The organism is Bacillus sp. ISL-7 (genome assembly GCF_018613065.1).
Genome location: NZ_JAGGQW010000032.1, coordinates 1 through 51,279 on the forward strand (window position 1 = coordinate 1; position 51,279 = coordinate 51,279).

53 protein-coding genes and 1 rRNA gene are annotated in these 51,279 nt (G+C 39.6%); 1 reads left to right on the top strand and 53 read right to left on the bottom strand.

The window, feature by feature from the left end:
* The 43 genes from J7E66_RS10995 to metG form a co-directional block, all read right to left on the bottom strand.
* Nucleotides 1-239: ribosomal RNA gene (locus J7E66_RS10995) — 16S ribosomal RNA — on the bottom strand; the annotation flags it as partial.
* Nucleotides 240-589: 350 nt separating this feature from the next.
* On the bottom strand, nucleotides 590-2,074 hold the full coding sequence (lysS, locus tag J7E66_RS11000) for a lysine--tRNA ligase (RefSeq protein WP_215000016.1): 1,485 nt from the start codon (nucleotides 2,072-2,074) through the stop codon (nucleotides 590-592).
* Nucleotides 2,075-2,264: 190 nt separating this feature from the next.
* The gene (gene dusB, locus J7E66_RS11005) at nucleotides 2,265-3,266 is read right to left on the bottom strand and encodes a tRNA dihydrouridine synthase DusB (protein ID WP_215000018.1); all 1,002 of its coding nucleotides are present in this window, start codon (nucleotides 3,264-3,266) and stop codon (nucleotides 2,265-2,267) included.
* Between the two features lie 27 nt (nucleotides 3,267-3,293).
* Entirely contained in the window at nucleotides 3,294-3,500 is a 207-nt protein-coding gene (locus tag J7E66_RS11010; protein WP_168241482.1) for a helix-turn-helix domain-containing protein, read from the bottom strand.
* On the bottom strand, nucleotides 3,452-3,979 hold the full coding sequence (folK, locus tag J7E66_RS11015; protein ID WP_215000020.1) for a 2-amino-4-hydroxy-6-hydroxymethyldihydropteridine diphosphokinase: 528 nt from the start codon (nucleotides 3,977-3,979) through the stop codon (nucleotides 3,452-3,454). The genes J7E66_RS11010 and folK overlap by 49 nt, the downstream gene beginning before the upstream one ends.
* Before the next feature lie 2 nt (nucleotides 3,980-3,981).
* Nucleotides 3,982-4,341, bottom strand: coding sequence for a dihydroneopterin aldolase (gene folB / locus J7E66_RS11020; RefSeq protein ID WP_214717294.1), 360 nt, complete (start codon nucleotides 4,339-4,341; stop codon nucleotides 3,982-3,984).
* Complete coding sequence (gene folP, locus J7E66_RS11025; RefSeq protein WP_215000022.1) at nucleotides 4,334-5,176, bottom strand: dihydropteroate synthase; 843 nt, start codon at nucleotides 5,174-5,176, stop codon at nucleotides 4,334-4,336. The genes folB and folP overlap by 8 nt, the downstream gene beginning before the upstream one ends.
* 145 nt (nucleotides 5,177-5,321) lie before the next feature.
* The gene (gene cysK / locus J7E66_RS11030; RefSeq protein ID WP_215000024.1) at nucleotides 5,322-6,251 is read right to left on the bottom strand and encodes a cysteine synthase A; all 930 of its coding nucleotides are present in this window, start codon (nucleotides 6,249-6,251) and stop codon (nucleotides 5,322-5,324) included.
* Nucleotides 6,252-6,398: 147 nt separating this feature from the next.
* Nucleotides 6,399-7,292 (bottom strand): peptidyl-prolyl cis-trans isomerase, encoded by an 894-nt coding sequence (locus tag J7E66_RS11035; protein WP_215000026.1) that lies wholly within the window; start codon nucleotides 7,290-7,292, stop codon nucleotides 6,399-6,401.
* Between the two features lie 33 nt (nucleotides 7,293-7,325).
* Complete coding sequence (gene hslO, locus J7E66_RS11040; RefSeq protein WP_215000028.1) at nucleotides 7,326-8,204, bottom strand: Hsp33 family molecular chaperone HslO; 879 nt, start codon at nucleotides 8,202-8,204, stop codon at nucleotides 7,326-7,328.
* 14 nt (nucleotides 8,205-8,218) lie between these two features.
* Nucleotides 8,219-9,004 (bottom strand): type III pantothenate kinase, encoded by a 786-nt coding sequence (locus tag J7E66_RS11045; protein WP_215000030.1) that lies wholly within the window; start codon nucleotides 9,002-9,004, stop codon nucleotides 8,219-8,221.
* Nucleotides 9,005-9,115: 111 nt separating this feature from the next.
* Nucleotides 9,116-11,056, bottom strand: coding sequence for an ATP-dependent zinc metalloprotease FtsH (gene ftsH / locus J7E66_RS11050; RefSeq protein ID WP_215000032.1), 1,941 nt, complete (start codon nucleotides 11,054-11,056; stop codon nucleotides 9,116-9,118).
* A gap of 125 nt (nucleotides 11,057-11,181) precedes the next feature.
* Nucleotides 11,182-11,727 (bottom strand): hypoxanthine phosphoribosyltransferase, encoded by a 546-nt coding sequence (gene hpt, locus J7E66_RS11055; RefSeq protein WP_214717301.1) that lies wholly within the window; start codon nucleotides 11,725-11,727, stop codon nucleotides 11,182-11,184.
* Nucleotides 11,728-11,752: 25 nt separating this feature from the next.
* Nucleotides 11,753-13,138 carry a tRNA lysidine(34) synthetase TilS gene (tilS, locus tag J7E66_RS11060; RefSeq protein ID WP_215000034.1) on the bottom strand — a complete coding sequence of 462 codons (1,386 nt, stop codon included), beginning with the start codon at nucleotides 13,136-13,138 and terminating at the stop codon, nucleotides 11,753-11,755.
* Between the two features lie 199 nt (nucleotides 13,139-13,337).
* Nucleotides 13,338-14,351 (bottom strand): serine/threonine protein kinase, encoded by a 1,014-nt coding sequence (locus tag J7E66_RS11065; protein ID WP_215000080.1) that lies wholly within the window; start codon nucleotides 14,349-14,351, stop codon nucleotides 13,338-13,340.
* Nucleotides 14,320-15,057 carry a vWA domain-containing protein gene (locus J7E66_RS11070; protein WP_215000036.1) on the bottom strand — a complete coding sequence of 246 codons (738 nt, stop codon included), beginning with the start codon at nucleotides 15,055-15,057 and terminating at the stop codon, nucleotides 14,320-14,322. Before J7E66_RS11070 ends, J7E66_RS11065 begins: the two co-directional genes overlap by 32 nt.
* Before the next feature lie 94 nt (nucleotides 15,058-15,151).
* Nucleotides 15,152-17,626, bottom strand: coding sequence for a stage II sporulation protein E (gene spoIIE / locus J7E66_RS11075; RefSeq protein ID WP_215000037.1), 2,475 nt, complete (start codon nucleotides 17,624-17,626; stop codon nucleotides 15,152-15,154).
* A 299-nt stretch (nucleotides 17,627-17,925) separates the two neighbouring features.
* Nucleotides 17,926-18,363, bottom strand: coding sequence for a S1 domain-containing RNA-binding protein (locus J7E66_RS11080; RefSeq protein WP_215000039.1), 438 nt, complete (start codon nucleotides 18,361-18,363; stop codon nucleotides 17,926-17,928).
* Nucleotides 18,364-18,458: 95 nt separating this feature from the next.
* Nucleotides 18,459-18,842, bottom strand: coding sequence for an FtsB family cell division protein (locus J7E66_RS11085; RefSeq protein WP_215000041.1), 384 nt, complete (start codon nucleotides 18,840-18,842; stop codon nucleotides 18,459-18,461).
* Nucleotides 18,843-18,855: 13 nt separating this feature from the next.
* Nucleotides 18,856-19,488 carry a spore cortex biosynthesis protein YabQ gene (gene yabQ / locus J7E66_RS11090; RefSeq protein ID WP_215000043.1) on the bottom strand — a complete coding sequence of 211 codons (633 nt, stop codon included), beginning with the start codon at nucleotides 19,486-19,488 and terminating at the stop codon, nucleotides 18,856-18,858.
* Nucleotides 19,485-19,787: a sporulation protein YabP gene (yabP, locus tag J7E66_RS11095; protein ID WP_168241468.1), complete on the bottom strand. Its 303-nt coding sequence runs from the start codon at nucleotides 19,785-19,787 to the stop codon at nucleotides 19,485-19,487. Before yabP ends, yabQ begins: the two co-directional genes overlap by 4 nt.
* Before the next feature lie 76 nt (nucleotides 19,788-19,863).
* A complete protein-coding gene (locus tag J7E66_RS11100) occupies nucleotides 19,864-20,139 on the bottom strand; it encodes an RNA-binding S4 domain-containing protein (RefSeq protein ID WP_088084933.1) in 276 nt (91 codons plus the stop codon).
* 18 nt (nucleotides 20,140-20,157) lie between these two features.
* A complete protein-coding gene (gene yabN / locus J7E66_RS11105; protein ID WP_215000044.1) occupies nucleotides 20,158-21,624 on the bottom strand; it encodes a bifunctional methyltransferase/pyrophosphohydrolase YabN in 1,467 nt (488 codons plus the stop codon).
* Nucleotides 21,625-21,626: 2 nt separating this feature from the next.
* The gene (locus J7E66_RS11110; RefSeq protein WP_215000046.1) at nucleotides 21,627-23,237 is read right to left on the bottom strand and encodes a putative polysaccharide biosynthesis protein; all 1,611 of its coding nucleotides are present in this window, start codon (nucleotides 23,235-23,237) and stop codon (nucleotides 21,627-21,629) included.
* Nucleotides 23,238-23,399: 162 nt separating this feature from the next.
* Nucleotides 23,400-23,936, bottom strand: a complete 537-nt coding sequence (gene spoVT / locus J7E66_RS11115; RefSeq protein ID WP_214717308.1) for a stage V sporulation protein T — start codon at nucleotides 23,934-23,936, stop codon at nucleotides 23,400-23,402.
* A 240-nt stretch (nucleotides 23,937-24,176) separates the two neighbouring features.
* A complete protein-coding gene (gene mfd, locus J7E66_RS11120; protein WP_215000047.1) occupies nucleotides 24,177-27,722 on the bottom strand; it encodes a transcription-repair coupling factor in 3,546 nt (1,181 codons plus the stop codon).
* 96 nt (nucleotides 27,723-27,818) lie between these two features.
* The gene (gene fin, locus J7E66_RS11125) at nucleotides 27,819-28,049 is read right to left on the bottom strand and encodes an anti-sigma-F factor Fin (protein ID WP_168241463.1); all 231 of its coding nucleotides are present in this window, start codon (nucleotides 28,047-28,049) and stop codon (nucleotides 27,819-27,821) included.
* Nucleotides 28,050-28,194: 145 nt separating this feature from the next.
* A complete protein-coding gene (gene pth, locus J7E66_RS11130) occupies nucleotides 28,195-28,755 on the bottom strand; it encodes an aminoacyl-tRNA hydrolase (protein ID WP_215000048.1) in 561 nt (186 codons plus the stop codon).
* A 174-nt stretch (nucleotides 28,756-28,929) separates the two neighbouring features.
* A complete protein-coding gene (locus J7E66_RS11135) occupies nucleotides 28,930-29,559 on the bottom strand; it encodes a 50S ribosomal protein L25/general stress protein Ctc (protein WP_215000049.1) in 630 nt (209 codons plus the stop codon).
* Between the two features lie 159 nt (nucleotides 29,560-29,718).
* The gene (locus J7E66_RS11140) at nucleotides 29,719-30,675 is read right to left on the bottom strand and encodes a ribose-phosphate diphosphokinase (protein ID WP_214717310.1); all 957 of its coding nucleotides are present in this window, start codon (nucleotides 30,673-30,675) and stop codon (nucleotides 29,719-29,721) included.
* Nucleotides 30,676-30,698: 23 nt separating this feature from the next.
* Nucleotides 30,699-32,072 carry a bifunctional UDP-N-acetylglucosamine diphosphorylase/glucosamine-1-phosphate N-acetyltransferase GlmU gene (gene glmU / locus J7E66_RS11145; RefSeq protein WP_215000050.1) on the bottom strand — a complete coding sequence of 458 codons (1,374 nt, stop codon included), beginning with the start codon at nucleotides 32,070-32,072 and terminating at the stop codon, nucleotides 30,699-30,701.
* Between the two features lie 206 nt (nucleotides 32,073-32,278).
* Nucleotides 32,279-32,569 (bottom strand): septation regulator SpoVG, encoded by a 291-nt coding sequence (spoVG, locus tag J7E66_RS11150; protein WP_003347151.1) that lies wholly within the window; start codon nucleotides 32,567-32,569, stop codon nucleotides 32,279-32,281.
* 153 nt (nucleotides 32,570-32,722) lie between these two features.
* Entirely contained in the window at nucleotides 32,723-33,097 is a 375-nt protein-coding gene (locus J7E66_RS11155; RefSeq protein WP_215000051.1) for a RidA family protein, read from the bottom strand.
* Nucleotides 33,098-33,296: 199 nt separating this feature from the next.
* On the bottom strand, nucleotides 33,297-34,124 hold the full coding sequence (purR, locus tag J7E66_RS11160; protein ID WP_215000053.1) for a pur operon repressor: 828 nt from the start codon (nucleotides 34,122-34,124) through the stop codon (nucleotides 33,297-33,299).
* A gap of 56 nt (nucleotides 34,125-34,180) precedes the next feature.
* A complete protein-coding gene (gene ispE, locus J7E66_RS11165; protein ID WP_215000055.1) occupies nucleotides 34,181-35,050 on the bottom strand; it encodes a 4-(cytidine 5'-diphospho)-2-C-methyl-D-erythritol kinase in 870 nt (289 codons plus the stop codon).
* 275 nt (nucleotides 35,051-35,325) lie between these two features.
* Entirely contained in the window at nucleotides 35,326-35,511 is a 186-nt protein-coding gene (locus J7E66_RS11170) for a small, acid-soluble spore protein, alpha/beta type (RefSeq protein WP_168241456.1), read from the bottom strand.
* A 122-nt stretch (nucleotides 35,512-35,633) separates the two neighbouring features.
* Nucleotides 35,634-35,897 carry a biofilm formation stimulator Veg gene (gene veg / locus J7E66_RS11175; protein ID WP_066249244.1) on the bottom strand — a complete coding sequence of 88 codons (264 nt, stop codon included), beginning with the start codon at nucleotides 35,895-35,897 and terminating at the stop codon, nucleotides 35,634-35,636.
* 208 nt (nucleotides 35,898-36,105) lie between these two features.
* Nucleotides 36,106-36,990 carry a sporulation peptidase YabG gene (yabG, locus tag J7E66_RS11180; protein WP_215000082.1) on the bottom strand — a complete coding sequence of 295 codons (885 nt, stop codon included), beginning with the start codon at nucleotides 36,988-36,990 and terminating at the stop codon, nucleotides 36,106-36,108.
* Between the two features lie 108 nt (nucleotides 36,991-37,098).
* On the bottom strand, nucleotides 37,099-37,977 hold the full coding sequence (gene rsmA, locus J7E66_RS11185; RefSeq protein WP_215000057.1) for a 16S rRNA (adenine(1518)-N(6)/adenine(1519)-N(6))-dimethyltransferase RsmA: 879 nt from the start codon (nucleotides 37,975-37,977) through the stop codon (nucleotides 37,099-37,101).
* Nucleotides 37,970-38,530 (bottom strand): ribonuclease M5, encoded by a 561-nt coding sequence (rnmV, locus tag J7E66_RS11190; protein ID WP_215000059.1) that lies wholly within the window; start codon nucleotides 38,528-38,530, stop codon nucleotides 37,970-37,972. Before rnmV ends, rsmA begins: the two co-directional genes overlap by 8 nt.
* 211 nt (nucleotides 38,531-38,741) lie before the next feature.
* Nucleotides 38,742-39,923, bottom strand: coding sequence for a G5 and 3D domain-containing protein (locus J7E66_RS11195; RefSeq protein WP_215000061.1), 1,182 nt, complete (start codon nucleotides 39,921-39,923; stop codon nucleotides 38,742-38,744).
* 235 nt (nucleotides 39,924-40,158) lie between these two features.
* Complete coding sequence (locus tag J7E66_RS11200) at nucleotides 40,159-40,926, bottom strand: TatD family hydrolase (protein ID WP_215000063.1); 768 nt, start codon at nucleotides 40,924-40,926, stop codon at nucleotides 40,159-40,161.
* Nucleotides 40,927-41,111: 185 nt separating this feature from the next.
* The gene (gene metG / locus J7E66_RS11205; protein ID WP_215000065.1) at nucleotides 41,112-43,079 is read right to left on the bottom strand and encodes a methionine--tRNA ligase; all 1,968 of its coding nucleotides are present in this window, start codon (nucleotides 43,077-43,079) and stop codon (nucleotides 41,112-41,114) included.
* A gap of 478 nt (nucleotides 43,080-43,557) precedes the next feature.
* Here metG and J7E66_RS11210 point away from each other — a divergent pair, with 478 nt between their 5' ends.
* Nucleotides 43,558-43,848 carry a transition state genes transcriptional regulator AbrB gene (locus J7E66_RS11210; RefSeq protein WP_176525588.1) on the top strand — a complete coding sequence of 97 codons (291 nt, stop codon included), beginning with the start codon at nucleotides 43,558-43,560 and terminating at the stop codon, nucleotides 43,846-43,848.
* A 91-nt stretch (nucleotides 43,849-43,939) separates the two neighbouring features.
* Here J7E66_RS11210 and rsmI read toward each other — a convergent pair whose 3' ends face one another.
* From rsmI to J7E66_RS11260, 10 genes are all read right to left on the bottom strand, one after another.
* Nucleotides 43,940-44,812, bottom strand: a complete 873-nt coding sequence (gene rsmI / locus J7E66_RS11215; RefSeq protein ID WP_215000067.1) for a 16S rRNA (cytidine(1402)-2'-O)-methyltransferase — start codon at nucleotides 44,810-44,812, stop codon at nucleotides 43,940-43,942.
* On the bottom strand, nucleotides 44,790-45,077 hold the full coding sequence (locus J7E66_RS11220; RefSeq protein ID WP_215000069.1) for a GIY-YIG nuclease family protein: 288 nt from the start codon (nucleotides 45,075-45,077) through the stop codon (nucleotides 44,790-44,792). Before J7E66_RS11220 ends, rsmI begins: the two co-directional genes overlap by 23 nt.
* Nucleotides 45,067-45,816: a tRNA1(Val) (adenine(37)-N6)-methyltransferase gene (locus J7E66_RS11225; protein WP_215000071.1), complete on the bottom strand. Its 750-nt coding sequence runs from the start codon at nucleotides 45,814-45,816 to the stop codon at nucleotides 45,067-45,069. The genes J7E66_RS11220 and J7E66_RS11225 overlap by 11 nt, the downstream gene beginning before the upstream one ends.
* 48 nt (nucleotides 45,817-45,864) lie before the next feature.
* Nucleotides 45,865-46,236, bottom strand: coding sequence for a DNA replication initiation control protein YabA (gene yabA, locus J7E66_RS11230; RefSeq protein WP_168241447.1), 372 nt, complete (start codon nucleotides 46,234-46,236; stop codon nucleotides 45,865-45,867).
* A 13-nt stretch (nucleotides 46,237-46,249) separates the two neighbouring features.
* Nucleotides 46,250-47,077, bottom strand: coding sequence for a PSP1 domain-containing protein (locus tag J7E66_RS11235; RefSeq protein ID WP_088084910.1), 828 nt, complete (start codon nucleotides 47,075-47,077; stop codon nucleotides 46,250-46,252).
* Nucleotides 47,070-48,077: a DNA polymerase III subunit delta' gene (gene holB / locus J7E66_RS11240; protein ID WP_215000073.1), complete on the bottom strand. Its 1,008-nt coding sequence runs from the start codon at nucleotides 48,075-48,077 to the stop codon at nucleotides 47,070-47,072. The genes J7E66_RS11235 and holB overlap by 8 nt, the downstream gene beginning before the upstream one ends.
* Nucleotides 48,078-48,123: 46 nt before the next feature.
* The gene (locus tag J7E66_RS11245) at nucleotides 48,124-48,453 is read right to left on the bottom strand and encodes a cyclic-di-AMP receptor (protein WP_215000074.1); all 330 of its coding nucleotides are present in this window, start codon (nucleotides 48,451-48,453) and stop codon (nucleotides 48,124-48,126) included.
* A gap of 127 nt (nucleotides 48,454-48,580) precedes the next feature.
* The gene (gene tmk, locus J7E66_RS11250; RefSeq protein ID WP_214717325.1) at nucleotides 48,581-49,216 is read right to left on the bottom strand and encodes a dTMP kinase; all 636 of its coding nucleotides are present in this window, start codon (nucleotides 49,214-49,216) and stop codon (nucleotides 48,581-48,583) included.
* 32 nt (nucleotides 49,217-49,248) lie between these two features.
* On the bottom strand, nucleotides 49,249-50,688 hold the full coding sequence (locus J7E66_RS11255) for an aminotransferase class I/II-fold pyridoxal phosphate-dependent enzyme (protein WP_215000076.1): 1,440 nt from the start codon (nucleotides 50,686-50,688) through the stop codon (nucleotides 49,249-49,251).
* Nucleotides 50,689-50,832: 144 nt separating this feature from the next.
* Nucleotides 50,833-51,051: a sigma factor G inhibitor Gin gene (locus J7E66_RS11260; RefSeq protein WP_215000078.1), complete on the bottom strand. Its 219-nt coding sequence runs from the start codon at nucleotides 51,049-51,051 to the stop codon at nucleotides 50,833-50,835.
* Nucleotides 51,052-51,279 lie beyond the last annotated feature (228 nt).

Sequence of the window (51,279 nt, forward strand, 5' to 3'; positions counted from 1 at the left end):
GCCCATCTGTAAGTGTCAGCCGAAACCGACTTTCAGCTTTTCCTCATGAGAGGAAAAGGATTATCCGGTATTAGCACCGGTTTCCCGGTGTTATCCCAGTCTTACAGGCAGGTTGCCCACGTGTTACTCACCCGTCCGCCGCTAACCAACAGGAGCAAGCTCCTATTGATTCGCTCGACTTGCATGTATTAGGCACGCCGCCAGCGTTCGTCCTGAGCCAGGATCAAACTCTCCAAGAAAGTTGATTAGCTCATTTTGTTACGTTGGCTTAGTTTCTTAATTGAAACTAAAAATTTTGTTTGTTTGCACGATTTTGTTTGTTTAGTTTTCAAAGAACAATTTTCTCTATCGCCTAAAAGCGACTTTATAATCTTACCAAGTTATCAATGTAAAGTCAATAACTTTTTTTATTTCTTTTATCTTGTCATCACTGCCTCGCAGCAACAGATATTAATATACCACCATTAAAGACCTAGTGCAATAGTATTTATTATTTTTTTATATAAAATTACGAAGTAAAAATATTCTAACTCTTCAAGGCTACAAGCAATAAAAAAAGTGCCAGTGGCACCGGCACTTTCTAAAGATATTACTTATGACGCATTAACGGGAATAACAGTACGTCACGGATAGATGGTGAATTAGTCAGCAGCATAACTATGCGGTCTATTCCGATTCCTAATCCTCCAGTAGGCGGCATACCATACTCCAGAGCTTCAACGAAGTCATCATCCATCATATGGGCTTCGTCATTCCCTTGTTCTCGTTCCTTTAATTGCGCTTCGAAACGTTCTCTTTGATCAATCGGATCATTAAGCTCTGTAAACGCGTTTGCATGTTCACGCGCTACAATAAATAATTCAAAACGATCTGTAAATCGCGGATCCTCATCATTTTTCTTCGCAAGCGGCGAAATTTCTACTGGATGGCCGTAAATAAACGTAGGCTGGATTAACATTTCCTCTACTTTTTGCTCAAAGAATTCATTTACAATGTGACCATAAAGCATGTTGTTATTAATTTCGACACCATGTTCTTTAGCAAGTTCACGAGCCTCTTCCACACTCATCTCTTTCCAGAAATCTGCACCCGTGTATTCCTTGATGGCATCAACCATGTGAAGTCTTTTCCATTCCGGTTTAAGGTCTACTTCATAATCCCCATATTGAATTGTAGTGGAACCAACTACTTCTTTAGCAATGTGGGCGATTAAATTCTCAGTAAGACTCATGATATCGCGATAATCTGCGTAGGCTTCGTAAAGTTCAATCATTGTGAATTCTGGGTTATGACGGGTAGAGACCCCTTCATTCCGGAATACACGGCCAATTTCATAAACCTTTTCTAGACCGCCGACAATTAACCGCTTTAAGTGAAGCTCGATGGCAATCCTCATAAACAACGGCATATCGAGAGCATTATGATGCGTAATGAACGGACGTGCGGACGCACCCCCAGCGATAGAATGCATCATAGGTGTTTCAACTTCTAAATAACCATGGTCATCTAAATAACGACGCATCGATTGAATAATACGGCTTCTCGCAATAAATGTCGCCTTACTTTCTTGGCTCATAATTAAATCCAAATAACGCTGACGGTAGCGCTGTTCTACATCTTTAAGTCCATGGAACTTATCAGGCAGCGGACGCAATGCCTTTGTTAAGAACACAAAGTTTTCTACCTTTACGGATAGCTCTCCCACTTTTGTTTTAAATAATGTTCCAGTTACCCCAATAATATCCCCTAGATCAGCGGTATCAAATAGTTTGTAATTCTCTTCACCAATAGCATCCTGACGAACATATACTTGAATTTGACCCGTTAAATCTTGAACATGTGCAAAACCTGCTTTACCTTTTCCACGCTTCGTCATAATTCGGCCTGCTAAAGAAACAGACATGTTTTTTGCTTCGATGTCTTCTTTTTCTAATTCTCCATATTGCTCAATCAATTCATTTGTATTGTGTGAACGGTCAAAACGCTTACCAAATGGATCAAGACCATTTTCGCGCATGGTGTTCATTTTTTCACGTCTGACCCTTAATTGGTCATTTAAATCTTCCTGACTCATAAAATCCACTCCAATAATCATTTATTATGTAAAATGCTTTTATTAATCCATCCATTTTTCTACATACTTTATTATTTTACACAAACTTATAGTTTCAGACATCAAAAAAGATCTTAATAAAATAAAAACTGCCAGTTATTTCACTGGCAGCATCCAATTAGTATAGAAAAAGACACTTTAAGTGACAAATTTACCCTACAATCAACTGACTTTGTTCTTTTTCTTCAACTTCTAACACTAAGTCGTTTAATAATGTCACTAAGTGACCTCTTGTTTCACACTCATTAATAGCATTACGAACTTTAGCGTTGCCGCGGACCCCTTTTAAATACCAAGCAGTATGCTTGCGCATTTCGCGAACCGCAATATTTTCATTTTTTAGAGCGATTAATCGGTCAAGATGAAGAATACATACATCAATCTTTTCTCTAACAGTTGGTTGAGGCATTAATATCCCAGATTCTAAATATTGTACGGTACGATAAATCATCCATGGATCTCCTAATGCAGCTCTTCCAATCATGACTCCGTCCACACCAGTTTCCTCGAGCATTCGTTTGGCATCCTGCGGTGTCTGGACGTCCCCATTCCCAATTAACGGAATGTTAAGGTTTTGCTTTACTTCACGGATGATATCCCAGTTAGCTTTTCCTTCATACATTTGAACACGCGTTCGACCATGAAGCGACACAGCCTTTCCTCCTGCGCGTTCGACTGCTTGGGCATTTTTAACAGCAAAAATATGCTGTTCATCCCAGCCCATCCGCATTTTCACTGTAACAGGCTTTTCCACTTCCGCAACTACCGCAGAAACCATCTCGTAGATTTTATTTGGATCAAGAAGCCATTTCGCTCCCGCATCACATTTAGTGATTTTTGGAACAGGGCAGCCCATATTAATATCGATAATATCAGCATTGGTATTCTTATCAACAAATTTGGCTGCTTCGACAAGCGTTTCCCTTTTGCCGCCAAAAATTTGCAAACTAAGCGGTTTTTCACGCTCATCGATGTAGAGCATATTCATTGTTTTTTCGTTTTTATAAACGATACCTTTATCGCTTACCATCTCTGCACAAACTAAACCAGCACCGAACTCTTTCACCGTTAGACGGAATGCAGAGTTACATACCCCAGCCATTGGAGCTAAAACTACTGGATTCTTCATTTCAATTTCGCCAATTTTCAACATGAAACTACCTCCTATTCTTTGATGAACTTATTCCTTAGGAGTTAAATCATCTATACTTATTTTTAATGAATGCGCAATTCTCTCAAGCAGGTCAACTGCAGGCAGGCGATTTCCTCTTTCAATCTCTCCTAAGATCGATACAGATACACCTAGTTCCTTCGAAAAGCCTTCTTGTGTAAAGCCCTTTAGCTTCCGATAGGCACGAATCCGTCTTCCCCATTTTTCCGCTTCCATATTCGGACTCCTTCTTTATCAGGTAATTCTTCTAACGATGATTCAAGCAATTTATTTATCTTTAAAAATGGACTGTCGTGAATGATCTCTAAAAGTGGAATAATTACAAAAGCCCGTTCTAACATCCTCGGATGTGGAACTATGAGCCTCTCGCTTTCAATATTTTCTTGGTTAAAGGTAAGAATGTCAAGGTCTATTGTTCGCGGACCCCACTTTATTTCCCTTTTTCTCCCAAGTTCCAATTCGATTTTTAAGCATAAATCCAGCAATTCCATTGGACTTAATGCCGTCTGAATCTCAATTATCATATTCAAAAATAAGTCTTGGTCTTCATAGCCAACCGGATCTGTTTCGTAAATAGAGGAGTAATTTACCAAGTGAAGATCAGAATAGCTTGTTAATTTTTTGATTGCACCCGTTAAATTATCATATCGGTTTCCTAGATTCGATCCAAGGGCAATAAATGCTGTGTTTTCCACTTTTATCTTCTCCTTGTAATTTCTACTGCAACAGACCTGTAATGGCCCGAAATCGGCGGATTTGGCTTAATCACGGTTACTGTAACCTCGGATACAAGTGGAAACCCCATCAGGACGTTTGAAGCAATGCTTTCTGCAACAGCTTCGACTAACTTATACGGCTGCCCCTCGATTATTTCCTTACATACTTGGTATAACTCAGCATAATTTACTGAGTGCTCCAGTTCATCTGTTTCGCCTGCTTTTTTTAAATCAAGGGAAACGGATAAATCAACCTCAAATCGCTGTCCCAGCCGAGTCTCTTCCGGGAAAACACCATGGTAGCCGTAAAACTCCATTCGATTGACATAAATTTTATCCAATCAGTTCACCCTTTCCCATTAGGGCATCCATCATTTTTGCCATCCTGCTCATTTCCTTGACATCGTGAACACGTATTATGTGGCAGCCCTTTTGGATTCCATAACAAATCGTTGCTCCTGTACCTTCCATTCTTTCGTGAACTGGAAGATCTAACGCCTGTCCAATCATTGTTTTTCTGGATGTCCCTAATAATACTGGATAGCCCAGTTTAACAAATGTATCTAAATTCTGCATAGTTAGCAGATTTTCTTGGTAATCTCTCGCAAAACCGATACCAGGGTCGAGAATAATATTTTCATCCGTTACACCTGCATTTTTGACAATCGTTATACTTTCATAAAGATCATTAATGACATCTCTCATGAAAACCTTATAGTTTCGGTCATGACGATTATGCATAAGCACGATTGGAACACCGTAGTCTGCAGCAACTTGACCCATTTTTTCATCGGCTTTTGCCCCCCATACATCATTGATTATATGGGCGCCTGCTTCAATTGACCGCTTTGCCACTTCTGCCTTATACGTATCAATCGAGATTGGTACATCGACATGCTTAGCGATAGCCTCAATTACCGGGATTACCCGTTTGAGTTCTTCCTCGAGGGGAACCGCTGCAAAGCCAGGCCGTGTCGATTCACCGCCGATATCAATGATATCAGCCCCATTTGTGACCATTTCTTTTGCTCGTTCCACAGCCATGTCAACATGATTAAATTTGCCGCCATCTGAAAAGGAATCTGGAGTTGCATTTAAAATGCCCATAATAATGGTCTTTTTACTACTATCCAAGGTATATGGTCCACATTTGATTTGTTCTTGAGTTGCTCTCATACCTAATCCTCCTATACAGGCTTTTTTCACTCTTTTTATCATACATGAAATCTTAATTAGTTTACAAAAAAAAGAAGCATCGGTAAGCCGACGCCTCTCTTTAATTGTCTAATTTCAACGCCCAGCGGCGTTTCCACTTTACTATTTATTCAGCATCATACTGGTAAAGCACTGTACTTAAATAACGTTCACCGTTATCAGGAATAATTGCTAGAACCTTTTTACCTTTTCCAAGTTTCTTCGCAACTTCTAATGCAGCATGGATTGCTGCTCCTGAAGAAATACCACCAAGAATTCCTTCTTCTTTAGCTGCACGTCTTGCTGCAGCAAAAGCATCTTCCGTTCCAACTTGAATCACTTCATCATAAATATCAGTATTTAAGGTTTCTGGAATAAATCCTGCTCCAAGACCTTGGAGCTTATGCGGGCCAGGTGATCCGCCAGAAAGAACAGGTGAATCTGTTGGTTCAATAGCAACGATTTTTATTTCAGGGAATTTTTCACGAAGAACACTTCCTGCTCCAGAGATCGTTCCTCCAGTTCCGATTCCTGAAACAAATGCATCTAATTGATCCATTTGTTCAACGATTTCTTTACCTGTTGTTCTCCTATGAACTTCAGGATTCGCTTGGTTCTTAAATTGCTGCGGTAAGAAATAACCATGTTCCTGTACTAATTCTTCTGCCTTAGCAATAGCACCCTTCATACCAGCTGGACCAGGTGTTAACACAAGTTCCGCACCGTAAGCACGAAGTAGATTCCTTCTTTCCAAACTCATCGTTTCAGGCATAACAAAAACGGCCTTGTAACCTTTTGCTGCAGCAATCATAGCAAGTCCAATTCCAGTATTTCCACTTGTAGGCTCAATAATGGTATCAACACCAGGTTTAATTAAACCTTGTTCTTCTGCTGCTTCAATCATAGCTAAAGCGATACGATCCTTTACACTGCTTCCAGGATTAAAATATTCAAGTTTTAAATAAACCTCTGCACTATTTTCATCTACTAATCTGTTTAATTTAACGATAGGCGTTTGACCGACTAAATCGGCAACTGAATTTGCAACACGAACCATATAGAGCACCCCTATTCCGAGTAATTTGATTGGATTTATATAATTTAATTTACCAGTTTTATACTTAGTTTGTCAATCGTTTTGTTTGGCTATTTTTACAATATTTCAAATTTTAGAAAGAAAAAACACAGTAATAACATTGTGTTTTTAGTTTCCTTCTTTACCGTAAAACCAATCCACCTGAGCATCATTCCAAAAAGTAGAAGCAGCAGCTGGGGTTTTCATTTGTTCTAGAGCAATTTGGCGCCGAATTTGCTCTTTTACATCTTCAAAGGAATATTTCTTTCCATTTATTTTTCCTTCTAGCTTAATGATCGCATAGCCTTGGTCTACCTTGATTGGCATACTGTAGGCGCCTTTCTTTAATTCCTTAGCTATTTGGATATATTGGACCGGGTAGCGTTCATCTTCCTCACTAAGGTATCCTATATCTCCGCCTTCATTAGCAGAAAACTCCTCAATCGAACGTTCCATCGCTAATGTCGAAAAGTCCGAACCTTGTGCTAATTCCTGTAAGGCCTGGTCTGCTTCTTCCTCTGTACTCACAACAATATGTGATAAATGAAAGGCAGGCAGCACATGAAAAAGCTCTTTATTTTTTTTATAATAGTTACTTAATTCATCGTTTGAGACCTCGACATCTTTTGTTAAAAGTTCCTCTAAAAGGAGGTTGCTTCGGATTTGTTCCTTCCACTTCTCTTCATTCTTTACGCTCTGTTTACTCAAAGAATTATAGGTGGCTTGCAGCATTCTATATTCACGTTCAACATCTTGATTGGTTATTTTAATTTTATATTTCGCTGCCATTTCCTCTATGACCTTTTGATCGACCATTTCTTTTAAAACATCTTTTCCATATCTAGCTTCTAGTTCATTCAGCCATTCTTGTCTTAGGATTGTTTTTTTCCCGACGGTTGCAACTGCCTCTTCATTCATTACTGCTCCGCCTGCCAGATTTGCCTTTGATAAAAAAAAGGCGATTGTTAGGCAATTAACCATGATCAGGGCCGCAATAACCATCCAAAGTTGCTTCCTCCCCAACGTCTCTCCCCCAATCAGAAAAGCGTAAGCACCTTACTTTGCATCCTTTTTCAGTTCTTCTAATTCATCGCTCGAAAAGAGGTACTTTTCATTGCAAAAGTGACAATGAGCCTCAGCCTGTCCATCTTCTTCAATCATGGCATGGATCTCTGCTGCCCCTAAGCTAACAATCGCATTAGCAAAGCGTTCTTTAGAGCAATTACATTCAAAGCCCACTGGCATCGTTTCTAAGACCTTTACATGCTCTTTTCCAAAAAGCTCTTCGAGGATTTGTTCTGGTGTTAAACCTCGTTCAATTAATTTGGAAATGGGCTCAATGGTTTTTAATCTTTCTTCCAGATTTGAAATGATGCGTTCCGGTGTCCCAGGCATTAATTGAAAAATAAACCCGCCTGCTGCCAAAATGCTATCATCGGGATTTACTAAAACACCGACACCCACCGAAGAAGGAGTTTGCTCAGAGGTCGCAAAGTAATACGTAAAGTCTTCTCCTAATTCACCTGATTCTAACGGAACCTGTCCAGAGAAAAAGTCACGCAGACCCACATCCTTGACAACCGCAAGTGTCCCTTCAATACCGACCGCGCGGCGGACATCAAGCTTGCCATTTTCAGTTGATTCAAAATCAACTTCTGGGTTGGTTACATACCCGCGGACTTCCCCTTTAGCATTGCTATCAACAACAATTGGGCCAATCGGGCCGCCACCGTTGATTTTAATTGTTAATTTATCCTCACCCTTTAGCATAGCCCCCATCATTACCCCTGCGGTCATCGTGCGGCCGAGTGCAGCTGATGCCGTCCGCCAGGTTTGATGGCGCCTTTGCGCCTCACTTACCGTTTCTGTTGTACGAACGGCATAGGCTCGAATATTTCCATCATAGGCAAGTGCTTTTACTAGATAATCCTTCATTTATAAACCCCCTTCTAGCTGTTATTCTTTAGGATATCCACGTTTCTCTTATAGATAAGCTGTAAACCTTTTAAAGTTAAAAATGGATCAACAATATCAATAATGGTTGATTCTTGGGCAATTAAATTAGCTAGTCCGCCTGTCGCAATCACCGTTGGCTTCTTCTCGCTTTGCTCCATCATCCTCTTTACGATGCCCTCTACCTGTCCTACATACCCGTAGACAATACCAGCCTGCATCGCCGCCACGGTATTTTTGCCGATTACCCCTTCAGGGCGGGCTATTTCAATTCTCGGCAATTTTGACGCTCTCGAATAAAGGGCCTCTGTTGAAATACCCACTCCCGCGGCAATCGCACCACCCATATATTGGCGTTCCTCATTCACATAACAATAAGTTGTTGCGGTTCCAAAATCGACAATAATCAAGGGACTGCCATATTCGTGGATAGCGGCAACAGCATTAACAATTCTGTCCGCCCCAACTTCTCTTGGATTTTCATATTTAATATTTAAACCCGTTTTAATCCCTGGTCCAACAACGAACGGCTTCACATGAAAATACTTTTGACACATTCTTTCCAGCGCAAACATAATTGGTGGAACGACAGAGGAAATAATAATGCCATCAATATCTGAAAAAGAGAGGCCAACATGATCAAACAATGCTTTAATGTTCATTCCAAACTCATCTTCCGTACGATTTCTATTTGTTTCTACACGCCAATGATATTTAAGTTCCTCACGATCATAAACACCCAGAACAATATTGGTATTCCCTACATCAAATACGAAAATCACATCTATCACTCACTTTTCAGATTATTCTCTTCTATACTGAAAACATAATAACATAAATATGTTTTTTGATAAAAAAAAAAGAGCGCTTCAATGAAGCACTCTTTCGACTATTTATTTATTATCTGTTTCATCAGGAGGGCTAAGCGGCTCAACCTCTTCCTTTTTCGTATTGATATTAACCTTCACGTCTTCTACTTTTTTCGGACCGATTTTAACGGCTTCTAAAGCGACATTAGGCGCTGGCATATGACCATGGTCAACTAAATATTTAATTTGTTCAGCAACAAGGGTTTCAACTTCAAGAAGTGTCTTCGCAATGAGATCAAGCTTGTCACGATTTTCAGTGAGAATGACTTTAGCTCGAGCGTAACATTCCTTGATAATTCTTTGCACTTCCAAGTCAATTTCATAAGCAATCGCATCGGAATAATTTTGCTCATTATGAATGTCACGGCCTAAGAATACCTGACCGCCTGAACCTTGACCAAACTGAAGCGGCCCAAGCTTTTCACTCATACCATATTCAGTTACCATCTTACGAGCAATTCCCGTAGCGCGTTGGAAATCGTTGTGGGCTCCAGTACTTACTTCACCAAAGACAATCTCTTCCGCCACACGCCCACCGAGTAAACCAACAATTTTATCAAGCAACTCAGGCTTCGTCATAAAGTAACGGTCTTCTCTAGGCAGCATGACAGCATATCCGCCTGCCTGACCACGAGGTACGATAGTAACTTTGTGGACCATGTCGGCTTCATCTAGCACCAAACCAATTACCGTATGGCCGCCCTCATGGAATGCAACGATATTACGTTCCTTTTGAGAAATAACCCTGCTCTTTTTAGCTGGCCCTGCAATTACCCGGTCGGTCGCTTCATCAATATCTTCCATATCGATTTTCTTCTTACTGCTTCGTGCTGCAACTAATGCCGCCTCATTCAATAAGTTCTCTAAGTCAGCACCTGAAAAGCCTGGTGTACGCATCGCAATATTCTTTAAGTTTACAGATTCATCTAACGGTTTATTACGTGCATGTACTTTAAGTACTGCTTCACGTCCGATCACATCCGGACGGTCCACGGTAATTTGTCGGTCGAAACGACCAGGACGTAAAAGGGCTGGATCCAAAATATCGGCACGGTTTGTAGCAGCAATAATGATAATTCCTTCATTTGCCCCAAAACCATCCATCTCAACAAGCAATTGGTTCAAGGTTTGTTCACGTTCATCATGTCCGCCGCCTAGTCCAGCGCCACGTTGACGTCCAACTGCATCAATTTCATCAATAAAAATAATACAAGGTGCATTTTTCTTGGCATTTTCAAATAGATCACGAACACGGGAAGCTCCGACCCCGACAAACATTTCAACGAAATCTGAACCGCTTATCGAGAAAAACGGAACGCCAGCTTCTCCTGCAGTGGCTCTAGCAAGCAATGTTTTACCAGTACCTGGAGGGCCTACTAGAAGCACTCCTTTTGGAATACGTGCACCCAGTTCGGCATATTTCCGCGGATCCTTTAAGAATTCTACCACTTCAACTAATTCTGCTTTTTCTTCATCCGCACCAGCTACATCTCTAAAACGAACCTTTTTCTTATCATCATTATAAAGCTTCGCCTTAGATTTACCAAAGTTCATCACACGGCTGCCGCCGCCTTGGGCTTGGTTTAGTAAGAAGAAAAATAAAATAAAGATAATCACAAACGGAATAATCGATGTAAAGAAAGTCACCCATCCGCTTGTTTCCTTGGCAGGCATTACTTCCACTTTAGAATCCGCTTTATCAATTCGGTCAAGAATCTTTTCGCTGTTTGGAATATAGGTTATGAATTTTTTACTTTTCGCTTCTAACTCACCACGAACTTCATAAACGCCTCGTTCAGGCTGCATTGAAAATGATTTCACTTCGCCATTTTCTAATTGCGTTACAAACTTATCATATGAAATATGATCTGTTTGTTCATTGCTTCCATTAAAGAAACTCACCACACCAATAATGACTAAAAATATCAATAAATAAAAGATGGTATTACGGAAAATCCGATTCATCTCTTACCTCCTCCCACGATAGGCAAACTATACTAAATGGTATCATAGAAAATATTACTAATTCAAGGAATTACTCTCATGCTTAAAGCTTTATATATTGCTTTAGGAATGAGCTAATAAGTATCTTAAAGATTATTGCTGTATACTTCAGGTTTTAAGACACCGATATATGGAAGGTTTCGATATTTTTCAATATAATCCAAGCCATATCCAACAACAAATTCATCTGGCACAATAAAACAAACATAATCAGCTTTAATTGCACTTTTTCTACCAGTTGGTTTATCAAGCAATGTTACAATCTTGATCGATTTTGCTTTCCGATATTTAAATAGGTCAACCAAATAACTAAGTGTGAGACCGCTATCGATTATATCCTCGATAATTAGAATGTCTCTGCCTTCTACAGATGTATCTAGGTCCTTGAGGATTTTTACTTCTCCGGAAGAAACAAGCCCAGTTCCGTAACTGGAAACATCCATAAAGTCCATTTCAAGGTAGCAATCCATCCGTTTTAATAAATCAGCCATAAACGGCATTGCACCTTTTAGAACACCTATGGCAAGCGGGAATCGATCCTGATACTCTTCCGTTAACTGTCCAGCTAACTCCCGGATTTTAATTTGAATCTCTTCTTCTGTTACTAAGACCTTTTCAATATCCTGTTTCATTCTAAATGTGCCCCCTAGAAGATCGTTACTTTTGATATTTGAATAGTATATATTGTTTAGCTGAGTAATCTATGCCTTCAAGAGAAGATTTTTTTAAACCTGGAAGCCAGATAATAGAACCTTCTTTGTCGGTGAGTACAGGCCACATATTTCGATCATGAACTGGTATTTTCTGATCAATAAATATGGCTTTTAACTTTTTCGATCCTTGCATTCCCTTAATTGTCATCCGATCACCCATTTTCCTTGAACGAATGATAATCGGCCACTGAATACTGCTTGTATGAAACACGGCAGTGTATGGACTTGCCGTTGGAATGCCCCCCTCCATATATTTGCTGCTAATTTCCCCGCCATTTGGCAATAAAATCGTTCCAGGCTCTGTCATTTCAAAATGATATGACTCAACCTCGGTTAGTTGAAGTTGGAAGGAAAGGGAATGATAGGAACGGGAAACTTTTAAACCATTGGGCAAATCAAGTTGACCTGATGGGTGAGGATGATTAATTATGAAAAATACTTGATCGATATGTACGGCAGATAATGAAGCTGGTATTTCTTTGTAAAGATAGTTTAATATTAGTTGAATCCCTCGCCTTTGTAAAGGTATAGGCACTTCAAGAAAGCGTTTAATGTCAATGCTAATTTCACTTTCTTCCTTTTTTGTCATAACTGTATTCATTCGTTGGACAGTTAACTCCAGAAGAAAGGTTTCATCACTTTTTAATTCCTCGCTAAACCGTTGAAAATGTTCATGCACATGTGGATTTTCCTTTTTTAAAAAAGGGACAACTTCTTTTCGAAAGCGATTTCTACTATAGATCCCTTTCTCGTTACTCGGATCTATTCGCGGGCTTAGGTTATGATTTAGGCAATATTCCTGAATATCAGCCCTTTCCAATCCTAAAAATGGACGAAAAATGGTTCCCTGTTCAAATGGCCTCGAAAAAGGAATACCCGCTCGAGCCAGTCCCGCACTGCCTCTTGTTAATCTCATTAGCATGGTTTCGATTTGATCATCACCATGATGTGCAAGGGCTAAAAATCGATACTGATACTTTTCCATAATCTTCGAAAAAAACTCATACCTTACATCTCTTGCGGCGATTTGCGAACTTTTTCCTGTGCTTTCCATAATTTCTGGGACATTGACGCGAGTCATCTCAAACGGAAGATTATTCTGTTCACAAAATGCTTTGACGAACAGCGCATCCTCATAGGACTCCTGACCACGAAACATATGGTCTACATGGGCTACAACCAGGGAAAGGTTTTGTTTCTCTTTTTCCGCGAGCAAAAAGTAAAGCAGCGCTAGCGAATCCGGGCCTCCCGAAACACCAATGACAATCTTTTTGGATTCTAATCTGAATCCCTGGTGACTAAGAAAGGCCTTGACCTTAGATTCCAACATATGATTGCACTCTTTCTTAAAACAAAGTTTAAAGCATTAAAACGTTTAGAATAACATTAGTCTACCACTTTTACGAATAAACTATCAAAGCATTGGCATTACAAAATCCTTAGAAATTTTTCCTATTTATCCTCTTAAAGAACTACGTATTAAATAACCTTTCTTCTTATACGAATGACCTTGAGAATAGTTTCAACAATTACAGCAATTTATTAAATGTGTACCATCCATATAAAAGACCTAACACGATCGCTATTAACCAAAATTCCATCCAGCCACTCTTTTTTTTCCTTTTCCGATAGTGCTGCCTTGTTACAGGCTGGTTCCCTTTTAAATCTGGCCGGGGCGGCTGTTTTTGGGAAGGTTTGGTCGGACCAATGGGCTTTAATAGCGGATCGGGCATTTTTTTATCGACCATAAGATCTAATAAGTCTGCTCTCATTTGTTTAGCGCCGCTATAATGGCCTTGAAGTGCTCTTAGGATGACCTTTTCCCACGCTAGCAGTTCCGGCTTCTGTCGGATCGCATCTCTTAATTGCGATATTCCTCCACTGGTTTTCGTTAATCTTTTGGGATAGGCGGTATTAATCATAATCATTGCCACTGCAAACAGGTCATAGGAAGGCTCAGCTTTCCTAGACCCCAGTCCCCAATAACCGCGGTCATAGAACTCCGTGAATTCCTTAATCGCTCTTCCTTGAATGGTCGTGCCGCCAACATCAATGCATCTTATTTTTGGAGGAGGACCTGTGACGATTAAGTTTTCTGGCTTTAGGTCCCCGAATACCCAGCCATTTTCATGAAGCTTGTCTAAATCATTTAAAAGCTGCAAAAATAAAACACTTGTCCAGGATTTCCCCTTTTGTTGTAAAAAAGTTAAAAAGTCTGGTCCTTGGATATATTCCATCACATAAAAGGAAATGCGTCCGTTATTACTCTGCCAATCATCGACATCAAGCAAAGAAGGTCCAAGGGTTGGGGGTCCCTGGACCTTTGCTAAGGATTTTAAAACATTTACCTCAGAAGTGATTGACATACCATTATCACTCATTTTTAAAGCGACTTGAGTGCTATTATGCTCAGCAAGGTAGACCACCCCGTTTGCTCCAAATCCAAGTTCCTTAATAATTTTATACTTTTTTAAATGCCATTTCCCTGAAATGATTGTCCCTTGGCTTACCTTACATTGACTCTTCAAAGTATGATTCATCATCACGTGAAAGCAGGCTCCTTAGAGATTGTTTTTCTTCGAAAGAGGATAGCGCTGTCCGTAACGCTGGTCCTGTCGGTGTTATTCCTCCAGTGGACAACTGGGAGAATACACTTGTCAGAGTTTGCAGTTTAGGGGTCCAATCCAGCAATTTTTCGACATCTTTCTTTTTCCCGGGAAATACATAAACCGAAAATTGATTATCTCCTGTTCGAGCGTTCAAGCTTAGCGAGAGGTCAAGCAGGGCTTCTTTAACTGTCGGAAGTTTGTGTTTCATACTTGCGCTTGTATCGACAAGAATCAACACTTCTAATTCGACAGTTTCTCCTAATTCATCGACAACCTCCATCACTTCCCCGCGTTTTTCAGGCGGGAGGTCTTCCATTGTTTGTAAACGTCCCAAAATTTGTTGCAATTCACGGTTAACCACACCCTGAATCGTTTGGTTCATCGCCTTACGGGTTACCATTTGCACTGTTTGTGAGAGCTGCTGGGCATAGACAATCTGACTGACTCCCCCGCCTGACATCGCGATCCCATCAATTTCAGTCATTCCTTTTTCATCAATGGTATCCTGCTCCATCACACCGATGACATTAACAGTGATTCCTTGTTCTTTCGCTAGTGCAGCCATGGCAATTGGATCGTCCCCTTGATTGGAACATCCATCGGTAATTAGTAAAATTTGGCGAATTTTGCCTGTATACATAACCTTCTCCCTTCACAACATGTATTGGTACCATTTTCGACGGGATCTAAATGATTTATACATATTTTAATGAGAGACGGTGTAAAATACTCTATTAGGCCTGCCGTTTCAATTTGGGAACAGGAATGGAGGCCCATTTCGGTGTATTATGTTTTATTTTCGCTACGGTCACAGTCATATCATCATGGATGATTTCAGATCTCGATCGAATGACTTCCTCGAGAATTAAATCAGCTATCTCCTGCGGATTATCTGTCTCTAATCCTTGTAATTTTCTTTTCATCCATAAATCATAATTTTCTACATGCAAGGGACCTTCAAACACCCCATCGCTCATCATAATTAGTAAATCTCCAGCTTTTAGTTGTTCACTGACCACATCCACTTCAAATTCTTGAATCATTCCTATTGGCAGATTGCTTGCCTGAATTTTAATAATCTTACTCCCTCTTTTAATAAAGCTTGGTGTAGATCCAATCTTAAGGAACTTGGCTGAAGCATTTTGCAGATCAATCATCGCTAAATCTAATGTAGAAAAAATTTCATCCTGCGTCCGGAGCGAGAGGATCGAGTTAACAGATTTAATCGCTACCTTCTCCTCGATTCCTGATTGGAGGATTTTTTGTAATAGGAGCAGTGTTTCTTTACTCTCGTAATGGGCTCTCTCGCCATTTCCCATTCCATCACTAATGGCAATCGCATATTTTCCTAATCCGAGTTCAATGGTCGAATAGCTGTCTCCCGATACAAGGCCCCCATCCTTGGCAGCATGGGCGACTCCTGTTTCTACAGTAAACGCCTTTGATGATCTAAATGTCACACGGCAAAGGTCATTCGGTACGGTTGCACATTCTTCCTTATTAACGACAATGGTTTCCCCGAGAATATCTGATAACATCGGTGCTATTAATTTGTCACATTCACCATGGCCATCGCAAAATGGCAAAGACATCTCAATATCGACATTTCCTTGCTCAAGGCTATAGATTTCCACTTGTTCAATATGGATTCCGAACGATTGCATGGCCTCCATAATTTGTTCTTCCTGCTTGTGGTGGTTTTCTCTTTCCCGTTGGATCTCTTTCGCGAAATTATCCATCACTTCAGACACACCTAACAATTGATCCGCAACAAGTCTGCGGCTTTCCTGAACCTGCTTTTTCAACTTTTGATTGGCTTGAAAAAACGTTAATTCTTGCCCAATCGATTCGTACACTCTTTTTGATCGTGTACAAATCTTTTCCCATTCTCGCGATAGTTTAGTAGAAATATTCCCGTCGTTTTGATCCATTTCATGAATAATTTCTTCCATATAGGCATAGGTTGTATTAAAATTGTTCGCCCAGCATTGATCCTTCTTAAAGCATGTTTGGCAAGTTTTTTCGGTTACGTTACTCATAAAGTAATCCATTTCACGTTCATTTTGCTCTTCTTTTGGTTGGATTTCCATTTGTGAAAAGCTTTTGGACAAGGCATGGAAGACATTAGAGAATTGTGAAACCCGCTGTGCCGTAACATCGCGCATCTTACGCATATACTTTTGCTGCTCTGCTGTGTACTCCGGTGTACCAGGGATATACTTTGCTAATCGAGAAGTTAATACCTGAGGTGTTAAGAGGAATAAGAAGATGGCCGCAGCTGACTCCAATACAGTAAGCAGGATGGACCCTCCGCCTTCCCCATACATGCCAATTAGGAGCGTAGCGATAAATAATCCAATTGAAACACCTATTTTTTTACCTTCCTTCATCAAGCCCCCCAAGACACCTGAAAAAGCAAGTAAACTCATATGGTAAAAACTAGATACGCTAGCAAGACTAAAAATTAACCCAGTGACGACCCCCACTGTCGAACCGACTGTTGCACCAGCTATAAAAGAAAACACTAATACTAGGTATCTCGACATAATATGCTCAACCGATAGGTCATAAACCTTCCAGCCAATTGTCCCCGTCATAATCGAAGCGAGCATAATGATTAGACAAACGATTTCTTCCGTTTTTAACAATTGTCTCCTTTTATTAAAGGTTAGCAATGGGATACTTTGTAAAAAAATTAACGTCAAAATAAAAGCAAGACTTGTTTGAACTCCGACCATCATTAAATCATATAGTGTCAATTGCTGTGAAAGTATAAACGCTTCAGCCAGTTTCCCCAGCCCAAGCACAATACCGACTATAAAAGGTGTCGATTTCATTTCATTCCTTAACCATTTCTTACATATTCGGAAAACTACCATGTAGCTGAGCGTAACTACGAAGGTAAAAGCCGCATTTGTTAGCGAAATGGTCACTGCACCGATAATCAATCCGATCAAGGCAAGCGGTGCCCGATCTCGTTTAATTAAATAAACAGAGGCAAAAAAGGGAAGGCAAAACGGAGTCAACTTTGCCAAAATCAAGGCCCGTCCCAGCAAAAAACCCACCATTAATAACAGGTACCCCTTTTTTATGAAAAAGGACTCTAGCATTAGTTGAACTTTTTTCATTCCACTCTGCAAAGCCCATTTCGATGGATGAAGATTAACTTCTCTGACTGGTTCTATGAAACTAGCATTTGTCTTTTCCATAAATCACACTCCCTATTCTTTCATCGTTCAGATAATTATAAAATTAATAGTCAGAAAAGTTTGTCAAATTAGTGAACAAGCAAAAAGAATCGTTCGACTGTTTTCACTATTATCATTCAAATAATAGTAATTAGTGTCGTTGGGTGTCATCATTGGGTGTCAGGCACCATGTGAAGAATTCACATGGTGCCTGACACTTTTTTATTGGAAAACAAAAAAAGACAGGCCATTTAGTCCTGTCTTAGATTTATAGATATTGAGTAAGGCCACTCTTATTCTGATAAAAGTTAACAGCAAGTTTACCCCCGCTTAGCTCCTCTTCCTCCACGCTTGGACTCCGTGTGCCGTTTTAAGGAAGATAAACGATCCTCACTATCTTTTAAAAATTTTGCCATTTTGGTTTCAAAATTTTCCGGCTTAGCAGTATTGCGATCGTTGTTTCTACCCTGACGAGGACGTTGTGATTGTGAGTTTGAATGGGACCTTTGCTGCGTCTCTGGTCGATCCTTCGCCTTCTTAATCGACAGTCCAATTTTCCCATCCTTCTCAACATTGAGGACTTTTACCTCAACTTGGTCGCCAACCTTTAAATGATCATTAATATCTTTCACATAGTTGTCCGCAACCTCGCTGATGTGTACGAGTCCTGTTGAGCCACCCGGCAGCTCCACAAACGCTCCAAAATTAGTAATTCCTGTTACCTTCCCCTGTAACTTGCTGCCTACTTCAATTGACATAAAAAGAATGTTCCTCCTTAAAAGTATAAAAAATCAATCTTACTCTATATTATACAAAAAGAAAAAAATCAGTGTCAATATGGCTACAAATTGGTTCATTTCCCCTTTTTTTCATCAGGGATCGTAAAAATAATTTCATTTTTCTCAGAGAAGAAATATTCTTTTCTAGCTAACTTTGCAATATAATCATCATCATTTAATTTAATAATATTTTCATTGAGAATATCCTGCTGATTCTTTAAGTCAGTTAATTGGTGATTAAGTTCCTTCTTTTGAGCAATCTTTTCCTTGAGTTTAGCAGTTTGGGAAATGGTGCTGGAAATCATTAAATAAGAGAGAATACTGGCCAAAACCAAAAACATCGACAGCCGCCGTGCTAATAATTTCTTTTTCCTAGCTGATGCAATTTCTGCATACTCCTGCTGCTTAACATACGTTGTCTGGATCTTTGACACACTTTTCTTTTGTTCTTCTCCCATTTCCCTCACCGCCTTACTCTTTTGGTTTTTTCCATCTATTTATCATCTTACTTATATAATTCCTGATTTTGTGGAAATTTCCTGCCGTTTTATTATATAACTTCTCGACGGATTTTTTAATACCTTTCGGCAAAAGTTTCCAAAAAATTAACATAATTTTTTGGAACGGTACAAAAATAATCTTTAGGATAAATAGTAAAACTTTACCCATAAATCTAACAAGGGTTAAAAGCCCCCTGCCAATTGAAATGATAATGATAATAATTAGCTGAATAAGACCCAAGATTGGTTTATAAATCAGGAGATGGAAAGCTTTTTTTATAAAGCGGATGACAGCTATCGTTGTTTTAATCGATACCTCAAGCAAGTGAAGGTAAATTCCTTTAAATAAACTCTGGTAGGCGGCAAATCCACAAACAAGCGCGAGGAAGATATAAAATCTTAATTCCCCATTATTCACTAAAAATAACGTGTAAAATATGATCACAGCTTGGATCATCCAAAATAATAAATCATTAAAGAATACAATCCACTGCTTTCTTTTCGGCCGATTTAAAAACCGCTGATAGGTATCGAACATGGCGCCGAATAACGACCCCATTCCAATCATTGAAAGCAACGTAATAAATTGAGTCGAGAGGGTCATCGGAATAACTTACTAAAGAACCCTTTAGCTTTCTCCCCGTGCTGTTCGTCAAGGTAAACTAAATCAAAAATTTTCCCCTTAATCGAAACAATCCCCTTTTCTACATCGAGATTTTTCATTTGCAAATTTTGTCCTTTGATTGCTAAAAATCCCATCGATGTTTCTAATAAAAACTCTTCATTATCAAAACTCTCCACTTGCTTGACACCGGTAATCTCAAGTAGTTTTCTGCCTCTCATGATGACGTCATGGTCTGGAACACTGCTCTTTGTTGGATTATTATCATAATACTGGCTCATTAACATCCCTCACAATCATTTGTACAACCTTTTTGATACAATTTATGTGAAGGATTTGAAAATTAGAACTCGGTTACTACATTGGGAATTCTGTGGAGCCAATTCTTTCTTCATTGATAATCGTATACATCTCTGCTGCTTCCTCTTTGCGGGTGGTATCCTGGATCCGGTCAATCCTTGCGGTAACTTTTCTTTGCCCCAGTCGGATTGTTAATTCATCCCCGACTTTAACCGTTGAAGAAGCCTTGGCCTCTTTCCCATTAATTTCGATTCTCCCTTGATCAGACACCTCTTTTGCTAAAGTCCTTCTTTTGATTAATCGCGATACTTTCAAAAATTTATCTAGACGCATGCGTAAACTCCCCTTTTTCTAAAGTCCTAATAATTTTGCTTCGTCCCAGTATAGGTCGAGTTGTTCCAGTGTATGTTCTTCAAAAGTCCTGCCACTGCCCTTTACTTTTTCCTCGACAAATTGAAAACGGCGTGTAAACTTTTCATTCGTTTCGAACAATGCTTCTTCTGGATGGATCTTTAAGAACCTGGCAACATTGACAAACGCAAATAGCAAATCGCCAAATTCCCCCTTAGCCCGTGCCATGCCCTCGTCTGTTCCGTCTAATTCATTCACAAATTCTTCAAGTTCTTCTTTCACTTTCTCTAACGCTGGTGTGATTTCCTGCCAATCAAAGCCAACCTTTGCCGCTTTCTTTTGCAATTCATACGCTCTTAACAAATTCGGCAGGGCCATTGACACTCCTTCAAGTAACGAAGCAGGTACTTCACCCTTTTCTAACTTCTTAATTTCTTGCCAGTTTCTTACTACTTCCTCGGCATTATCCGCCTGACCATTTCCAAACACATGGGGATGGCGGCGAATCATTTTCGCTGATAGACCTTCAATAATGTCATCAATCGAAAAATAACCATCATCTTCACCGATTTGGGCATGGAGCATGACCTGCAGCAGTACATCGCCCAGTTCTTCGATTAGATGGTCAATATCTTCATGGTTAATTGCGTCAATTACTTCGTAGGTTTCTTCTATTAAATATTTTTTTAAGGATTCATGGGTTTGCTCTCTATCCCATGGGCAGCCAGTTGGACTCCTAAGTTCAGCAATAATTTCCCTTAATTTTGAAAAATTCTTCAATAGGATTTGTTCCTCTTTCACTGGCGGAATATAAACGGACGTCAGATTGTTAATCGATACATTTCGGTCCAATTCAAACAATGGAACTTTTTCGATTATTTCTTGACTGCTCCCTGCCGCTGTAACGATATAAACCTGATAATCATCTGGTAATTTTTCCATTAAGGTTAATTTAACGTTAGAGGAAACAAATTGGTCATATACTTGGCTCACAATCATATGTTGGTCAATTTGCAGTTGTGCTGCGTTGAGTGATGTCCCATCAAGTAACTGAAACCCTTCAATCGGGTCAATCTTTAACGAGGTAAATAAGGCATCAATAAAACTTTGTCCGCCGCCAATGCTTATTTCAATATCCCTTGTTGGACCATATGCCAAAAGAAGCTGCACAGCCCGCTCAGCTACTAGTGGATGTCCTGGGACGGCATAAACAATCGTCTCGCTTTCTGCCTTTTGCAACAGCGTCTCGACAATTTCTTCATATACTTCCTCGAATTGATCGTGTTTTTCATAGATTGAATCAAATGAAGTATACCTTAATCCTTCTTTCTCCAACTCAGAGACCACCGGATGTTCCTTCGTCCGCAAAAATAACGAGTTTGATTTAAGTAACTTCTTATATACACCAACAGGAAGTTGTTCCAAATCTCCTGCACCTAAACCTAGAATTTCAATCCTTCTTACCATTGTTAATTCCTATCCTTTCGGGCCAATAATTTTATTAATGTACTTCCAAATGGAAATAGCGCCAATTCTTCCTCACGAAAGACTTTGCCTCTTATAATAATCAATAAAAAGAGGAAACCACCAACGATTACCGCGCTTAACGATTGAAAGACAGCTTCAATTCGACCATAATCATCCGAGCCGAACATATATAAATAAACCTTTAAAAAGAGGACCATCGATGCGGTGGCCATTATGATCGTTCTCCAAAAGTGAAGGGAGAATAGCGAGATCCGAACAACTTTATTAAATTGAATGAATAGCAGTGCTGTGACCATACCCAGCGAAATAAGTGATGAAATGGCTGCACCCATTGTTCCATATAAGGGTACCAAATAAACATTTAGGATATATTTTAACGGAAATATACATGCAACTGCGATGGCGGGAAATAGCAGCACACCCATGCCCTGCATAATGGCGATAATCGTTGCGGTTAGCGACGTAAACAAGATCACAAAACTCAATACCCCTAACACCGCTGAACCAGCTTCATTTTCAAACAGCATCGTGTTAGTCGGTTTAATGATTGCCCATAGACCTGAAGAGGCACCTAAACCGAAAATGATACTCACTTTAAGAGCTACTTGAATTTTGTGTTGTAAAAATTCAGGTTTGTCAGCCAACCGCTCTCTAGTGATTAAGGGAACAAGGGTTAAAGACATGGAGGTGGCAGCAATGGTTCCTAACTGGATTAATGGCTGTCCACGGTCAAATATCCCCTTAAGGCTTTTAGCCACGTCTCTATCAATCCCGCTTCCAACCAGCAGGGAGTAGAGATTCAAAGCATCGGCTAATTGGATAAATATCATGAGCATTCCGCTAATACAAATCGTGAGACCCTGATAGACAAGGGCCTTAAAGATCTTTTTTGCATCGTTTGCATATCTTTGAAACATTCCTTGCCTTGGTGCTACTACCTTCCATTCTTTACGTATCCATAGAAACATAAACAAGATAATTCCTGAGATCATACTGCCGGTAATCGAACCAAACATGGCCCCACCGCCGACAAGATAGAGGGAATAACCCTTTTCTATAAAAAGAGAGGCCAAAAAGAGAATCGTCAATACTCGTGTGGTTTGTTCCCCCACCTGTGATAGTGCCGTTGGGACCATGTCCCCAATCCCTTGGTAATAGCCTCTCAGAATCGACATCATTGGAAACAACAGAAACACAATCGAGACTACCCTTAATAGAATCGAGAGATGGGGGTCATTCATCCAAACAGCGATTGCTTTTGCACCAAAGTAAAGAATAAGGAAACAGATAAAACCAAATAATTGCAAATAAATAAAGGAAACAAAAAGAAGCAGGCGAGATTTTTCGTCATCACCTTTTTGTTTCTGCTCCGCATAGAGCTTTGAAATGACGACTGGGAAGCCTGTCGTCGAAAGGACAATGGCCATCCCATAAAACGGATATACTTGCTGATATATGTAAAAGCCATTATCTCCGACAATGTTTTGAAAAGGAATTCGATAAAAGGCACTTAAAATTTTTGTAATAAGGGCCGCAAGCATTAGAATAAAGGCTCCTCTATACAGAGCCTTTGATTGATTCACAGACTTCATTCATTCACCTACTAAGAAAAGCGCAAGCGCCCGTTTAGCGCTGGAGCTAGACTGAAAATACAAACTCGAAGGTAATTATATCATGGGGAGTTCCCTTTTAAACTAAATAAAAAAGACAGCAATGGCTGTCTTTTTAAAATTTGTTAAATAGGATTAGTTCTTTTATGACTCCATTTGTCGAGCTAAGAAACCAGCTGCTGTTTCAACAGCCTTCTGCTCCACTTCGCCAAGAGTTCCTTCTTTAGAAAAAATGATAACTGCCCCGATTGGATCACCATTTGCAATAATAGGGCCGATCGTATATGAAGTTATTGCTTCTTCATTTCCATCCACTAAGGCGATATCACCCTTTTGAGTGAACAGCAATGAATTTCGTTCTTCCATTGTTTTTTCAACTACATCACTAATATTTTTATTTAAGTACTCTTTCTTAGAACCGCCTGCCATTGCAATAACGGTATCTCTATCACAAATTAACACAGGGTTCCCGAGGCTATCGAAAAGTGCTTCCGCATATTCTTTGGCAAAATCACCTAATTCACTTATAGGTGAATACTTTTTTAAGATGACTTCTCCGTCTCGATCAACGAAAATCTCTAACGGATCCCCTTCGCGGATACGTAAAGTTCTGCGTATTTCTTTAGGAATGACAACACGACCCAAATCATCGATTCGACGAACTATTCCAGTTGCTTTCATCCAATGTTGCCTCACTTTCATCTGATGATTATTCAACTTGGCGATGACGGTTTATTCCTTTTATTGTAATCATCACCAACTTTGAACTTAGTATCTTTCATCTGGAAAGTTCTATACATAAACGTTATAATTTTTCAAATATATAACAATTATCCGAAATTGGATAAAGCAGGATTCCAGTGAATTGCTTGGGCAAACCAACAAGCGGGCCACTTTCTACCAATGTTTAGAGGAATCCAGTTAATTTACTGGATTTTCATGACCCTTTTTTGCTTGGGACAGTCCCTTAACCATTTCAAAGGCAATATTCAGCCATTGTGAGGTTTTATAATCCTTGACCTTGATCACAATTTTCAGCCTAGGACCTTCCATTCCAGGGGTAACATTTCGGCCAAATTGGCTTCCAATATGAAAAATCTTACTTCCATCAATCGTGTTGGTAACCTGTTCATTCACTAAAATGGTTATTTCCTGTTTTAGCTGCTTAATTTGTTCCACCCCATTTAAAAGGGCATAAACCTTCATTTCAGCGATTTGGAATAGGCAGGAAACCTCATCCGGATATTCACCAAACCGGTCCAACATTTCCGCTTCAAGCTCTTCAATATCTGCAAGAGTCTCGGCCCCTCTAAAACGTTTGTACATCTCTATTTTTTGATGCCCATCCTTAATATATGTATCCGGAATGTAGGCATCAATTTCAAGGTCAATTTCTACTGATTTTTTTACAGCTGCTCCAGGCACGCCGATGTTAACCTTTCGCTCTTCAATCGCTTCTTTCAACATTTGCGAATAAAGATCAAAACCGACGGAGTCTATAAATCCATGCTGCTGGGCCCCTAGTAAATTTCCTGCCCCTCTTATCGATAAATCGCGCATCGCAATTTTAAATCCTGAACCTAATTCAGTAAATTCCTTGATCGCTTGAAGGCGTTTTTCAGCGACTTCAGTTAATACTTTATCTTTTCGATAGGTGAAATAGGCGTAGGCAACACGATTGGACCTTCCCACACGGCCACGGAGCTGATACAGCTGAGAGAGCCCCATGCGATCCGCATCAAAGACTATTAATGTATTAACATTCGGAATATCCACACCTGTTTCAATAATGGTCGTACTAACAAGAACATCAAATTCGCCTGCTAAAAAGCCAATCATCACCGCTTCTAATTCATTTTCTGTCATCTGACCATGGGCAAAGGCCACCCGCGCATCTGGGACAAGCATCGATATTTCCTCAGCTTTGCGTTCAATGTCTTCCACTCGGTTATATAAAAAGTAGACTTGTCCGTCGCGGGCTAGTTCCCTTTCAATCGCTTCCCGCACCAAAGATCCATTATATTCCATCACATAGGTTTGGACAGGAAAACGATTTTCAGGCGGTGTTTCGATAACCGATAAATCTCGGACTCCGAGCATCGACATGTGAAGAGTTCTAGGGATTGGCGTTGCTGTCAAAGTTAACACATCGACATTCGTTTTTAATTTCTTAATTTTTTCCTTATGGGTAACTCCAAACCGCTGCTCTTCATCAATAATCAGCAACCCTAAATCACGATAAACAATATCTTTTGAAAGCAGGCGGTGTGTTCCTACGACAATATCAATCGTACCTGCTTTTAAACCTTTAATGGTATCCGTCTGCTGTTTTTTCGAGCGGAAACGGCTTAATAGGCCAATATTAATCGGATAATCTTGAAATCTCTCCCTTAATGTTTCATGATGCTGCTGAGCCAAAATGGTTGTGGGCACAAGAAAAGCGACTTGCTTCCCATCTGCGATGGCCTTGAAGGCCGCGCGAATAGCTACCTCTGTTTTTCCATAACCTACATCGCCGCAAAGAAGGCGGTCCATCGGACGTGGTCTTTCCATGTCCTTCTTAATCTCATGAATCGAGCGCAACTGATCATCTGTTTCTTGGTAAGCAAACGATGTTTCAAAATCTCTTTGCATATCGCCATCAGGCGAATAGGCATAACCCACAGCAGCTTCCCGCTCCGCATATAATTTGATTAAATCGTCGGCAATATCTTGAACAGAGGATTGAACCTTCTTCTTAACCTTTTTCCAGTCCGTTCCGCCCAGTTTATAAATTTTTGGCTCTTTTCCTTCTGAACCGACATACTTCATAACCAGGTCAATTTGTTCAACTGGAACATAAAGTTTATCTGTCCCCTGATAACGGAGATGGAGATAATCCTTATGAATTCCATTAATGACCAGCGTTTCAATTCCTAAATACTTACCGATTCCATGGTTCACGTGAACAACATAATCACCGATTTTAAGCTCTGAGTAACTCTTAATTCTTTCAGCATTTGATAGTTTTTGACGGTTAGTAGATTTTTTGACCCGTTTATTAAATAATTCTTCTTCGGTAATCACAGCTATTTTCTGGATCGACAGTTCAAAGCCCGTTTGCAGGTTTCCTTTCATAATCTGAACCCGGCCAGGTAACAGCTGCTGTTCACCCTTCGTCAAACTTGCAGTAATTTCATAGTCCTCTAGTACACGCTCTAATTTTTTTACCCGCTCTTCATCCGGTCCTAGAAATAAAATAGAATAATTGCTTTTCTTCCACCTGTCGATCTCTGCCTTCAATAAATGCATTTGCCCATGAAAGTTTTGCATTTGCTTACAGGAGACATTAATAATATTTTGCGGACTTGTATTGGCGACATGACGCAGAAACAAGGACATATAAACAATCGGTAATTCTCTTTTTTGCAGCAGAATTGAAAGGTCATGGGAAATATGTAAATCATGGATAATCTGGCCTGTGCCAAGTAAGCTTGTATACCATTCTGCCTCTTCTTTTACTAAGGAATCATTCATCTCTTGAACTCGGCTTATTTCGTCAATAAACACAAGGCCATTGCTTGGCAGATAGTCTAGTAAACTAGCAGCTCTATCGTAGGCTAGTGAAAGGTATTTAAAGACTTGGTCAGGCTTTTGACCGTTTTTTAACTGCTCCAATTCAAAACTTATATTTTGTGATAGCTGCATTTTTGCTTTATCATCTTTTAGTTTTCGAAGACTTTTACCTAATCCGGCTTCAAGATGATCAATAATGCGGCTATAATTGTCTGCCTCTAACACTACTTCTGTTGCTGGTCCAATATGAACCTCTGAAACCTTCTCTTTTGAACGTTGATCATCAAGCGAGAAATAACGAATCGAGTCAATTTCAGTATCGAATAATTCAATTCGCAGCGGATTTGCTTCGGTAAGCGGATAAATATCAATGATCCCGCCTCTTACACTAAATTCCCCTGGAGTTGTGACCATTTCCGCTCGGATATAACCCATTTTTACAAAAGTATTTAAGGTTTTCTCGATTGTTATATCTTCCCCTAATTTTAACGAGAGCTGGTATTCTTTCCATAAAGACTTAGGAGGTACGATCTTCTTTAACCCTGCAATTGGGACAATTAATATTCCTTTATTATGCTTGCTCCAGTAGTTTAAAGCTTCAATTCTTTGGGCTTTTAATTCCGGACTGGCAATGCTCATCTCAGCAGCAATTAACTCATTGGCTGGAAAAAGAAAAACATCTTTCTCACTTAATAGATTGACAATATCATCATAGAGTTTTTGTGCTTGTAATAGATTGTGGGTGACGAGCATGATCGGCCTTTGCGTTTGTTCGTAGATAGAAGCGGTTAGAACTGTTCTTGACGAACCCGATAACCCTGCAATCAACTGTTCCTTTAATCCCTCTTCCACTCCCGCGATCACGGAATGGACATCTTCCTGCTTTAGAAATAACGATTTTAAAGCTTTCAAGGTTTCTCCTCCCTCCTCAACAAAATTCATATTAACACGTTCTTATGTTAGTAAATTATAAATAGAAAAACGCTTTGGACGGTACTCCAAAGCTGGTTAATGAATAAGGAAATCGTATTGATGGTAATCTGGATTCCGCTCTAAAGCTTCCTGACAGTCTTCACAAATGGCTGTGATGTGAATATCGCCGGACGAGTCATACGCAACCATTTCCAGTCTTTCTTGATCTGTTAATTTATGAAGACCGAGGCTTTCGCTGTGTATCGATGCTTTATCAATTGAACCAAGTTTGGTACCACAATGACGACAATGGTAATGGATAGCCACGCCTGTCCCTCCCTAATCTAGGATTCCTTATTAGTATTAACCTACTAGGAGGAACTTATTCATTAGATTAACCGCTCGTATGATGATCCTTCCATTTCGTTTTAATGCTTTATTGTATGAAACAATGGCTTGTGTCATGAACAATTTACTGATTATATTCATTCATGACCTGTAAGAAGGGCTTTTCCAGCCATGCCGAGCAGGCTTCTGCACTTTTCTTCACTGCATCCTCAATTGGAGCCTTTTCGTCCGGATGAAAACGTCCCAGAACATAATCAGGCACACTCATGCCAGGCTGAGGGCGGTCAATTCCAATCCTTATTCTGTTGAACTGCTGTGTTCCAAGATGGGCTACTGTGGACTTAATCCCATTATGTCCGCCAGGGCTCCCTTTTTGTCGAAGTCTAATCTTTCCGACCGGCAAATCAAGATCATCATAAATTACAAGCAGATCTTCTATGTCAATATCATAATAATCCATCACAGCTCTGATTGATTCTCCAGATAAATTCATATAAGTAAGCGGTTTTAATAAAATTACTTTTTCACCACTATAAAAACCAATCCCATATAGTCCTTTAAATTTGGACTGGTTAAGTGGGATCGCAAATTTACTCGATAGAGCATCAATGACTTCAAAACCAATATTGTGCCTCGTCTGGTCATATTGTTTTCCTGGGTTACCTAAACCAACGATTAACTTCATCTGGGGTCCCACCTCTTCTGGCTTAGCCAACCTTTTAAATATTTTACGAAACATAGATTTTTCTCCCATAAATATTTAATGCGATAAAAGACGTAACCTGAAGAAGATTACGCCTTCCAACTCTTAATTTACATTGTGCTTGGAACATTGTCTAGCCCAAGCGCGATTGCTTTTCTATTCCGGAGTGGTCTCTCTTCCTTCTTCATTATCAGGATGTCCCGGTGCTTGTTGTTCACCTGCATTAATTTCCTCTTCTTGCTTTGGTGGAAGAATAGATGCGACAACTTCATCGTCCTCATGGTTGATCGTAAATGCACCTGCTGAAGGAATATCACCCATAGTTACGGTTTCGCCAACTTGCAGGTTAGCAATATCCACTTCAATTTGCTGCGGAATATTATCTGGAGTCGAAGTAATCGATATTTGGTGAATTGGCTGCTGTAAGACACCGCCATCTTTTACACCTGCAGCCTCACCTACTAGAACAAGTCTTACATCTACATTAATCTTTGAGGATTTATCGACTGCTAAGAAATCAACGTGAAGTATCTCTTTTTTAAACGAATCCTCTTGATATTCAGTTAAGATAACGTCTTGTTTGCTGCCTTCCACATCTAGTGAAATAATTCCATTTCTCCCCACTTGGCGGATTGTTTTTGTTAAGTCAGCTGAACTAACAAAAACCGGCTTATTGTCCACCTTGTTACCATAAATAATAGCAGGTATATTTCCACTGGTTCTAATTTTCTTTAGTGCGGAATGACGGAATTCCTTCCGTTCTTTTGCTTGTAGTACAGTACTCATGTTTAGTTACCCTCCTATTTTATCAAAAACTGTCTATATAAAAATGCCCCAAAAGAGGGCGGTCTAAACATTTTTTTGGACTGTTTGTTCCAAAATAGGTAACTATACATAAGCAAAAGTAGGATCTGACCAAAGAGGCCAGACCCTTCATTCTTATCATCAATCAAACAAAGTACTTACAGATTGCTCCTCATGAACACGAATAATCGCTTCACCAAGCAGTGGTGCTACAGATAAGTTAATAATCTTATCAATCTTTTTCTCTTCTGGAAGTGCAATGGAATTAGTGATCACTAATTCTTTAATTTTTGAATTTTGAATTCTTTCGATTGCAGGACCCGATAAGACCGGATGGGTACAGCAAGCATAAACTTCTGATGCGCCGTTTTCAATTAAAGCGTTCGCGGCAAGTGTGATGGTTCCAGCTGTATCGATAATATCATCAATTAAAATCGCCGTTTTCCCTTCAATGTTACCTACGATATTCATCACTTCAGCCACATTTGGTCTTGGGCGGCGTTTATCGATAATCGCAATTGGAGCTTTCATCCGTTCCGCTAATTTCCGAGCTCTAGTTACGCCGCCATGATCTGGAGAAACGATGACAATATCGCCATTGAATTCTCTAGTTTTAAAATAGTCAGCTAAAATAGGTACACCCATTAAATGATCCGTAGGAATATCAAAGAATCCTTGAATTTGTGGTGCGTGCAGATCAAGACAGATCACACGAGTGGCTCCTGCCGTTTCAAGCAGGGTTGCCACTAATTTAGCTGTAATCGGCTCACGGGCACGTGCCTTACGATCCTGACGTGCATAGCCATAGTATGGCATCACAATATTAATCGTTTTAGCAGAGGCCCTTTTTAATGCATCAATCATGATTAATAATTCCATAATATTTTCATTAACAGGTTGGCTAGTCGACTGGATGACATAAACGTCACCACCACGAATACTTTCTTCAATATTAATTTGGATTTCTCCATCACTAAATCTTGTGACAGAACATTTACCTAATTCTACACCGATGACTTTAGCAATTTCTCTTGCAAGAGGACGATTGGAATTTAAACTAAATACCTTAAGATTTGGGTCTAAATATTGATTCGACATAATAGCCTCCTAAATTTCTTAGCCTATTTCTTTAGATTAAGCTTTTGAACGTAATTTTCCTTATTCACTTGCTTTGCCCGGGCAATCGATAAGGCCTCACTTGGTACATCTTTTGTAATCGTTGAACCAGCGGCCACATATGCACCCTTCTTAATCGTAACAGGAGCAACTAGATTTGAATTGCAGCCAATAAAGACTCCATCTTCTATTTTTGTTAAGAATTTATTTTTACCGTCATAATTCACTGTAATCGAGCCACAGCCAATGTTTACATTGGAACCTACTTCAGCATCACCAATATAACTTAGATGGGAGGCTTTGCTTCCTTTTCCAAAGACAGCCTTTTTAATTTCGACAAAATTGCCAATCTTCACTTCATCCTGAATCGCTGATTCTGGACGAATATGGGCAAATGGCCCAATGTTGACTTGAGCACCGATCGAGCTATTATGGGCAACTGATTGACGGATTACCGTTTCAGCGCCAATTTCACACGAAACGATTTCAGAGTTTGGTCCAATCTGACATTCTGCTCCAATCACTGTTTTGCCTTTGATCATCGTTCCTGGATAGATAACTGTATCCTGCCCTATTTCAACCTCTGTTTCTATATAGGTGTTCGCCGGATCAATAATCGTTACCCCATTCCGCATATGTGCTGCATTCGTACGGCCACGCATAATTCGTTCTGCTTCCGCTAACGCCACGCGATCATTCACACCTAATGTTTCTTCAAATTCATCTGTTTGGAAAGCTGTGACAACTTCCCCTTGATTTTTTAGAATTTCTATCACATCTGGTAAATAATATTCCCCTTGAACATTTTCATTTGAAACGTTCTTTAAGGCTTCAAATAATGCAAGATTATCGAAGCAATAAGTACCAGTATTGATTTCATTAATCTTTCTTTCCTCTTCAGAGGCGTCTTTATGCTCAACAATTTTTTCAACTAATCCTTTTTTATTACGAATGATTCGGCCGTATCCTGTTGGGTCTTCAATTCTCGCTGTGAGGATGGTAGCTTTTGCAGCTAACTCTTCATGATGTTTAAACAGAGACTCCATCGTTTCAGCCTTGATTAGAGGAGTATCCCCACAAACAACAATCGTCACTCCTGCTTTCCCTTCGAGCAGGCTCTGTGCCTGACTAACAGCATGGGCAGTACCTAACTGCTGATCTTGTAGAGCATACCGACTGCTATCGCCCAGCTGTGCTTGCACCATTTCTGCCCCATGACCAATAATTGTGACAACTTCTTGTATATTAAGCTTCATTACTTGGTCAACCACGTGTTGTACCATTGGTTTTCCGCATACCGGGTGTAATACTTTATAAAGCTTTGACTTCATCCGCGTTCCTTGCCCTGCAGCCAAAATCACAGCATAACGATTATGCATGTTCAAGTCCTCCAATTAACCTTTTTATCCATTAAAAATATTAACGTAAATGGGCGCTCTTTTCAAGGTATGTGAGGGAATAGTCTAATTTTGTAATAATGAGTTAATTTATGAGTAAATAAGAATGGAGGGAATAAAGGGGAGGGGATTATCTAGAAACAATAAAAAGAGCCTTCATAGAAGAAAGGCCCTAGTTGTAAAAATCCTTAGGAAGCTCCGGCTTCTTCAAATTCTACTTCTAATTCACCTAGACGGTGGTACTCAGCCAAAACAGCTTCTTGGATTTTACCGCGCGTTCCTGAATTAATTGGATGCGCAATGTCACGAAATTCTCCATCTGGAGTACGTTTGCTTGGCATAGCTACAAATAAACCGTTGTTCCCGTCAATAACACGAATGTCATGAACAACAAACTCATTGTCCAAAGTGATTGATGCAATCGCTCTCATGCGTCCATCCGTATTAACTCGGCGTAATCTTACGTCAGTTACTTCCATGTGCTCACACCCTTTTCTGATTTAAAAAGCTAAGTAATTAAATTCAACAACTTTTTCAGAAATCCTTCTTTATATTCAAAATATTTTAGAAAATTTAGGGCAAATTAGTGAACAATTGTAAACACAGGAGTAAATTAACAGAAATTAACTAAATTATTTAACCAGTGCGACAACTTCAATTTCAACTAAAACATCTTTTGGTAAGCGGGCAACCTCGACACACGAACGAGCGGGTTTATGGATCGAGAAATATTCACCATATACCTCGTTTAGTGAAGCGAAATCATCCATATTTTTAATAAATACAGTTGTCTTAACGACTGTTTCAAAAGACGCACCAGCAGCTGTTAAAACTGCCTGTAAATTTTGAAAAACTTGGTGAGCTTGTTCTTTAATATCGCCTGTTACCAAGTCTCCATCAGCTGTTAATGGAATTTGCCCTGAGCTATAGAACATATTATTTACGGTAATTCCTTGCGAGTATGGGCCAATAGCCGCCGGTGCTTGATTTGTTTGAACTGTTTTCATCCTAATTCCCTCCATCTATTTATTAGGCTGTGTTAAACTTGCCTGTTGATTTCCGCTCCAGGCACTTCGCTTTCCGCGGGCGGTCGGTGAGCCTCCTCGGCGCATTCGCGCCTGTGGGGTCTCACCCTGACCTGCTAGTCCCACAGGAGTCTCGTGCCTTCTGCTCCAATCAACAGGGTTAGAAAATCAACAATAATTACTAACACAGCCATTTATTAAAGTAATTTCCAGCTTGAACATTAATTTTTTTTTCTTTCACATTTACATCAGATAACTGGACGAGGGAAATATATTCATCGACTAAACGCTCCTGAATTTTTTCTGCCTCTACTAAAACTGCAATTCCAGCCAGATGCCCATTAAATTCTTCAAGCATGCTGATCATTCCCATGACAGTTCCGCCAGCCTTCATAAAATCATCGACAATAAGGACCCGTGAATCCTGTTTCATGCTCCGTTTTGAAAGGACCATGGTTTGGATTCTTTTGGTTGAACCGGACACATAATTAATACTTACTGTCGGTCCCTCCGTTACTTTACTATCTCTTCGGACGATGACAACTGGAACATTCAACTGACTTGCTACAGCATAGGCAAGAGGAATTCCTTTTGTAGCAACGGTCATGACCACGTCAATTTTTGCATCTGTATAGGCAGAGGCAATAATGCGGCCCGCGTTTTGCACTACTTGAGGATTCCCTAATATATCAGTTAAATATAAATATCCACCAGGTAAGAGCCTGTCAGGTTTAGCAATTAATTCACACAATTCATTGATAAAAGGTGCTGCTGCTTCTTGACTTACTTTTACAAAGAACTTTACCCCGCCTGAAGCCCCTGGCACTGTTTGTATGGTCCCAATTCCTCTTTTTTCAAACGTCTCTTTGATAATACCCAAATCTTCACTAATCGATGATTTCGCAGATGAATAACGATCTGCAAAAAAAGTTAGCGGAACTAGTTGCCGAGGATGATCTAGTAAATAATTTGTCATATCAATCAAACGTTCACTGCGGCGAAATTTCATAACATGCCCCCAAAAACACGAATATTCTAATTATAGAATACCATTTTCGTACGTTTTTAATCAAGTGAGTGCCGTTCCCCTAACATGCGGACCGCAAATACTTGGTCACAGAATCCTCTTAATCCATTATAAATTCGATGCATTCTTGAATCATGCTGAACAATTCCAAAAACAGTTGGACCGCTGCCGCTCATTAATACGGCATCTGCACCAAAACGCTTCATTTGTTCTTTTATTAATGCAACTTCAGGGTGAAGGTTTAAGGTAACATCTTCTAAAACATTCCCCACGTTTGTACATACCTTTTGGTAATCATGTTCATTTATCGCTTCAATCATTCCCCGAATGTTTGGATGGGCCATTTTATTGGTATCTAGTCTTCGGTATACTTCAGCTGTTGAAACCCCAATAAAGGGCTTCGCAAGGATCACCCAACATGTCGGCGAGGCAGGTAATTCGGTAATCATTTCCCCTCTGCCCTTTGCCAAGGCAGTACCTCCATAGACACAAAATGAAACATCTGATCCAATTTCGCTTCCTAGTTCGGCCAATTCATCCATTGTTAAACCGAGATTCCAGAGTTTATTTAAACCTCTTAAAGTGGCAGCAGCATCACTGCTTCCCCCCGCAAGTCCAGCCGCAACGGGAATCGTTTTTTCAATCGAAATCAGCACACCTTTTTTTACATTAAATCGATCCTTCAAGAGCTGTGCAGCTTGAAAGGCTAAGTTACGCTGGTCATCAGGGACATAGCGATTGTGAGAATGAATATGTATTTTATCATCGTTTAATAACGATAATTCAACCCGGTCAGCCAAATCAATTGTGGTCATAATCATCTCCACCTCATGAAAACCGTCTGATCGTTTGTGTAAAACATCTAATGCTAAATTTATTTTGGCCGGGGCTTTTACTAAAAGCTTCACTACGTCCACCTACTTCTTTATTGTCCAGTTCCAGCGCTAAACGGGCGCTTCCACTTTTCTTAGTCCGGAAATCCACATTTTGTCCTATTTTACCACAAAATGATAAAACTAAGACGTGAGATATGATAAATCCTATCAAATTTCATATTTTATTATTAGATTTATAAGAAAAGGGTCAAAAATTGGAGAAAAAGAAAGCCAGAGGAGATTGTCCTCTGGTCTCGCTGAAGTATGTGATTGATTAATATCAAAAGCGGAAGTGACTTATTTATAAGTTAAACTCTAGGACCCTGATTAGCCAAATGTTCTTGTGCAAGTTCAACGGCACGCTTAACCATATTCCCTGCATCCTTTGCCTTGATACCGCCCCATCCTTCTTTTTGAACGACATCATAAAAGCCAAGCTCTTTCGCAAGCTCCTCTTTAAAGCGACTGGACATAATCCCTCTTCTTCTGCCCATCTAAACAACCCCCTTCATACTACAGCATTGTTAGTATGGGATAGATATAGAGTTTTCATGAAACTGTTTTAAAATAGCAAAAAGCAGTAAACAAATGTTTACTGCTGTGTATTGCTTATATTCTAATTTAAGGCTAAATGTCCTGATGCATCTTCGTAGAAAGTAATTTGAACTGTTTCTGTTAATACATCTGCATAGCTGTAAGAAACACGTTCAAATGAGTTTTCATCCTGATCTAATTCAATAACAAAAACAGATGGATAAGTTTCAGCTAAAACACCGGAACGTTCAATCGTCTTTCTGCGTCCTCCGTTGGCTTTAAGCAGTAATCTTTTCCCTAAATTTGTGTCAAGAGCCTTTTTAATATCGGCTAAGGTTTTTGGCATTCGGTCCACCTCACTGTGTAAAGTATAACACACTGACATAGTCATGTCAAACAAAAACATAAATTATATCAGTCAAACAAAAAGATTGTCAATATTTTTTATTCTACTTTTTCTTCTAAATTTCAACATTTTTATCGTTACCTTATTTGCATGGGAATATGTATCGGCTCAGAAATAAAAAAAATAAGCCTTATCGGACAGCAAAGGCTTATTCATTCTCTTCTTGGATTGGCCGATAAGGCATTCCCGTTCGTAACACTCCTCTTGTTTCAATTCCTCCAAGTCCCTTTTCACCTGTTAATGTGTTCTTTAACACGTCCCAGACATTAATTCTTTCCATAAAAGGTGTAAAACTGATTTTGGCGACAATATAGACTGGGTCGAGGGCGTGGATGTTAATTCTTGAGGGCGAACTGGCATAATTTGCCCCAGCATGAATCAATGATTCAAAGTGCGATTGACATGCTCCTGCAAAAATAACCAACTGATCTAAGTGGGGAATCTTTTTTCGTGCTTCCTTGACCGTTTGGACAAAATGTTTGGAATGGCGATATGCATTAATATCCGTCATTTTTCCTTTTGCCTTTGAATACGCGTCATGTCCTGTAATAACAAGAATATCTGGGCGATATAAATCAATCAATTCACCTATTTTTTCTGGCATCTCTTTTTCATTACAGTGTATACCTAAAACAGGGATTCCCACTTTTTCATACAGTGTCATACATTTCTTCAAATAGGATGGATCACCATCCAGATGGAGAACCTTCCCAGGCATTTGAAAATAATTACTTGGTTTTACATATCCTCCGGTCGCTTCATATTCCTGACGGTTCTTGATTAATTCAACATCCTGTTTAAACAGCTTAAAAGACTGTTCCTCTAGCGTCCGGTATTCATTCTTCAATCTGACTCTTTGATTATCGTCGATGACGACCAAATCTTCGTATGGTGCGTCTGCCACAAGGCGAAAGTCTTCTCCATATAGTACTGCAAATTTCTGGTCGTTTATTTTTCGAACATCTATCACGCGAAATAGAATGTCACAATTATACGAACGCCTGCCGACAATATCCATTAATTTTATATCCACTGCCGTCACTCCAATAAGACCAGCAAAAGGGCCTTTAAATAAAGTTTCTCTCATAGGCTATGCAAACCTTTGCTTTATTGTGAAAAAAATAGACCCTTTAAAAAGGGTCTAGTGGAAAAACGGATATAATTCTTCGCTTAAGCGGCCAAATTCCTCTAAGGAAAGGGTCTCCCCTCTTCTAGCAGGATCGATTCCGCTTGCACTTAAGGCGTAGAGGATGTCTTCTTTCTTTTGCTTTCCCTCGGGCAGCTGGCTTGTTAAGTTATTAAGCAGGGTTTTTCTTCGTTGTGCAAAGCTGGCCCTGGTCACTTGAAAAAAGAATGTTTCATCTGTAACCGTAACAGCGGGATGTTCCCTCCTGGTTAACCTGATGACGGCAGAATCCACATTCGGCTGCGGCACAAAAACCGTTTTTGGAACGATCATCACTGTTTCTGCCTCTGTATAATACTGAACAGCGATTGAAAGAGAGCCATAGTCCTTCGTCCCTGGCCGTGCAGAAATCCGGTCTGCCACCTCTTTTTGGAGCATACACACGATCCCGCGAATAGGCAAATGTTCTTCAAGAAGCTTCATGATAATCGGCGTTGTAACATAATAAGGTAAATTAGCAACCACCATGATATCGTCCATATCATTAAATTCTTCTCTAATGACTTCAGCCACATCTGCCTCTAATACATCGTTATGTATAATTTTTACATTGGGATAGGGTGATAGGGTATCATTTAAGATTGGTAATAAACGTTGATCGATCTCGAAAGCGACGACCTTTTTACTTGTGCGGGCCAACTGCTCAGTAAGCGCACCAATTCCTGGTCCGATTTCAATCGCACCAGAATCTTCTGTTAAATTCGCAAAGCTAACAATCTTTTTCAAGATATTTGTATCAATTAAAAAGTTTTGACCAAGGCTCTTTTTAAATGAAAATCCGTATTTTTTAAGAATATCTTTTGTCCTTACCGGTGTAGCTATATCTTTATTCATGTAGTTCCTCCTGACTTACAACCCTTAGTGCTTCAGAGAATTCCTGCTTACTGATTTGGAATACATTTAAGCGCTTATGAAGCTGTTTTCCATTGGTATAACCAATTTTTAAAATTTTCCCCAACATGATTCTTCTTTCTTTAGCCCCTTCACCACCGATAAGGCCAGCTGTAAGTAGGTCCTCTTGCGTTATTTCCTCTGTAAACGTTTCATGCATGGTCTGGGCATCCTTAAGCGCCTCTTGGATGGCTTCAGGACTGGCATGTTCCACACCGAGGCTTTCCCCTGCTTTTCCCATAGCTGCTTCCTTCGTTAAAAATGCGTGTTTACAACCAGGAACAGCCTCAGCGATCGTCTTTCTAATTTTTTCACCAGGAAAATCAGGATCCGTAAAAATAATTACTCCTCGGGACTGTTGAGCACGCCTTACTTTTTCAATGGTGGTTTCATTTACAGCTGAACCATTTGTTTCAATTGTATCTGCATTGATTGCCCGTTTAATCGCTGTAGTATCGTCTTTACCTTCCACAACTATAATTTCTTTAATCTTCATTTTAAAAGTGTGAGCCTCCGTAATAAAAAAAATAAAAAATGAAAAAAACTTGAAACATTTTTGTAATATACATCGTCTATATTATTGAATCCATTCATACAATAAAGTAAAATAAAGATGAAGCATTTTATCAATATGTATTCGATGTTAGTATAAAGAAATTTATGAAAAAAGCAAAATGCAGAGGATAGGACCCTCTGCAAATTGTAAACTAATTTAAAATTTTAATCTTTACTTTTTTGCGTCCCCAGCGGTAGCAATCCTGATTAGATGGCATGAATAAATCAATGATATATCCTTTAATTGCCCCTCCTGTGTCAGCTGCTACAGCATAGCCGTAGCCTTCAACATACACCTTTGTCCCCAGCGGAATAACCCTTGGGTCAACGGCAATTACCTTCATGTTCGGGTTAGCACGGAGATTAAGTCCCGTTGCTGTTCTACCTGAACAGCCATTACAATACGCTGTATAAGCAGTTGCAGTAACGTAGAACTCCTGTCCCGACTCATCTGCACCACGTGAAACTTGTAACGATAAATCCTTCGTTCCGACAGCCACAACTTTATCTTGCTTTTCTGCAATCTTCTGCTCACTAATTAATTTTCTAGTTACTTCTTTGCCATTTTCAACCAGGACTTCATATTGTTTAGAAACGCGACCGTGCTTGCCTTCGGTAATCGTCTTTTCTTTGCCTTTTTCTAAACTTTCATCCTTTTTGGTTACTACAGCAAATTGAACAGGTTCTTCCACTACATCGGTGACTTTTTCTACTCGAATGACGTTAACAACACCATTATCTGAGATGGTTTCTGTTAATGACGGTTCAACTCGGTCTAGTGTGTTTAACTGAATTCCCTGTTGTGATAAAAAGTCAGCGACCGTAGCCGAAGTGGCCCAAACTTGTTGCTTTTTACCGCCGTCAACATATGTAAGATGAAATGCTTCTTTTATTCCAATCTTCATCTTATCTTGTATTGCCGCTTGCGGTCTTGGTGAGATTTGGTCATGTTTGCTCAAAACAATTTTCTGCTCTTTTAGGAGTTCAGCCACTGTATCAGCTGTCGTCCAGATCGTTTTTTTCTCGTTGTCCTTGACAATGTGAACCTGGTTAGCTTGCTTCCATACGACTTTCAGGTGGTCCTTCACCTTTGCATTCGCCTTAGGTTGCAAATAGTCTTGTGAGCGGGTGGATACATCCATTTCATCTAATAATTCTTTGATGGTATCTGCATGTGTTTTCACGACCTTTTGCTGATCGTTAAGAGTGATGGCAACAGTTTTCTTTGATCCTTCGTAAAAAAGAATACCAAGAGTTGTTAGCAAAACTACGAAACTAGCAAAAGCAATGGTCAATGTCTTCCGGCTCAAAGACTTGGAAAACAGGTTTTTCATGTTTTTGAATACGATGAAAAACGCCTCCTTTTCTTAGAGAGATTAATGAACCATGCTGTCGGCTGTTAATCTTTGCATACTGTGCGAAGGTATTTCTAATTATGCACAAAGTTGAGAAAATTGCAAAGATAAACTTATCGACACGGTTATCCTATGTAGAAAAGGAGACATGTAGAACTTTTTGTTATCGCTAAAATATAAGACAAGCTTCCACCAGCTTCGACAAAATCCCCTATCATTTTATGGCGAATAATTTTTTAGCATTTCGTGTCGTTGCTTCCGCCACTTCTTCGATTGTCAATCCTTTTATTTCGGCAATTTGTTCAGCTACTAATTTTACATAACTAGGCTCATTTCTTTTCCCTCGGTAGGGATGGGGAGCCAAATATGGGCAATCTGTTTCTATTAATAGTTTATCGAGTGGAATTTCAGCAGCTACTTCTTTCGGCTTTTTGGCATTTTTGAAAGTTACAGGGCCTCCAAGAGAAATATAAAAGTTCATTTTCACGCATTCCTTCGCTACTTCAGGGCTGCCGCTAAAGCAATGCATAATCCCGCCTACTTCTTCCGCTCCTTCTTCCTTTAAAATTTCCACAATATCAGCTGTTGCTTCGCGATTATGAATCACGATTGGAAGATTAACCTTTTTAGCAAGTCTGATTTGTTTTCGAAAAACTTCCTTCTGAATATCCTTTGGAGATTTGTCCCAATGATAATCCAAGCCCATTTCACCGATGGCTACTACCTTTGGATGGGCAGTTAATTCCTCTATCCATCTTAAATCCGCCTCGGTCATGTCGATCGCATCAACGGGATGCCACCCAATGCAGGCAAAGATAAAATCATAGCTATCAGCTAATTCCATCGCCTTTAGAATGGTCTTGCGGTCAAACCCGACCACAACCATATTAGTGACTCCCTCACTTTGAGCCCTAGAGATTACTTCTTCTAAATCTTCGTTATATTGGTCATCATTTAAATGTACATGGGTATCAAATAGCATAGTTTTGCTCCTTCACCATTTTTTTCAAAAAGAATTTTATTTTTCGCTAACATTTTCTTATTCGCGTTAGAAATGCCAATATTCAACAATAACCAAGTAATAAAAAGAAATGTCTCGAAAAATGTTCCACGTGTAACATTGAAAAGCGCCTTGTGCAGGCGCTTTTCTTGTAAAGTTATTAACGTTTATTTCACCTTGGAACCATTCGGTAATGTTTGATCGACGGTTGCAAGCGAAAGTTGACCATCTTTTGAACCTGCTAGGATCATTCCCTGTGAAAGTTCACCACGAAGTTTAACTGGTTTTAGGTTGGTAATACAAATGACCTTTCGACCAACTAATTCTTCCGGCTTATAATATTGAGCAATTCCAGAAACGACCTGACGCTTTTCATACCCTAAATCAAGCTGAAGCTTAAGCAATTTATCCGCCTTTTTAATAGGCTCTGCTTGAACAACTTCGGCTACCCTCAAATCAATTTTCATAAAATCGTCAATCGCAATTTCGTCGATTTCCTCAGGTTTTTCTTCTGGCTTTACTTCCTTCTCTTCTTCAACTGCTGGAGCAGAACCCTGCATTTTCGTCTTAATAAATTCTACTTCCTCAGCAATTTCAAGTCTTGGAAATATCGGTGCATCCTTTTCTACCTTTGTTCCGCTTGGTATGACACCAAAATCAGTGAGGCTTTCCCATGTTTTAAGGCTCTCATCCTGAATACCCAACTGCGTAAAGATGGAATTCGGTGTACGTGTTAGGAATGGCTGCAGTAAAATCGCAATTCTTCGTAAGGATTCGGCCAGATGAGCCATTACACTAGCAAGTACCTCGCGATTCGCCTCATCCTTCGCTAAAGCCCATGGTTTTGTTTCATCAATATATTTATTGGTACGGCTGACTAGCAGCCAAATTGTAGATAACGCTACTGAAAACTCCATCTTCTCCATTACATCTTCGTATACATTAACTGTATCCTGGTTAACTTGCAGCAGTGATGCATCAAATTCCCCAATAGAGCCGGAATAATCAGGTATAACACCGTTGAAATATTTTTCAATCATTGCGACCGTACGATTTAAAAGATTACCTAAATCATTGGCTAGGTCGAAATTGATTCTTTCGACAAATCCTTCTGGTGTAAAGACGCCATCCGCCCCAAACGGAACTTCTCTTAATAAATAATAGCGGAGCGCATCCAGACCATAGCGATCAATTAAGGTGACAGGGTCAACCACATTCCCTTTCGATTTGGACATTTTTCCATCCTTCATCAACAGCCAGCCATGGGCAAATACCTTTTTGGGCAGTGGAATATCTAATGCCATTAGCATAATTGGCCAATAGATGGTGTGGAAACGTACAATTTCCTTACTCATTAAGTGAACATCAGCTGGCCAGTAATTTAAATATTTTGCATCATTATCTGTTCCATAACCAAGTGCCGTAATATAGTTGGAAAGGGCATCAATCCAAACATAAATAACATGCCTTGGATTCCCCGGCACCTTGATCCCCCAATCAAACGTTGTCCTTGAAACAGCAAGATCCTCCAGGCCAGGTTTGATAAAGTTATTAATCATTTCATTTTTTCGAGATTCCGGTTGGATGAAATCGGGATTTTCCTCGTAGTACTGCAAAAGACGATCTACATATTTACTCATTCTAAAAAAGTATGATTCTTCTTTAACCTTTTCCACCGGACGGCCACAATCCGGACAATTTCCATTCGTTAGCTGACGGTCGGTATAAAAGGATTCACATGGTGTACAGTACCAGCCTTCATACTGATCGAGATAAATATCACCTTGTTCAAGCAGTCTCGCAAACATCTTTTCAACGACTTGTTTATGTCTTTCATCCGTTGTTCGGATAAAATCATCATAAGAAATGTCGAGTCTTTTCCATAATTCTTTAATTCCATCGACAATTTCATCAACATACTGCTGCGGAGTAATCCCTGCTTCTTCAGCTTTCCTTTGAATTTTCTGCCCATGCTCATCCGTTCCAGTTAAGTACATAACATCATAGCCGCGCATCCGCTTATAACGGGCCATTGCATCACCTGCAACAGTTGTATAAGCATGCCCAATATGTAAATTGCCGCTTGGATAGTAAATCGGTGTCGTTAGGTAAAAAGTCTTTAATTTATTCTCCATCTTAATCCCTCCGCTAGTTTGCGAGTCCAAAGCTCTATTTAACCATTATTGCCTCTTTTTTCCCGCTTCTATCCTCAAAATATACCGAAAAACCAACTTTTGTGCAAGGAGGCGCTCTTTTACCTGATTCCTTTATTTTTTCATATTTTCCTATTACACCCATAAAGGCTTCAATTCCTGCGAAGGATATATAGTTCAATCGCATCAATTTATGTTGAAGTTTGTCGAAGAAATATCGAATTGAACAGTTGTTTTATCAACAATCCAATAGCATTATTCACTGCTAAATATAGGTAATTTTCAGAAATAACGTTGTTAAATCAACGATCACCTTAATTGAATAAATTTACTATTATTTTTCAAAATAAAAATTATTGACGGATATGGGAATTTCTTGTATTATTAAGTTATGAAAATTTTGTCGAATAATGACGAATAAATAGATAGAGAAAAATAAGTGCAAATGTGAGAGGAGATCATAAAAATGAAATCTACTGGTATTGTTCGTAAAGTTGATGAGTTAGGCCGTGTGGTTATTCCAATCGAATTAAGACGTACTCTTGGTATCGCTGAAAAAGATGCTCTTGAAATTTACGTTGACGATGAGCGTATTATCTTAAAGAAATATAAGCCAAATATGACTTGCCAAGTTACAGGAGAAGTATCTGATGATAATTTAACTCTTGCTGGCGGTAAATTGATTCTTAGCCGTGAAGGTGCAGAACAGTTATTACAAGAAATCCAAAACAACTTTGAATTAGTAAAATAATAGAAAGCTCCGGCACTTCAATTAGTGCTGGAGCTTTTTTTATTTGAAATTGGAAACAAACGTTCAGCGGTGTATCCCACTTAAGCTCTATCTATTCGACATGATAGGCCTGATACACTTCTCTTTTATTTATGTCACGATCTTTCGCTGTTAGTTTGATCGCTTCCTTCGAAGGGATATTTTTTTCAGAAATATAATGATTTACATGTTCTTCAAGCGTTAAATTGTGCCACCAGCTTGGTTCTTCCTCTTGTTGCTGATCCGTCCCCTCAACAATTAAGCAAAACTCTCCGCGGATTTCATCCTGCGTGGTCCAAGCAATTACTTCTTCGATCGATCCGCGAATAAATTCCTCATACTTTTTTGTTAACTCCCTGCAAATTGCGATCTTCCGGTTACCGAGGACATCTGACATAATCGAAAGCGTTTCTTTAAGGCGATGTGGTGATTCATAAAAGATTAACGTAGCTGACTGCCACTTTAAGTGTTCTAACTCCGCCCGCTTTTCTTTCTTGTTTCGATTCAAAAAACCAAAAAAGTAAAAGGGCTGGCACACTAAACCGGAAGCAATTAATGATGTTAGGGCAGCATTTGCACCTGGTAACGGAACGACTGTTACCTTTTCTTCAATGGCCGCTGCGACCAGCTCATAACCTGGATCTGAAATGGCAGGCATACCCGCATCACTTACCAGCGCAATCTTTAACCCTTCCTTTACTTTTTGAATCAATTTATCGCCGCTCGTATCTTTATTGTGTTCGTGATAACTTACAACAGGTGTTCCAATTTCAAAGTAATTACAAAGCTTCTTTGTATTTCTTGTATCTTCTGCAGCAATTAAGTCTGCCTCTTTTAATAGTCGAATCGCACGGAAGCTCATATCTTCTAAATTGCCAATTGGTGTGGGAATAAGATATAAAATCCCTTTCGTAGCTTCATTCTCAAAGCTTTTTTGCTGCCACATACATATCACCTGTTTCTTTCATTAAAAATTCATCTTTTTTCTTCCTGCTTAATTGCTTAAAGGAGTATTCTGCCCTCAGCGCGTCCCCTTTATTTTCATAGCTTCTATAGTATGTAAGTTCGACCGGACCTCTGCCCCGCGTATATTTTGCCCCTTTTCCTTCATTATGAAGCTTAATCCGGCGTTCAAGATTATTCGTATATCCACCATATAAACTACCGTCCTTACAGGTAAGAACATAAAAATAGTGATCGCTATTCTCCATATAAAATCTCTCTAATTTCTGGTGTATACTCATTGTTATCATTATAAACAAATAACGGGGGAGAAATTTTTATATCCGGACTGCCATCCTTAATTGCCTCAATTAAAAGCGTATTAGCCTCTTTCCCCTTCTTCGGATAGACAAATTGAATCCGTTTGGGTTCAAGCCGATATTGTCTCATCAATGTAATGATATCCAGCAGTCGCCCCGGTCGGTGTACAAAAGCCACCTTGCCGCCTTGTTTAGCCAATTGACTTGAAGCCTTGACCGCATCCTCTAGTGTACAAAGAATTTCATGACGGGCAATCGCTAGATGTTCATTGGGATTCATCTCTTCCTTTGACGGCGTTGTAAAATACGGGGGATTGCAAGTGACGACATCAAATTGCCCATGGCCCAGCTGTTTTGGCATATCCTTGATATCACCATGAATCATTTGCAGTCGGGGTTCTAGTCCATTATATTCAATGCTTCTTACCGCCATATCGTAAAGCCGTTCCTGTATTTCAACACCAGTAATCTGGCCCTTTGTTCGTGCACTTAAAAATAAAGGGATGACACCATTCCCGCTGCAGAGGTCAATTAAGTTCCCTTTTTGAATCGGAACATATACAAATCTTGCAAGTAAAACGGCATCAAGGGAAAAGGCAAAAACAGACGGACTTTGGATAATCCTTAAGTTTTCCGCTAATAAATAATCTAACCGTTCATCTTCCTTCAAGTTAACCAAATTATCCATCCCCTAAATGTATGAAAATAGAGGCTGATTTTTGTCAGCCTCTTAAGGTTATTTCTTATTAAGAAAGGAAAGACAGAATAAACAATCGCCTTCCTTGCGTAAACTTCCAAAATGAAGGTTACAGATATGAAACCCTTCTTGATAGAGTCGGGCGAGGTTATCATATCCTTCCCCAACATCAAATGGCTTTACCCCCGGAGACTCGGGCAGGACTGCCCCCTTTTTATTCTCTGTTACCTTTTTTTCCGCTTCAGTCGTTACATCTAAACGGCGTCTCAAATGTTCATTTTCAAGCTTTAAATAATGATTCTCTTCTAGTATTTCGGCTAAATGCTGCTTTAATTCCCCCAGCTGCTGGTAAAGATGGCCAATTTGTGTTTCCATATTACTTACTGATTCAAATATTTCTTTTTTATCCACGTCTTCCACCTCGTTAATCTGTGGATTGTATAGAAAAGGCACCTTCTTTATTGATTTCCTCCAAGGTATACTCCAGAACTCGATCCTGTTCCTTTAGTTCAACCTGCAGTACCCGCTCTAATATATTTAATCCTACTACTTTTCCTCTACCCTGTGGTGTTTCAATGAATTCCCCTAAATCCGGCAGCAATGCTTTAGCAGATTCATATTCATCATTTTCATATTTTAAACAACACATCAGCCTGCCGCATAATCCAGATATTTTTGTAGGATTCAGTGAAAGGTTCTGATCCTTCGCCATTTTTATCGAAACTGGATCGAAATCCCCTAAAAAGGTCGAACAGCATAACATTCTCCCACAGGGACCGATACCACCAAGCATCTTCGCTTCATCGCGGACACCAATTTGGCGTAATTCAATTCTCGTCCTAAAAATAGCTGCTAAATCCTTCACAAGCTCACGGAAATCAACTCTTCCATCAGCCGTAAAGTAGAAGATGACTTTATTTCGATCAAATGTATATTCTACATCGACTAGTTTCATATCCAGTTGATGCTCATTCACTTTTTCATTACAAACTTCATAAGCTTCCTTTGCGGCTTGCTTATTCTCTTCAACAATCATTCGATCCTTCGGGTCGGCAATTCTCACCACTTTTTTTAGTGGAAGGACAACATCATGCTCCTCCACCTGTTTGCGAGCGATGACTGCTTTACCATACTCAACTCCACGAACTGTTTCGACAATCACAAAGTCATCTTTTTCTATAGAGAGGTCCCCTGGATCAAAATAATAGATTTTCCCCGCCTTTTTAAAGCGTACTCCTACAACATCATACAAATGAAGATCCCTCCTGCAATTTTAACACAAGCTGTTCCATCATCAGCTGAGGATTCATATTCCTCTCAAGCTTTCTTTTTGCATCAAGAATAGCTGACATTTGATCCGATATGCGCCGTCCAGATGTTTGCAGTGCAAATTGTTGCAGCCGTTCATTTTCCTCTCGAAAAACAACTTGCTCCTGCCTATCTAATTGTATATATAGTAAATCCTTAAAAATAAGAAGTAAAAGGTCTAAACCACGGTGAATTTGTTCTTTATCTTTAAAGTGTGGAAACCATTCAGTCTGAAGCGTTACCATAGCCTCCAACGGATTTTTTTTCAACACCTCATATAATTTTACCACTATTTTTTGAGCTTGTGCAAACCATTCATCGACATTTAATTTATGTGCCTCATCCAAGCTATTGGTCAATTGAGCAAGTAACGGAGCCTTTAGCGGTTCTACGCCGTTTTCCACCAATTGTTTAATCATAACTAAAGGTGATAATGGATGAAATGTTAGTATTTGGCACCTCGAAAGGATCGTTGGTAGAATTTTCTGCGGCTGTTCTGTTAATAGAAAGGCAACTGTCCCGGGATTAGGTTCTTCTAAAAACTTCAGTAAACTATTGGATGCACTGACACTCATTTTATCTGCATGGATAAGCAAATAAACCTTTTTCAAAGATTCTAATCCCTTTTTGGAAAACTCAACCTGCAGGCTTCTGATTTGGTCAACCTTAATGGATAATCCATCCGGCTCCACAATATGAACATCAGGATGGTTGCTATGATTGATTCGACGACAATTATTGCATTCTTCACAAGGTTTATAACGATCAATGATGGACTCGCAAAATAGGGACTTCGTTAGTAACAACGCAATTTCCCGCTTACCTGTCCCTCTAATACCCTCAAGAAGGTACGCATGGGCCACTCGATTTTTCACTAAACTGTTTTTTAACATGTTTAACACAGTTGGCTGAAGCTCTTCTAGCTGTTCCCATGATTTTACCAAGCTCATCACTCTCTTACTTTATAAAATTAACCGACATTCACTAGGCTTAAAAATGCATGTAATGCTCAATTGGAAGGACAAATACGGTTGCCCCGCCAACCTCAACTTCAACGGGATATGGGACATACGAGTCTGCATTTCCACCCATCGGTGAAACAGGGGCAACTAACTGTTCTCTGGATCTGCAGTTGTCCTTAATAATTTGGAGGGCCCGGTCCACGCGAATATCCTCAGTACCAATCATAAAGGTCGTGTTACCTGACTTCAGAAATCCACCTGTACTCGCTAGTTTTGTTGCCCTAAAATTGTTATCTACTAGTGCCTTTGATAACCGGTTGCTATCCTGGTCCTGTACAACAGCTATGATCAGTTTCATCCGAACCACCCTCTCTTTTTTATCCCATTCTAGTTTTGTTGTTTCCTATATTATAACAGGTAACAGAGTTCCTTACATTCGTAATGGCAGGGAAGGCTACATATTTATTTTAGGATAAAAAAAAGCCTTACAGGGAAGGCTTCCTTTTTGCTAATTTTTCTACTATTATTTTTAGGGTTTCTTGAAAAACCTCTTCCACTGTGCCGGAAGCATCAATAGACTGAATTCTATCTGGAAAGCGTTCGATTAATAGATGATATCCTGTGCTAACCTTTTGGTGGAATTCCAGGTTTTCTAAATCCAATCGATTAATCTCTCTGCCTTTATTTTTGTTGATCCGCTTTAAGCCTAACTCTGGTTCGATATCAAAGTAGATGGTTAACTCAGGCATCAAATTTTCAATCGCAAATTGGTTGATTGCAAAAACTTCATCAATTCCTAACCCGCGTGCATAGCCTTGGTAAGCCAAAGAACTATCAACAAACCGGTCGCACAACACGATTTTCCCCTCTGCTAAAGCTGGTTTCACCTTTTCTATCAAATGCTGCCTTCTTGCAGCAGCATAGAGTAAGGCTTCTGTCCGCGGGTCCATCGCAGTATTTTCTTTATCTAAAATCACGGCACGAATCTGTTCAGCGATATCAATCCCGCCTGGTTCTCGCGTTAGGAGTACGTTTCCAAGCTGCTGGGCTACCATGTTAATAATTGTTGACTTTCCCGCGCCATCCGGGCCCTCAAATGTTATAAATATTCCTTTATCCATTTAAATAAAACCTCCAAAACTGTATCTATCTCTTAAGCTGTATAAAAGGTCTTTATAAGACCATCTTTTAATCGTGCACCGCCTTGAAATCTAGCTCCTGATTTTAACAGGCTGGCGAGTTGACTGAGTTTATCTTTTGTTATCCTTTCACCCTTCATCAGCAAGGGAATACCCGGGGGGTATGGAATAATCGTTTCGGCGCATACCTCACCTATCACTGCAGTTAAATCTACCTCTTTTACCATTAAATTACCCATTTCTTTAAAAGGGATCGCTAACGTTGAGATTTTTTGACTAGCCACCTCAAACACCTCTTCAGCATCATATAAAGGTAAACCAGCTAGCGCCTTCTTAATTTCCAGAACCGCTTCTTCCAAAGGAAAGCTTTGTCCTTCTTTTAACAAAGGAAGAATAAAGAGCACATTATTTGGATCGGCTAATTCTGTATAAATGGATACCTCTTCTAATCTTCTTTGGAGCTCAAAGCCATTTAACCCTGAGCGGGACTGGATAGTTAATTTTAAAGGATCGCCGTTAGCATTTGGGTATTCTAACACCCGGATTGCCGGAATTTCCGCCAACATCTCTTTAAAGCGTTGAATTTCATTCAAAAGAAAGGTTAAATCGTTGGGTTTATATGTAGCTAAATAATTTCTGGACAGGTCCAAGGATGCCATAATCGGATAGGACGGGCTGCTTGATTGGAACATGGCTAAGTATTCCTTTACCTTATTGCCATTAACCAACTGACTATTCACATGTAAAAAGGATCCCATCGTCATCGCGGGGAGCGTCTTATGTGCTGATTGAACCACAACATCTGCACCCAATTGAAGGGCTGAGGGCGGGAAAGGAGCTCCCAGGATAAAATGTGGTCCATGTGCCTCATCCACTAACACAGGGATATCATGCAGATGTGCTTCTTTGATTATTTCTTGTAAATCATATCCCATTCCATAGTAGTTCGGATAACTCAAAATGAGTGCTTTTGCATCCGGATATAAGTTAATAGCTTCTTTAACCGTATCTATACGTATACCAGAAGGGACTTTCCACTCCTGGTCAAATTCAGGCTCGAGAAACACGGGGTCAGCTTTTGCCAAGCTAAGTCCATTTAAAACGGATTTATGGCAATTTCTTTGAACAAGAACATTTGTTCCTTCTGAGCAGGATGCCATAATCATTGCTAGATTCCCTACGGTTGAGCCATTCACAAGGAAATAACTCTTTTTGGTTTGATATAGGCTAGCTAATAGTGATTCAGCCTCTAATATTGCCCCTTCTGGCGAATGCAGATCGTCTAAACCCGATAACTCCGTCGCATCAATTTGTAAAATCTGCTTAAAATAGCGATTTGCTTCTGGTTGATTTATAGTACCATATTTATGTCCAGGGACATGAAAGGAAATAGGGTTCTTTTTGACATGGTCGATTAACACATCATACAAAGGTGTTTTTAATTGATTATTCATTTGTTTACTTCCTTCTATGAGCTTCGTTTATCCAGCCATATTAGCAGGCAAGAACCCCCCACTGCTGGAAGTTTCACTTCATTCTAACAAAAAATCAGTGCCCAATCTCATATGAATGCAAAAAAATAAGCCCATAATGGACTTTTATGAAAAAATTTCTGGTGTGGTTATTTTTTTCAGTTGTTTGAGAAAGTATTTATATTTTGGATCCTTTGTATCTGTTTGTATTAAATCATTTTCGCATTCTGTACAAATAAATGAAGTGTATAGATGTATGCCTATTGGTTTTTGGTTTTCACAAATAACGCACGTTTCCTCATGATACTTCTGTGCTAATAATGAACTCAATCCCTCCACCTCCATACATCCATTCTGCCCTTACGCGCCTATTTGTATACAATTTTTCGAATAATCTTTTCCCGTCATCTTAATTAATATATTATGTAACAATTTGCAATTGGGTGTATGTCTATTTGTAATTTCTTTGAAAACACTTCGTACTTTTTTACTATTGTCTTTGTCCTTACAGATGACAAACAAAAAAACAACCTTTTCAGGTTGTCTTAGATGTGCCTGGCAACGTCCTACTCT

Excerpts from the sequence above, each read along its gene's own strand:
- lysS (WP_215000016.1), bottom strand. The coding sequence starts at position 2,074 with ATGAGTCAGGAAGATTTAAATGACCAATTAAGGGTCAGACGTGAAAAA.
- dusB (WP_215000018.1), bottom strand. The coding sequence starts at position 3,266 with ATGTTGAAAATTGGCGAAATTGAAATGAAGAATCCAGTAGTTTTAGCT.
- J7E66_RS11010 (WP_168241482.1), bottom strand. The coding sequence starts at position 3,500 with ATGGAAGCGGAAAAATGGGGAAGACGGATTCGTGCCTATCGGAAGCTA.
- folP (WP_215000022.1), bottom strand. The coding sequence starts at position 5,176 with ATGAGAGCAACTCAAGAACAAATCAAATGTGGACCATATACCTTGGAT.
- cysK (WP_215000024.1), bottom strand. The coding sequence starts at position 6,251 with ATGGTTCGTGTTGCAAATTCAGTTGCCGATTTAGTCGGTCAAACGCCT.
- hslO (WP_215000028.1), bottom strand. The coding sequence starts at position 8,204 with ATGAAGGATTATCTAGTAAAAGCACTTGCCTATGATGGAAATATTCGA.
- ftsH (WP_215000032.1), bottom strand. The coding sequence starts at position 11,056 with ATGAATCGGATTTTCCGTAATACCATCTTTTATTTATTGATATTTTTA.
- hpt (WP_214717301.1), bottom strand. The coding sequence starts at position 11,727 with ATGAAACAGGATATTGAAAAGGTCTTAGTAACAGAAGAAGAGATTCAA.
- tilS (WP_215000034.1), bottom strand. The coding sequence starts at position 13,138 with ATGTTGGAATCTAAGGTCAAGGCCTTTCTTAGTCACCAGGGATTCAGA.
- J7E66_RS11065 (WP_215000080.1), bottom strand. The coding sequence starts at position 14,351 with ATGATGAATCATACTTTGAAGAGTCAATGTAAGGTAAGCCAAGGGACA.
- J7E66_RS11070 (WP_215000036.1), bottom strand. The coding sequence starts at position 15,057 with ATGTATACAGGCAAAATTCGCCAAATTTTACTAATTACCGATGGATGT.
- spoIIE (WP_215000037.1), bottom strand. The coding sequence starts at position 17,626 with ATGGAAAAGACAAATGCTAGTTTCATAGAACCAGTCAGAGAAGTTAAT.
- J7E66_RS11080 (WP_215000039.1), bottom strand. The coding sequence starts at position 18,363 with ATGTCAATTGAAGTAGGCAGCAAGTTACAGGGGAAGGTAACAGGAATT.
- J7E66_RS11085 (WP_215000041.1), bottom strand. The coding sequence starts at position 18,842 with ATGGGAGAAGAACAAAAGAAAAGTGTGTCAAAGATCCAGACAACGTAT.
- yabQ (WP_215000043.1), bottom strand. The coding sequence starts at position 19,488 with ATGACCCTCTCGACTCAATTTATTACGTTGCTTTCAATGATTGGAATG.
- yabP (WP_168241468.1), bottom strand. The coding sequence starts at position 19,787 with ATGAGCCAGTATTATGATAATAATCCAACAAAGAGCAGTGTTCCAGAC.
- J7E66_RS11100 (WP_088084933.1), bottom strand. The coding sequence starts at position 20,139 with ATGCGTCTAGATAAATTTTTGAAAGTATCGCGATTAATCAAAAGAAGG.
- yabN (WP_215000044.1), bottom strand. The coding sequence starts at position 21,624 with ATGGTAAGAAGGATTGAAATTCTAGGTTTAGGTGCAGGAGATTTGGAA.
- J7E66_RS11110 (WP_215000046.1), bottom strand. The coding sequence starts at position 23,237 with ATGAAGTCTGTGAATCAATCAAAGGCTCTGTATAGAGGAGCCTTTATT.
- spoVT (WP_214717308.1), bottom strand. The coding sequence starts at position 23,936 with ATGAAAGCAACTGGAATAGTTCGTCGAATCGATGATTTGGGTCGTGTT.
- pth (WP_215000048.1), bottom strand. The coding sequence starts at position 28,755 with ATGAAGTTAATCGTTGGTTTAGGTAACCCAGGAAAACAATATGACCAG.
- J7E66_RS11135 (WP_215000049.1), bottom strand. The coding sequence starts at position 29,559 with ATGAGTACTGTACTACAAGCAAAAGAACGGAAGGAATTCCGTCATTCC.
- J7E66_RS11140 (WP_214717310.1), bottom strand. The coding sequence starts at position 30,675 with ATGTCGAATCAATATTTAGACCCAAATCTTAAGGTATTTAGTTTAAAT.
- glmU (WP_215000050.1), bottom strand. The coding sequence starts at position 32,072 with ATGCATAATCGTTATGCTGTGATTTTGGCTGCAGGGCAAGGAACGCGG.
- spoVG (WP_003347151.1), bottom strand. The coding sequence starts at position 32,569 with ATGGAAGTAACTGACGTAAGATTACGCCGAGTTAATACGGATGGACGC.
- J7E66_RS11155 (WP_215000051.1), bottom strand. The coding sequence starts at position 33,097 with ATGAAAACAGTTCAAACAAATCAAGCACCGGCGGCTATTGGCCCATAC.
- purR (WP_215000053.1), bottom strand. The coding sequence starts at position 34,124 with ATGAAATTTCGCCGCAGTGAACGTTTGATTGATATGACAAATTATTTA.
- J7E66_RS11170 (WP_168241456.1), bottom strand. The coding sequence starts at position 35,511 with ATGGGCAGAAGAAGAGGGATTATGTCCAGTCGCTTTAAAGAGGAGCTT.
- veg (WP_066249244.1), bottom strand. The coding sequence starts at position 35,897 with ATGCCAAAAACCTTAGCCGATATTAAAAAGGCTCTTGACACAAATTTA.
- rsmA (WP_215000057.1), bottom strand. The coding sequence starts at position 37,977 with ATGAATAAAGATATAGCTACACCGGTAAGGACAAAAGATATTCTTAAA.
- rnmV (WP_215000059.1), bottom strand. The coding sequence starts at position 38,530 with ATGAAGATTAAAGAAATTATAGTTGTGGAAGGTAAAGACGATACTACA.
- J7E66_RS11195 (WP_215000061.1), bottom strand. The coding sequence starts at position 39,923 with ATGAAAAACCTGTTTTCCAAGTCTTTGAGCCGGAAGACATTGACCATT.
- J7E66_RS11200 (WP_215000063.1), bottom strand. The coding sequence starts at position 40,926 with ATGCTATTTGATACCCATGTACATTTAAATGATGACCAATATAACGAA.
- metG (WP_215000065.1), bottom strand. The coding sequence starts at position 43,079 with ATGGAGAATAAATTAAAGACTTTTTACCTAACGACACCGATTTACTAT.
- rsmI (WP_215000067.1), bottom strand. The coding sequence starts at position 44,812 with ATGTGGCAGCAAAAAAGCTTTGAGAATGAAGCTACGAAAGGGATTTTA.
- J7E66_RS11220 (WP_215000069.1), bottom strand. The coding sequence starts at position 45,077 with ATGGAGAATAGCGATCACTATTTTTATGTTCTTACCTGTAAGGACGGT.
- J7E66_RS11225 (WP_215000071.1), bottom strand. The coding sequence starts at position 45,816 with ATGGATAATTTGGTTAACTTGAAGGAAGATGAACGGTTAGATTATTTA.
- J7E66_RS11245 (WP_215000074.1), bottom strand. The coding sequence starts at position 48,453 with ATGAAACTGATCATAGCTGTTGTACAGGACCAGGATAGCAACCGGTTA.
- tmk (WP_214717325.1), bottom strand. The coding sequence starts at position 49,216 with ATGGATAAAGGAATATTTATAACATTTGAGGGCCCGGATGGCGCGGGA.
- J7E66_RS11255 (WP_215000076.1), bottom strand. The coding sequence starts at position 50,688 with ATGAATAATCAATTAAAAACACCTTTGTATGATGTGTTAATCGACCAT.
- J7E66_RS11260 (WP_215000078.1), bottom strand. The coding sequence starts at position 51,051 with ATGGAGGTGGAGGGATTGAGTTCATTATTAGCACAGAAGTATCATGAG.